41 protein-coding genes, 2 tRNA genes and 1 other annotated feature are annotated in these 41,322 nt (G+C 33.6%); of the genes, 41 read left to right on the top strand and 2 right to left on the bottom strand.

The annotated features are described in order from the left end of the window. Nucleotides 1-157 precede the first annotated feature (157 nt). From ACJDUG_RS16395 to ybaK, 6 genes are all read left to right on the top strand, one after another. Nucleotides 158-1,399, top strand: coding sequence for an aminopeptidase P family protein (locus ACJDUG_RS16395; protein WP_406770947.1), 1,242 nt, complete (start codon nucleotides 158-160; stop codon nucleotides 1,397-1,399). A gap of 109 nt (nucleotides 1,400-1,508) precedes the next feature. Next, a complete protein-coding gene (locus ACJDUG_RS16390) occupies nucleotides 1,509-2,078 on the top strand; it encodes a GNAT family N-acetyltransferase (RefSeq protein WP_406770946.1) in 570 nt (189 codons plus the stop codon). A 13-nt stretch (nucleotides 2,079-2,091) separates the two neighbouring features. Then, the gene (locus ACJDUG_RS16385) at nucleotides 2,092-2,487 is read left to right on the top strand and encodes a VOC family protein (RefSeq protein ID WP_406770945.1); all 396 of its coding nucleotides are present in this window, start codon (nucleotides 2,092-2,094) and stop codon (nucleotides 2,485-2,487) included. A gap of 179 nt (nucleotides 2,488-2,666) precedes the next feature. Beyond that, on the top strand, nucleotides 2,667-3,572 hold the full coding sequence (locus tag ACJDUG_RS16380) for a RelA/SpoT domain-containing protein (protein WP_406770944.1): 906 nt from the start codon (nucleotides 2,667-2,669) through the stop codon (nucleotides 3,570-3,572). A 56-nt stretch (nucleotides 3,573-3,628) separates the two neighbouring features. Continuing rightward, nucleotides 3,629-4,195, top strand: a complete 567-nt coding sequence (locus ACJDUG_RS16375) for a beta-class carbonic anhydrase (protein WP_406770943.1) — start codon at nucleotides 3,629-3,631, stop codon at nucleotides 4,193-4,195. A gap of 86 nt (nucleotides 4,196-4,281) precedes the next feature. Then, a complete protein-coding gene (gene ybaK / locus ACJDUG_RS16370) occupies nucleotides 4,282-4,767 on the top strand; it encodes a Cys-tRNA(Pro) deacylase (protein ID WP_406770942.1) in 486 nt (161 codons plus the stop codon). 97 nt (nucleotides 4,768-4,864) lie between these two features. On the opposite strand, the gene ACJDUG_RS16365 is transcribed toward ybaK, so the two are convergent. Further along, nucleotides 4,865-5,719 carry a GNAT family N-acetyltransferase gene (locus tag ACJDUG_RS16365; RefSeq protein ID WP_406770941.1) on the bottom strand — a complete coding sequence of 285 codons (855 nt, stop codon included), beginning with the start codon at nucleotides 5,717-5,719 and terminating at the stop codon, nucleotides 4,865-4,867. Between the two features lie 111 nt (nucleotides 5,720-5,830). On the opposite strand from ACJDUG_RS16365, the gene ACJDUG_RS16360 reads away from it, so the two are divergent. From ACJDUG_RS16360 to disA, 10 genes are all read left to right on the top strand, one after another. Then, nucleotides 5,831-6,556: a lysophospholipid acyltransferase family protein gene (locus ACJDUG_RS16360; RefSeq protein ID WP_406770940.1), complete on the top strand. Its 726-nt coding sequence runs from the start codon at nucleotides 5,831-5,833 to the stop codon at nucleotides 6,554-6,556. Nucleotides 6,557-6,604: 48 nt separating this feature from the next. Next, a complete protein-coding gene (locus ACJDUG_RS16355) occupies nucleotides 6,605-7,474 on the top strand; it encodes a GNAT family N-acetyltransferase (protein ID WP_406770939.1) in 870 nt (289 codons plus the stop codon). 164 nt (nucleotides 7,475-7,638) lie between these two features. Next, nucleotides 7,639-8,094 carry a CtsR family transcriptional regulator gene (locus ACJDUG_RS16350; protein WP_406770938.1) on the top strand — a complete coding sequence of 152 codons (456 nt, stop codon included), beginning with the start codon at nucleotides 7,639-7,641 and terminating at the stop codon, nucleotides 8,092-8,094. 24 nt (nucleotides 8,095-8,118) lie between these two features. Next, a complete protein-coding gene (locus ACJDUG_RS16345; RefSeq protein ID WP_406770937.1) occupies nucleotides 8,119-8,625 on the top strand; it encodes a UvrB/UvrC motif-containing protein in 507 nt (168 codons plus the stop codon). Further along, a complete protein-coding gene (locus ACJDUG_RS16340; RefSeq protein WP_406770936.1) occupies nucleotides 8,622-9,653 on the top strand; it encodes a protein arginine kinase in 1,032 nt (343 codons plus the stop codon). The genes ACJDUG_RS16345 and ACJDUG_RS16340 overlap by 4 nt, the downstream gene beginning before the upstream one ends. A gap of 24 nt (nucleotides 9,654-9,677) precedes the next feature. Further along, the gene (locus ACJDUG_RS16335) at nucleotides 9,678-12,134 is read left to right on the top strand and encodes an ATP-dependent Clp protease ATP-binding subunit (protein WP_406770935.1); all 2,457 of its coding nucleotides are present in this window, start codon (nucleotides 9,678-9,680) and stop codon (nucleotides 12,132-12,134) included. Between the two features lie 128 nt (nucleotides 12,135-12,262). Beyond that, complete coding sequence (locus ACJDUG_RS16330; protein ID WP_406770934.1) at nucleotides 12,263-12,994, top strand: GntR family transcriptional regulator; 732 nt, start codon at nucleotides 12,263-12,265, stop codon at nucleotides 12,992-12,994. Further along, nucleotides 12,985-13,725, top strand: coding sequence for a glucosamine-6-phosphate deaminase (nagB, locus tag ACJDUG_RS16325; RefSeq protein WP_406770933.1), 741 nt, complete (start codon nucleotides 12,985-12,987; stop codon nucleotides 13,723-13,725). Before ACJDUG_RS16330 ends, nagB begins: the two co-directional genes overlap by 10 nt. Before the next feature lie 173 nt (nucleotides 13,726-13,898). Continuing rightward, a complete protein-coding gene (radA, locus tag ACJDUG_RS16320) occupies nucleotides 13,899-15,266 on the top strand; it encodes a DNA repair protein RadA (RefSeq protein WP_406770932.1) in 1,368 nt (455 codons plus the stop codon). Between the two features lie 24 nt (nucleotides 15,267-15,290). After that, nucleotides 15,291-16,355, top strand: a complete 1,065-nt coding sequence (gene disA, locus ACJDUG_RS16315) for a DNA integrity scanning diadenylate cyclase DisA (protein WP_406770931.1) — start codon at nucleotides 15,291-15,293, stop codon at nucleotides 16,353-16,355. A 67-nt stretch (nucleotides 16,356-16,422) separates the two neighbouring features. Here the strand turns inward: disA and ACJDUG_RS16310 are convergent, their stop codons facing one another. Next, nucleotides 16,423-16,821, bottom strand: a complete 399-nt coding sequence (locus ACJDUG_RS16310; RefSeq protein ID WP_406770930.1) for a nucleoside triphosphate pyrophosphohydrolase family protein — start codon at nucleotides 16,819-16,821, stop codon at nucleotides 16,423-16,425. Nucleotides 16,822-16,970: 149 nt separating this feature from the next. Between ACJDUG_RS16310 and ACJDUG_RS16305 the strand changes: the two genes are divergently transcribed. From ACJDUG_RS16305 to ACJDUG_RS16185, 25 genes are all read left to right on the top strand, one after another. Continuing rightward, nucleotides 16,971-17,450, top strand: a complete 480-nt coding sequence (locus tag ACJDUG_RS16305) for a CarD family transcriptional regulator (protein WP_406770929.1) — start codon at nucleotides 16,971-16,973, stop codon at nucleotides 17,448-17,450. A 121-nt stretch (nucleotides 17,451-17,571) separates the two neighbouring features. Then, nucleotides 17,572-18,663 (top strand): PIN/TRAM domain-containing protein, encoded by a 1,092-nt coding sequence (locus ACJDUG_RS16300; RefSeq protein ID WP_406770928.1) that lies wholly within the window; start codon nucleotides 17,572-17,574, stop codon nucleotides 18,661-18,663. Between the two features lie 9 nt (nucleotides 18,664-18,672). Next, nucleotides 18,673-19,368 (top strand): 2-C-methyl-D-erythritol 4-phosphate cytidylyltransferase, encoded by a 696-nt coding sequence (gene ispD, locus ACJDUG_RS16295; protein ID WP_406770927.1) that lies wholly within the window; start codon nucleotides 18,673-18,675, stop codon nucleotides 19,366-19,368. A gap of 193 nt (nucleotides 19,369-19,561) precedes the next feature. Beyond that, nucleotides 19,562-20,959: a cysteine--tRNA ligase gene (cysS, locus tag ACJDUG_RS16290; protein WP_406770926.1), complete on the top strand. Its 1,398-nt coding sequence runs from the start codon at nucleotides 19,562-19,564 to the stop codon at nucleotides 20,957-20,959. A gap of 7 nt (nucleotides 20,960-20,966) precedes the next feature. Continuing rightward, nucleotides 20,967-21,410, top strand: coding sequence for a Mini-ribonuclease 3 (locus tag ACJDUG_RS16285; RefSeq protein WP_406770925.1), 444 nt, complete (start codon nucleotides 20,967-20,969; stop codon nucleotides 21,408-21,410). Then, nucleotides 21,403-22,251, top strand: coding sequence for a 23S rRNA (guanosine(2251)-2'-O)-methyltransferase RlmB (gene rlmB / locus ACJDUG_RS16280; protein WP_406770924.1), 849 nt, complete (start codon nucleotides 21,403-21,405; stop codon nucleotides 22,249-22,251). The genes ACJDUG_RS16285 and rlmB overlap by 8 nt, the downstream gene beginning before the upstream one ends. Before the next feature lie 186 nt (nucleotides 22,252-22,437). Next, nucleotides 22,438-23,079: an RNA polymerase sporulation sigma factor SigH gene (gene sigH, locus ACJDUG_RS16275; protein WP_406766802.1), complete on the top strand. Its 642-nt coding sequence runs from the start codon at nucleotides 22,438-22,440 to the stop codon at nucleotides 23,077-23,079. A 68-nt stretch (nucleotides 23,080-23,147) separates the two neighbouring features. Then, nucleotides 23,148-23,221: transfer RNA gene (locus ACJDUG_RS16270), tRNA-Gly, on the top strand. Between the two features lie 12 nt (nucleotides 23,222-23,233). Further along, nucleotides 23,234-23,309, top strand: a tRNA-Thr gene (locus ACJDUG_RS16265). Between the two features lie 62 nt (nucleotides 23,310-23,371). After that, entirely contained in the window at nucleotides 23,372-24,565 is a 1,194-nt protein-coding gene (tuf, locus tag ACJDUG_RS16260; RefSeq protein ID WP_406770923.1) for an elongation factor Tu, read from the top strand. A 173-nt stretch (nucleotides 24,566-24,738) separates the two neighbouring features. Beyond that, nucleotides 24,739-24,888 (top strand): 50S ribosomal protein L33, encoded by a 150-nt coding sequence (gene rpmG, locus ACJDUG_RS16255; protein ID WP_406766926.1) that lies wholly within the window; start codon nucleotides 24,739-24,741, stop codon nucleotides 24,886-24,888. 33 nt (nucleotides 24,889-24,921) lie between these two features. After that, nucleotides 24,922-25,146, top strand: coding sequence for a preprotein translocase subunit SecE (secE, locus tag ACJDUG_RS16250; protein ID WP_406770922.1), 225 nt, complete (start codon nucleotides 24,922-24,924; stop codon nucleotides 25,144-25,146). Between the two features lie 46 nt (nucleotides 25,147-25,192). Beyond that, nucleotides 25,193-25,714, top strand: a complete 522-nt coding sequence (gene nusG, locus ACJDUG_RS16245; RefSeq protein WP_406770921.1) for a transcription termination/antitermination protein NusG — start codon at nucleotides 25,193-25,195, stop codon at nucleotides 25,712-25,714. An 83-nt stretch (nucleotides 25,715-25,797) separates the two neighbouring features. After that, a complete protein-coding gene (rplK, locus tag ACJDUG_RS16240) occupies nucleotides 25,798-26,223 on the top strand; it encodes a 50S ribosomal protein L11 (RefSeq protein ID WP_406770920.1) in 426 nt (141 codons plus the stop codon). 95 nt (nucleotides 26,224-26,318) lie between these two features. Then, on the top strand, nucleotides 26,319-27,008 hold the full coding sequence (rplA, locus tag ACJDUG_RS16235) for a 50S ribosomal protein L1 (RefSeq protein ID WP_406770919.1): 690 nt from the start codon (nucleotides 26,319-26,321) through the stop codon (nucleotides 27,006-27,008). Between the two features lie 47 nt (nucleotides 27,009-27,055). Next, nucleotides 27,056-27,184: a sequence feature (ribosomal protein L10 leader region), on the top strand. A 50-nt stretch (nucleotides 27,185-27,234) separates the two neighbouring features. Then, on the top strand, nucleotides 27,235-27,714 hold the full coding sequence (gene rplJ, locus ACJDUG_RS16230; protein ID WP_406770948.1) for a 50S ribosomal protein L10: 480 nt from the start codon (nucleotides 27,235-27,237) through the stop codon (nucleotides 27,712-27,714). Between the two features lie 36 nt (nucleotides 27,715-27,750). Then, entirely contained in the window at nucleotides 27,751-28,119 is a 369-nt protein-coding gene (gene rplL, locus ACJDUG_RS16225) for a 50S ribosomal protein L7/L12 (RefSeq protein WP_406770918.1), read from the top strand. Nucleotides 28,120-28,450: 331 nt separating this feature from the next. Continuing rightward, complete coding sequence (gene rpoB, locus ACJDUG_RS16220; RefSeq protein ID WP_406770917.1) at nucleotides 28,451-32,152, top strand: DNA-directed RNA polymerase subunit beta; 3,702 nt, start codon at nucleotides 28,451-28,453, stop codon at nucleotides 32,150-32,152. Between the two features lie 21 nt (nucleotides 32,153-32,173). Next, complete coding sequence (gene rpoC / locus ACJDUG_RS16215; protein WP_406770916.1) at nucleotides 32,174-35,716, top strand: DNA-directed RNA polymerase subunit beta'; 3,543 nt, start codon at nucleotides 32,174-32,176, stop codon at nucleotides 35,714-35,716. A gap of 119 nt (nucleotides 35,717-35,835) precedes the next feature. Continuing rightward, the gene (locus ACJDUG_RS16210; protein ID WP_406770915.1) at nucleotides 35,836-36,078 is read left to right on the top strand and encodes a ribosomal L7Ae/L30e/S12e/Gadd45 family protein; all 243 of its coding nucleotides are present in this window, start codon (nucleotides 35,836-35,838) and stop codon (nucleotides 36,076-36,078) included. 50 nt (nucleotides 36,079-36,128) lie between these two features. Continuing rightward, on the top strand, nucleotides 36,129-36,506 hold the full coding sequence (rpsL, locus tag ACJDUG_RS16205) for a 30S ribosomal protein S12 (protein ID WP_406770914.1): 378 nt from the start codon (nucleotides 36,129-36,131) through the stop codon (nucleotides 36,504-36,506). 151 nt (nucleotides 36,507-36,657) lie between these two features. Beyond that, nucleotides 36,658-37,128, top strand: a complete 471-nt coding sequence (gene rpsG, locus ACJDUG_RS16200; protein ID WP_406770913.1) for a 30S ribosomal protein S7 — start codon at nucleotides 36,658-36,660, stop codon at nucleotides 37,126-37,128. 85 nt (nucleotides 37,129-37,213) lie between these two features. Further along, entirely contained in the window at nucleotides 37,214-39,277 is a 2,064-nt protein-coding gene (fusA, locus tag ACJDUG_RS16195; RefSeq protein WP_406770912.1) for an elongation factor G, read from the top strand. Between the two features lie 72 nt (nucleotides 39,278-39,349). Continuing rightward, on the top strand, nucleotides 39,350-40,543 hold the full coding sequence (tuf, locus tag ACJDUG_RS16190; RefSeq protein ID WP_406770911.1) for an elongation factor Tu: 1,194 nt from the start codon (nucleotides 39,350-39,352) through the stop codon (nucleotides 40,541-40,543). Between the two features lie 239 nt (nucleotides 40,544-40,782). Beyond that, nucleotides 40,783-41,088 carry a hypothetical protein gene (locus ACJDUG_RS16185; RefSeq protein ID WP_406770910.1) on the top strand — a complete coding sequence of 102 codons (306 nt, stop codon included), beginning with the start codon at nucleotides 40,783-40,785 and terminating at the stop codon, nucleotides 41,086-41,088. Nucleotides 41,089-41,322 lie beyond the last annotated feature (234 nt).

The following is a 41,322-nucleotide window of genomic DNA, read 5'->3' as shown; positions in this document are numbered from 1 at the left end:
TGACTTCTTCGCGTCTAAAAATGAAAAGGAGTATCGCAAAACTACTTTTCAAGGTAGTTTTGCGACACCCCCTTTTTTCTTTTGCAAAATTATTAAAAGTGGTATTATAAGGAATATAGGTGTTGTTATGATAAAGATGAATATAGGGAGGAAAACTATGAAAAAAGAATTTTTTATTCAAAACAGAGATAATATTTTAAAAAGTATTAAAGACAATTCTATGCTTATACTATTTGCTGGGACAGCTCCACAAAAATCTGCTGATGAAACCTATGCATTTACACCAAACAGAAACTTCTATTACATGACGGGCATAAGCAGAGAAAATATGATTCTTCTTATTACAAAGATAAATAGCAAGATTAATCAGATGCTATTTATAGAAAAGGCTGATCCAGTGCTGGAAAAATGGATAGGCAAGAGAATGACTGTAGAAGAAGCAAGGGAAGCTTCAGGAATAGAGAATATCCAATTTTTAGAGGACTTTGAAGATAATTTTGCTAGATTGATGCTTAATTTTGATATGAAAAAGCTTTACTTAGATTTAGAAAAGGTTGGATTTAATTCCATTCCAACTGTTTCACACATGTTTGCAAAGACTGTTGCTGACAAATATCCACAGCTTAAGATAAAAAATATATATCAGGATATCTGCAGCTTAAGACTTATAAAGACTGAAGAAGAGATTGGTGAAATGAAAAAGGCTATAGAAATAACCAATGAAGGTATAAAAAGTTTAATGAAAAACGCTAAGCCTGGAATGATGGAATATCAAATAGAAGCTAATTTTGACTATATTTTAAAGTGTACTGGAGTAACAGACTATGCCTTCAAAACAATTGCAGCTTCAGGAGTAAATGCAACTGTTCTTCATTACTCACAAAATAATACTAAAACTGAAGATAAAGACTTGATTCTTTTTGATTTAGGAGCTCAATGGAATTACTACAATGCAGATATAAGCCGTACTTTTCCGCTTAACGGCAAGTTCACAGATAGACAAAAGGAAATCTACAATGTAGTATTAAAGGCAATGGATGATACTATGGCAGTCATTAAGCCAGGAGTTCCGTTTGCAAAATTAAATGAAACTGCAAAGAAGTCTCTAGCAGGAGGCTTAAAGAAATTAGGAATTATAAAGGAAGATTCCGAACTTTCAAAATACTACTTCCACAGTGTAAGCCACTACTTGGGTTTAGATACTCATGATGTAGGAAGCAGAGAAATAGAACTTAAGGCAGGAATGGTTTTAACTGTGGAACCAGGTCTATATATTGAGGAAGAAAAGATAGGAATAAGAATAGAAGATGATATTTTAGTAACTGAAAATGGATATGAAAACCTAGCTGAAAATATTATTAAAAGCACTGAAGATATAGAAGCTTTTATGAACAGATAATATAAAAATTTTTAAAAAATGTAAATATAGATGGAGCTTAACAGGACCATGAGATATAGGCAATAATAGCAGAAGATTATAACATATAAAAGTTAAATTGGAGTAAAATATGATTATTATAGAAACTTCCAGGCTATTAATTAGAGATCATATTGAAGAAGATTTGCTTCCGCTACACAGCTTACTTTCAAATGAAGAGGCTATGTATTACATTCCAGACTTAAAGACTAAAAATCTTGAGGAATCAAATGAGAATTTAACTGTTGCTATGAATGAATCAAAACTTAATGATAGGAAAAAATACTTTTTTGCTATCATTATAAAAGGTACAAATGAATATGTAGGGGATATAGGCTTTACAGTTATCATTGATAGCATATATGGAAAGGTAGTTAATCTAGGATATTTCTCACTACCTAAATTTTGGGGAAAAGGTATAATTACAGAGGCAGCAGAGGAAATTGTAAACTTTGCCTTTAATGAAGCAGGAGTGCTTAAAATTGAAACAGGCTGCATAAAGGCGAATAAAGGCTCTGAAAGGGTAATGAAGAAGATAGGAATGATTAAGGAAGCCGATATGAAGTTACATGTACTTTTAGACAATAAGCTTTTTGATAGAGTGGAATATAGATTGTTTAAAGAAGAATGGGTTAAACACAAGCAAACAAATATAAACTAAAGGAGAGATATTAATGAAAAGCATTACTCCAGAGATTTATGTTAAGAATTGTAAAGAAGCACTTGAGTATTATAAAGGAATATTTGGCGGGGAAATTAAGAATTTGCAGATGGCAGATGGCAAAGAAATGTTTAAGGGTTTTGAGGGCAAAATTATTCATGCAGAACTGCACATAAACAATGAATGTATAATGTACTTTGTAGATGTCTTTGAAGATAAAATCTATGGAAATAATATTAATTTAGTACTTGAACTTAATAGTGAAGAGGAAATAAATAAGGTTTATTCAGAACTTAGCAAAGATGGAACCGTAAAGTTTCAGCTTCAAAAAACCTTTTGGGGAGCATTTCATGGTGTAGTTGTTGACTGTAATGGAATCACTTGGGGATTAAATTATTCAATAAGATAGATTGTTATATTTTAATGCAACACTTGCGGCATCAAAGGATGCCGCATTTTACTTTTTCAGCTAATAATTATACTTGGCAGCTAACAATAAAGTTAATTATACATCCAGCACACTTTCGTGATAAAATAGTATAATAATGATATTATATTTTTACCGTAATAAAGGGAGTGACCAAGCAAATGAGTTTAGACAAACAAGAGTTTTTTCAAGAATATCATCTTGAAGAAGAAAGTCTTTTAAACAATGAAATAGAATGGTCAACTTTACAGAATATATATGAAGATTTCAATATTTATAGAAATATTTATGAAACTCAAGGCGAGTTTATTGCCAATACTTTAAGAACTCATGATAAAGTACACTCTGTTAAATCAAGAGTAAAGGATCCTGAACACTTAATTGAAAAAATTATTAGAAAAACTCAGGAGAGAAAAAATAAATATGGAAAAGATTTTAAGTTTACTACACATAACTATAGAGAAGAGATAACAGATTTAATTGGAATTAGGGCAATACATATATTTAAGGATGATTGGGAGACTATACATAATTTTATTACAAAAACATGGAAGGTAGTTGAAATAACCGCAAACGTGAGAGAAGGGGATGACACCCGAAGATTTGAAGAATTAGATATTCAAATAATATCTAGAAAATCTGGATATAGATCTGTTCACTATTTAATAGAATCATTCCCTACAAATCAAAAGGTTATAGCAGAAATACAAGTTAGAACCATCTTTGAAGAAGGATATGGTGAGATAGATCATCAGCTTAGATATTCTAGAAGACAAATTCCAGAAGTTCTAGCACTTAATCTTCTGCTATTAAACCGTATTGTAGGAAGCTCAGATGAGATGGCATCCTTAATTAATTTAATTAATAGAAGCTGGAATGGTCTTGAGGTAAAATATGAAAACATAATTGAAAACAAAAATAAGGAAATTATGAGGTTAAAGGAAAAGATCAAGGAAAGCAGTACTATTGATGATAAAGATAGAAAGGATATCTTATATAGTCTTGATAAAATTATAGTAAAAGAAGATATAGCAGAATTTAAAGATAAATTTATCAACCCTTTTTAATAATCAAAGAATAAAATAAACTGTGATATTATTATTAATTAAAAATAGGAGCTATTATGAGCAGATTACAAGAAATATTAGACTATAACGAAGGTTTTGTCGTAAATAAGGCATATGAAAAATATATGACATCTAAAAATCTAAATAAGAAGCTAGTGGTTCTATCCTGTATGGATACAAGACTTACTGAACTTCTTCCAAAAGCTTTAAATCTTAAAAATGGAGATGCCAAGTTTATTAAGAATGCTGGAGCCTCTATAATGCACCCCTTTGGAAGCATTATTAGAAGCATTATTGTTGCTATTTATGAGTTTAAGGCAGATGAAGTTTTAGTAATTGGGCATCATGATTGTGGTATGTGTAATTTAAACGTAGATAAAACCGTAGAAAAAGTCATAGAAAGAGGTATTTCAGAAGAAACTATAGAAACTTTAAGCAATGCAGGCATTGATATTAAGAAATGGCTTCATGGCTTCAACTCTGTAGAGGAGTCTGTCAAAGAAAGCACAGAATTAATAAAGAAGCACCCATTAATTCCTAAGGATATAAAAGTTCATGGATTAATAATAGATCCTAAAACCGGAAAATTAGAGGTTATTGTTAATGGCTATGAAATTGTTTAATATATTTTTTTAGGATTGTAGATATTATAGTGCAAACAACTGTCTTTGTTATAAGGTAAAGTGTACTTGAGGATGTGGGAATAATAATGTCACAGATAAAAACAAATGCAATGAGGATTTTAGATCAAAAGAAAATTGAATATAATGTCATAACATATGATACTTCTGATGGTAAAATAGATGGTGTATCTGTTGCTGAAAAAGTTCATAAGGACCCAAAGTTTTTATATAAGACTTTAGTGCTTCAAGGTCACAGCAAAAATATTTATATATTTGTTCTGCCTGTAGAACATGAAATAGATCTTAAAAAAGCTGCAAGGGCTGCAGGAGAAAAAAATATTGAAATGATTCCTGTAAAAGATATATTAAAATTTACAGGCTATATAAGGGGTGGATGTTCACCTATTGGAATGAAGAAAAATTACAAAACCTTTATGGATAAATGTGCTTATGATATATATAAAATTACTGTAAGCGGCGGCAAAATTGGAGTACAAATGGAGCTTTTAACAGCTAAATTAATTGAAGCAGCCAATGCTGAAGTATATGATTTTATAATGGATGAGAAATGAAATATTCGAAAGTAAATTAAGCAGAGAAAACTGAAGGCAGTAAATCCTTAGTGTTCTCTGTAATCTTCTATAGATCTAGTGTTTGTAATATTTTAACCTACTCATAAACAAAATACAAATAGTCAACCTGCCATTTACTCCAAGAATCATATTTTTGACTTTTTAATTTTTCTACAATATGTTCATCAATCATTGTTATAGTTGAAACTGGGCAAGCATAATTGGAAACCTTGTATTTTAGCAGAAAATAATTCATAAAGGTATCTATTGCTTCATAGCTTTCATCTACTGCAGCAAAATTAGGCTCTCCCTTAAGTTTAAATATCCCATTATAGCCGTTTATATTAATGAATGCCTCAGCGCTCTTTAAATCATTATAAAGTTCAATAGTGGGTTCCTCAAAAATAAAGGCTAAATCAAGGTACCCATTTCTTTTATGTATATAAGGAAGTTTTACGAAATCCTCATAGCTTAAATCCCAGGGCTTAACTTGAAAGTCTTCTAATGTAAGCTTTGAGTCTAAGTATTCATATTCCTTATAAAATACATAAAGCTTCTCTTTAAGTTTAAAATTAAGCTTTCCCATTAGGGAAATACTTTCAGCATTATCTATATGTGTTGCAAAGGCAATTTTCTTAGCAATTCCTTCATCTAAATAATCTTTTGCAATATTAATAAGTCTTTCGCTTATTTGCCTTGAAAGATTAAGTCCTCTATATTCTGAGTGTACTCTAAGCCCCTCAAGCCATGCGGACTTATCTTGAAGCAAAGAAAGCTTTCCTACTCCTACAACTTTATTCCTAGTCTCATATATTACACCAAGAAAGTATCCCGTATCATCAACCCATTTATGAAAGACCCTTGGTAAATAATCAGTTCCACCCCATATATCCTTAGAAATACCACATATATCTTCATAGTCCTCATGAGTTAATCTTCTAAATTCAAACATGCTAAAGTCTCCTTTGTATGTTACTATTATTGTTATTATAGCATTTTAATAGTAAACTTAAAATGATATGAAATTATTACTATATTAATAAGATTTTAGAGAAGGTGCACAATGTTAAGAACAATTTTATGGTTTATTTGGTTTGGAGTATCACTTGTATTAACACTTCCATTTTTATTTATTGTGAAGCTTTTAGACTGGTTTCATAAAAATGATACTAGAGATAATTTTGTGTATAAAGTCACAGGTATATGGGCAAAATCTCAAGTTGCAGTTAGTGGCTCTAAAATTAGGGTTAGTGGTGAGGAGAATTTGCCAAAAGGCCCAGTACTTTTTATATGTAATCATCAAAGTAACTTTGACATTCCAATATTTATGAGCTTTATTAATAAGCCTAAAGCCTTTATTGCAAAAATAGAAACAGCAAAAATACCTTTAGTAGCCTCCTGGATGCGACTTATGAAATGCGTATTCATGGATAGAAAGGATATAAGACAGTCAGTTGAAGCAATAAATAAAGGGGCTGAGCTCCTTAAACAAGGTTATTCTATGGTTATTTTCCCGGAAGGAACTAGAAGCAAAACAGGAGAAATTGGTGAATTTAAAGCTGGAAGTTTCAAGCTCGCAGTTAAGAGCGGAGTATCTATAGTTCCTGTAGCAATAAGTGGATCCATTAATATCATGGATAAGGGAAGTATAATAATAAAGCCAGCATTAGTAAAATTAGAAATTTTAAAGCCAGTAGAAGTATCTAAATTATCTAAGGAAGAACAAAAGAATTTGCATGTAACAGTGCAGGAAATTATACAAGAGACTATAAGAAAAAACAAGGCGTAATTTGGTAAAGATCTGAAATATTGATGAAAAAAGTGGGGGTATTAAAGAATGAGGGATGAGGTAATATGTTTAAAAAAGTATATAAACGAAGAAGATTATAAGAAAATTAATGAACTTAAAAATCTTTGCAGTGACGGAGACATTAATTTAAAGCTGGAGCTTGATTACAAATTAAATATTAAAAAGGAATATAATATACCTCTTGAAGATATGAATGAATTTCTTTACTATGCAGACGATGATTTAATTGGGTATTTGGGAATATGCTGCTTTGGAGGAAATACTGCAGAATTAACAGGTATGGTTCATCCTAAATGGAGGAGAAAAAACATTTTTACTAAGTTATATAAATTAGCTATAGAAGAATGTAAAAAATTAAAAGCTGAGAAGATATTACTTGTATGTGATAATAAGTCAAGTTCAGGATTAGAGTTTATAAAATCTTTAGGAGCTGAGTATTCCTTTTCTGAATATGGTATGAAACTTGAAAATAATAATGCTATTGAAGAAAAGGCTTTTGTTAATTTAAGAAAGGCACTTAACTCAGATGGTAAAGAAATCTCAAGGCAGAATTCTATTTATTTTTCTTCTCAGGGAGAAAAGGAGGTATTCCCTGAGGAAGAGGAGAAGTATAATTCAATAACTTATATGATTGAGCTTAAAGGGAGGATTATAGGCAAAATAAGAACAGATTTAAATGGTAACTCAGCTTTTATTTATGGTTTTGGAATACTTCCAGAATATAGAGGGCAAGGCTATGGTAGAGAGACACTAGAAACTACTTTAGTTTTGCTGAAAAAACATGAAATTACAACTGTAGGTCTCGAAGTAGCAGCTGAAAACAGCAGAGCGTTAAATCTATATAAAAGCTGCGGCTTTGTAGAAGAAAATGTTATGGACTACTTCAAGGTTAAATAGAAAACAAAAGGAATTTTGAGTAATTTAATACTACTAAGAGTTAATATAAATTATTTGTATTTATTAATTAAATATTGGCAATAATAAGTATTGATTAAATAAAAAGGTAGTATTAATATAAAGTTAAAGTCAAAGAAAGTCAAGGTCAAGAAAGGAGAACTTCTATGGCTAGATTGTCAGACATTATAGAAGAGTTTATAAAGCATTTAATAGATAACAATAATGATGAAGAACTGCAGATACAAAGAAATGAATTAGCAAGCTACTTTAATTGTGCTCCTTCCCAAATAAATTATGTTTTAACCACTAGATTCACTATGGATAAAGGTTACTATATTGAAAGCAGAAGAGGCGGGGGAGGCTATATAGTTATACGGAAAGTGGAATTTCAGCAGCCTAAATCCCTTATGGATGCCTTAAATGAAAGAATTGGTAGCAGCTTAACTTATGACAGCGGAGTAATTATTATAGATGGATTGCTTGAGGCGGATATTATTACAAGCAGAGAAGCAAGGCTTATGAAGACAGCTATAAATGACAGGACTTTAGGAATAATTGAAAATAAAAATAAGTTAAGAGCAGATATTTTAAAAGCAATGTTAATAGTAATAGTTTATTAAAATTTAGAAACAGGAGGGCTATATATGATCTGTGAGAAATGTGGGAAAAATGAAGCAAATGTGCATTTAACCCAATTTATAAACGGGCAAAAGAAAGAATTAAATATTTGTGAAAATTGTGCTAGAGAGATAGAAGGCTTTCAGTCTCCATTTTCCTTTCAAAATATTTTAAGCGGAATAATGGATTATATGAGTCCAGCAGTTCAAACAGTTAAAAGTTATGAAGTAGTTTGCAAAAATTGCGGTATTTCTTATAATGACTTTAAAAAGACTGGACTTTTAGGATGCAGTGAATGTTATAAAAGCTTTGCTCCATATATAAATACTGTAATAAAAAGAGTTCAAGGAAATACAGAACACGCAGGCAAAGTTCCGAAGAAGCTAGGTAAGGATATTATTGAAAGAAGAAAGCTTTCTAAATTAAAAGAAGATCTACAGAGGGCAATTGCAAATGAAGAGTTTGAAAAAGCAGCTCAGCTTAGAGACGAAATAAAGCTATACAAAGAAGGGGAGGGAGGTAATAAGGCATGAAAAATTGGCTTAGGACAGAGGAAAACACTAATGAAATAGTTTTAAGCAGCAGAATAAGATTAGCTAGAAATATAGATAAGCTTCCTTTCCCGGATAGGTTAAGTACTGAAAAAGGAAAAGAAGTAGTAAATAGGGTGGAGAAGGCTTTTTATACCTCAGCTCATACATCAGAAACCTATAAAAGCAAATATCTTTGGAGCAATGAGGATAATGTAAATAGGTCTTACTTTGAGAAGCATTTAATAAGTGCCAAGCTTTTAAATAATCATGAAAAGTCAGCCTTTATTTTAGATAAGGATGAAACTGTAAGTATAATGATAAATGAAGAGGATCATTTAAGGCTTCAATGCATAAATGCAGGTTTTACTTTAGAAGAAGCCTATGAAATGGCAGAAAAATTAGATAATCTTTTAGAAGAAAATTTGGATTATGCCTTTGACGAGAAGCTTGGATATTTATCTGCTTGTCCAACAAACTTAGGAACAGGTCTAAGGGCTTCTGTTATGCTTCATCTTCCTGCACTATCCATAAATAATGAGATGGACAGTATGCTAAATGCAGTTACTCAAGTTGGCATGACAATTAGAGGTTTGTATGGAGAAGGGTCAAAATCAGAAGGGAATTTATATCAAGTCTCTAATCAAATAACCCTTGGTTTAACTGAAGAGGAAATTATTAATAATTTAAAGGCTGTTGTAAGTCAGATAATTACAAAAGAACAATGGTCTAGGAATCAGATTATGAAAAACTATAAGTATGAATTAGAAGATAAGATTTATAGAGCACTAGGAATTTTAAAATCTGCGGTGCTGTTAAATTCAAAAGAAGCCTTAAATCTTATTTCAAATGTAAGAATGGGTACAGAAATGGGCATAATTAAAGATGTAAGTAATGAAACTTTAAATTCTTTATTAGTTGAGATACAGCCAGCAACACTGCAGCTTATAACAAGTTCGAAGCTGTCAGAGAGAGATAGAGACATTAATAGAGCTAAGCTTATTAGAAATAGACTTGGCACAGATTTATAATTAAATTATTAGGTGGTGATTAATATGATGTTTTCAAGATTTACAGAAAGAGCACAAAAGATAATTATGTATGCTGAAGAGGAAGCTCAGGCCTTTCAACATGGATATGTAGGGACAGAACATATTTTACTTGGAATCTTAATGGAAGAAGATGGCTTAGGAAAGAAAATACTAAACAATAGTGGAGTGAATGTAGAAAATGTAAGAAATTTAGTTGAGGAATATGAAGGTAAAGGTGAAGCAGAACTTTATAATAACGAAATACCTTTAACTCCAAGAACAAAGAGGCTTCTAGAATTAAGCTTACTAGAAGCTAGGACCTTAGGTCACAATTATATTGCTCCTGAACATATACTTTTAGCCCTAATCAGGGAATCCGAAGGAGTAGCCTTTACAATCCTAGCTAATTTAGGAGTTGATTTTGAAAGGCTTAGAAGAGAAATAATAGAGAATATTTCAGGAGGGGCCTCAGGTGAGCAGCCAAGTGCAGGAAAGTCTACTCATCAAAAAAGTGGAAATAATGCAACTCCCACTCTTGATCAGTTTGGAAGAGACCTAACTAATATGGCTTCTGAAGGAAAACTTGATCCAGTTATTGGTAGAGATAAAGAAACACAAAGACTTTTAGAAATATTGAGTAGAAGAACTAAAAACAATCCATGTTTAATTGGTGACCCAGGAGTTGGTAAAACTGCTGTTGTAGAAGGACTAGCACAAAGAATAACTACAGGAAATATTCCTGAAATACTTAAGGGTAAAAGGGTAGTTACATTAGATCTTTCAGCTATGGTGGCTGGTTCAAAATACAGAGGGGAATTTGAGGAAAGACTTAAGAAAGTTATGGAGGAAATTAGAAAGACTGCAAATGTTATTCTATTTATTGACGAAATCCATACAATAGTAGGAGCAGGCGGTGCAGAGGGCGCTATAGATGCATCTAATATTCTTAAACCAGCCCTCGCAAGAGGTGAAATCCAATGTATAGGAGCTACAACTATAGATGAATATAGAAAATATATCGAAAAGGATTCGGCACTTGAGAGAAGGTTTCAGCCAGTAACAGTTGGTGAGCCATCTAAGGAAGAAGCTTATCAAATACTTTTAGGCTTAAGGGATAAATATGAAGCCCATCATAGAGTAAAAATAACAGACGAAGCTTTAGAAGCCGCTGTGACTATGTCAGATAGATATATTACAGATAGATATCTTCCAGATAAGGCAATTGACCTAATGGATGAAGCAGCTGCAAGGGTTAGAATTCAAAATCTAACAGCTCCATCAGATTTAAAGGAACTTGAAGACACAATAAGAAATACTACTAAGGAAAAAGAGGATGCAATTGCTGTTCAGGATTTTGAAAAGGCTGCAAAACTTAGAGATAAAGAAAAAGAATTAAAAGATAAATTAGAAAGTCAAAAAAACAATTGGAAGACACAAAAAGAAGTTTCAACTAATCAAATTGTTGGTGAACCTGAAATTGCTGCAGTAGTTTCCAGATGGACTAACGTGCCGGTTGAAAAGCTTACAGAAAAAGAAACAGAGAGATTACTTAAGCTTGAGGAAATTCTTCATAATAGAGTTATAGGCCAAGACGAAGCAGTTAAATCTATAGCAAGAGCTGTAAGACGTTCAAGAGTGGGACTCAAAGATCCTAAGAGACCTATAGGTTCCTTTATTTTCCTAGGGCCTACTGGAGTAGGTAAGACAGAGCTTTCAAAGGCATTAGCTGAGGCAATGTTCGGTGATGAAAATAATATGATAAGAATAGATATGTCTGAATACATGGAAAAACATACGGTATCTAGACTTATTGGTTCTCCTCCAGGATATGTAGGTTATGATGAAGGAGGTCAGCTGACTGAGAAGGTTAGAAGACATCCATATTCAGTTGTACTATTTGACGAAATAGAAAAGGCTCATCCTGAGGTGTTTAATGTACTACTACAAATTCTTGAAGATGGAATACTTACAGATGGAAAAGGAAAGACAGTTAATTTTAAGAATACTATAATTATTATGACGTCAAATGTTGGTGCAAGTACCATCAAAAAGCAAAAGACACTAGGCTTTGCCGCATCTAGTGAAAAAGAAGCAGAAAATGAATATGAAAAAATGAAGGACAATATCATGGAGGAACTTAGGAGATCCTTCAGGCCAGAATTCTTGAATAGAATTGATGACATTATTGTATTCCATCAATTAGACGAAGAAAACTTGAAGTATATTGTCAAATTAATGCTCGCCACTGTTTCAGCTAGAATAAAGGATCAGAATATAGAGCTTACCTTCGATGAAAGTGCAGAAGATAAATTGGCAAAGGAAGGTTTCGATATAACCTATGGAGCAAGGCCTTTAAGAAGAGCAATAACCAAGGCTGTAGAGGATAAACTTTCAGAGGAAATACTAAAGGGAAATATTAAACGAGGAGACAAAGTTAAGGTAACTGCAGAGGATGAGGAACTTAGGTTTAATATAATTTAATTAACAAAAATATCAGGGTATAAGAGAAGGGCTTATACCCTGATTAATTTAAGAAGATAAAGCTTTTCTATTTTAGCTGGTATAGACATCTATAGGTATATAGTTTATAATAATGGTGAGGTGATACAATGTCCATTGATAAAAGTAGTCCCATTCCTGTTTATTATCAGTTAAAGGAAGATATAATGAAAAAAATAAATAGTGGTATTTGGAAGCCTGGACAATGTATTGATAGTGAAAGAGAATTATCTGATACCTATAGTGTAAGCAGAATGACTGTAAGGCAGGCTCTTGGAGAACTTGTACAGGAAGGTATCTTAGTAAGAGAAAAAGGTAAAGGGACCTTTGTTTGTGAACCTAAGGTAAAGCAGAAGGACATAATGAGCTTTTCAGAAATGGTGAAAAAAATGGGTCTGAGTTTAGAAACGAAAATTAATGATTTTAAAAAGCTGCCTACACCTGAAAACCTAGAAGGTCTATTTTTATTAGATGAGGTATATAAAATTGACAGACTGAGAATTGTAGAAGGTGAAGTCATTGCAAATGAAATAATCTATATCCCTTGTGATTATTGCGGCTATATAGATAAGGAAAAACTCCAAGATTCCTTTTATAAAATATTAAATGAATACGGTTATACCATTGATCATTCAGAGGCTTCAATTCAAGCAATACTAATGGATGATTATTATAAGAAACTTTTTAAGGTGAAAGATTCAGTTCCTCTATTAAAGTCCAGCAGCAGAAATATTACCTCAGATGGTAAGCTTTTATTTGTGGAAGAGTCGGTATATAGATCTGACAAATATCTTTTAGAAGTTAATATATTTAGAAGAGAGGGTAAAATAAAATGGAATTAATAATTGCAAAAAATTATGAAGAAATGAGTAAAATAGCAGCAAAGGAAATAGCTAAACTTGTTTATGTAAAACCAGATGCCATACTTGGCCTAGCAACTGGAAGTACTCCAGAAGGTGTATATAAGGAATTAGTTGAGCTTAATAAAGAATCAAGAATTGACTTTTCAAAGGTAACCTCCTTTAATCTTGATGAATATAAAGGATTAACAGGAGATCATCCACAAAGCTATAGATATTTTATGGATACAAAGCTATTTAATCATATAAATATAGATAAAACTAATACTCATGTGCTTAGTGGAGTAACTAAGGATATAGAAAAGGAATGCGAAGAGTATGACGCTGCAATTGAAGCAGCTGGTGGAATTGATCTGCAGCTTCTAGGTATAGGGGGTAACGGTCATATAGGGTTTAACGAACCTTCAGAGTATTTAAATATGAACACTCACTTAACCAAGCTTACAAAAGACACTATTGAAGCCAATTCAAGATTTTTTAATAAAATTGAAGAAGTTCCTACTGAAGCAATAACCATGGGACTTGGATCCATAATGAAGGCTAAAAAGATAATACTTCTAGCAAGCGGCGAAAAAAAGGCCGAAATCATTGCTAAGCTGGTACAAGAGAAGATAAGCACTAAAATTCCAGCTTCACTATTACAAGTTCACCCAGATGTTTTAGTAATAGTTGATCAAGATGCAGCTTCAAAGCTTAAGAATACGAATAAATAAGATTACTTATAGATAAATCTACTTTATAGTAGATTTATTTTTTTGATTAATAATTCTAAAATAGGAAAATATATAAAATGGTATTTATAACTTCAGCAATTGAACTCCAAATTTCATAGAAGTATAATATAATAAGTTTAAAATAGAAATTTGAGGAATGCGGTGAAAATAATATGGCAAAAGCAAAGAGTTTTTATGTTTGCCAAAGCTGCGGTTACGAAACACCAAAGTGGCTTGGCAAATGCCCAAGCTGCGGAATTTGGAACAGTATGGTGGAAGAACAAAAAAGTCTCCCATCAGATTTCGGCAGGGCAATAACCATAAGCAGCGGCAACAAGCCTAAGAGTATAGTTAATATAAAATCTGGAGAATATGAAAGATATGATACTGGTATAGCTGAACTAAACAGAGTACTGGGAGGAGGTTTAGTTAAAGGCTCCTTAACCCTTATTTCCGGAGACCCTGGAATTGGGAAGTCTACTTTACTGCTTCAGACTGCAAATAATATAGCAAAAAATGTTGGAAAGGTACTTTATGTATCTGGCGAGGAATCTGAAGAACAAATAAAGATGAGGGGAGACAGACTTCAAGTAATGGCACCTGAGCTTTATATCCTTTCAGAAACTAATATTGAAATAATTGAGCAGCATATAGATGAAATAGACCCTATCTTTGTAATAATTGACTCCATCCAAACCTTATTCAAAACAAACTTGACCTCTGCACCAGGAAGTGTATCTCAAGTAAGGGAATGTTCCAGTGATTTAATGAGGCTTGGGAAGACCAAGAATATTCCTTTTTTTATAGTAGCTCATGTAACTAAACAAGGTGAGTTAGCCGGACCTAGGGTACTAGAACATATGGTGGATACGGTTTTGTCCTTTGAAGGTGAAAGAACTGAGGAGTTTAGAATATTAAGGACTGTAAAAAATAGATTTGGAACAACCAGTGAAATTGGAGTCTTTGAAATGGTTAGTGAGGGACTTAAAGAAATCAGTGATCCATCTAGGGTTTTTCTTGAAGAAACCAGCTTCACTCAGGAGGGTTCTGTAGTAATTGGAGTAATGGAAGGCACAAGACCAATATTGGTTGAGGTTCAGGCCCTTGTGAGTGAGACTAAGGCTCCTATGCCAAGACGTACTGCTGTAGGTATAGAAAATTCAAGACTAAGCTTAATTCTTGCAGTCTTGGAGAAAAAGCTTAGAATCCCATTCTATAATTGTGATGTATATGTAAATGTTGTTGGTGGTCTTAATATTGACGGTACCTATGGTGATTTAGGTCTTGCTTTAGCCTTAATCTCAAGCATAAAAGGAAAAGAATTAAATTTAGAAAAATCTCTTATTATAGGGGAAGTTGGGCTTACAGGGGAAGTCAGACCTGTTTCCTATTGTGACAGGTTAGTTAATGAGGGGATAAAGATGGGCTTTAAGAATTTAATTATACCTTTAAGAAATAAAGATAAGGCTTCATTAAAGGAAGGAAATTTAATTTTAGTTTCATCTCTTAGAGAAGCTATAAATAAGGTTTTTAACAAATAAAGTCGATATATGCAGGTGATTTTTGTGAGACTGGAAAGAGATAAAGAACTTTTAAGCATATTAAAACTTATTGCACCGGGTACATCTTTAAGAGAGGGCCTTGATAATGTTCTTCGGGCAAAAACAGGTGGACTTATAGTTATTGGTGACACAGATGCTGTGCTTAGTATAGTTGACGGCGGATTTTCTATTAACTCAGATTATACACCTACATATTTATATGAACTTGCAAAGATGGATGGAGCTATAATTTTAAGTAATGATTTAAAGAAAATACTAATTGCAAATACACAAATTATGCCAGATCCCGGTATTTCTACAATTGAAACTGGCACGCGGCATAGAACTGCTGATAGAGTGGCAAAACAAACTGGAGCTATTACAATTGCTATATCTCAGCGAAGGAATATAATTTCAATATACAAGGGTAATGTTAAATATATTTTAAAGGACAGCAGTGTAATTCTAACTAAGGCAAATCAGGCAATCCAAACCTTAGAAAAGTATGTAGCCGTATTTGATGGAGTAATTGGGAGCCTTAACCTTCTAGAATTTCAAGATTTAGCAACTCTTTTTGATGTAATGACAGTAATTCAAAGAAGCGAAAGAGTAATGAGGATAGTATCTGAAATTGAAAGATATATTTCTGAACTTGGAAATGAAGGTAGACTTATATCTATGCAGCTTAATGAGCTTGTTAAATCAATTGAAGAAGATGAGATATTCTTAATAAGAGATTATTGTGAGAGTAAATTAGATTTTAACGATATTTATAAACAAATTCAGTCTATTTCTTCAGATGAACTCTTAGATCTTGATGTACTGGCTAAGGCCATAGGTTATTCAGGGATTCCTTTAGTTGATACCCTTATTTCACCAAGAGGCTATAGAATGCTTAGCAAAATACCAAGAATACCATCTAGCGTAATTGAAAATTTAATTAAAACCTTTAAGGAACTTAAGAGTGTTTTAGATGCTTCCTATGAGCAGTTAGATAAAGTTGAAGGTATTGGAGAGGCAAGGGCTAAAGCTATTAAAAATGGTCTTAGAAGACTAAGAGAACAGGTGATTATAGAAAAGCAAATATAAATGGCATCCATATGACTTGTTTCTAAATAAGTTATATGGATGCCATTATATGTAAGTGTAAGGTTTGTTATCTCATGCTAAACTTTCCAAGGGTATCAATCCTATCATATTCCTTTAGTAAAACATCATATAAATTTAAATCTAGGAGATTACAAAGTGAGGCAACATAAAACATATGATTGCCTATTTCTCTTTCTAGTACTTCCCTGCAGTTTTCACATAAGGAGCCTGAAACATGTGTCTTAAGATGATGTTTTAACTCTTCAATATCATCCGTTAAGGCAGGTATTTGCTGCTTATTTGCATCAACCTGCATGCAGCCACAATTTGTAACAGTCTTGGCTACTGCTCTATTAATTCTTGCTTCAGATTCTTGAAGCTTGGTCATTATATCTAAAATACTTCTATGCCTAAGCAAAGATTCATTTACAGAGTTTTGAAAATCATCGAAGATTACGTCTTTCACTAAGTCTCAACTCCTTTATTAGTTTAAACATCTTCCTATAATGTAATTATAAAATTTTTTAGACAATTTTGTCAATAAAACTATAGGACAATTTTTTGTCTCTCTATATATAATAAATCAAGAATACTTTTATGGATAGGGGGATAAATATGTTAAGTGTTGGGAATAAGTTATTTATACCGAATTATGGTGCCGGTATAGTTGAAAATGTTGAATTTAGAAAAGTATATGATACTATTTATAAAATTTTAGATATAAAATTAATGATTGATAAAATTAATTTATCAATTCCATTTAACAGAGTTGAAGCTTATAGAATAAGAGAAATTGTGACGCCTGAAAAACTTTTGGAATGCTTTGAAATTATTAAAGGAAAACCTCTAATGTTAGAAAAAAAATGGAGTAAAAGATATAGGGAAAATAATGATAAACTGTATAACGGATCTTTAGATAAGGAATGTGAAGTTCTGAGAGATTTATATTATTTGAAAAGAGAAGGAATAATGCCGCCTGGAGAACAAAAGATATTGACTAAAGCTGAAGACTTAGTTTCCAGTGAGGCTATGCTGGTTTTAGATATGGAAATTGAGAAAATATATGAAATAATTCGCAGCTTAATAGAAAAATAAGGTAAATTTATTACAAAATAGCTGAGCAAATCCTTGAAATTATTACTTTATTAAGATATATTATTTAATAAAGGATTTAAGTTTATGAAATATGTTCATACTTAAACAAGGAGGTGATTTTGTGCTGAAAAGAATTATAAGAGGATTATTTACTTTAACGGGACTTATATTAGGTTTTTTTGTTGGTAAGCTGCTTTTAAATCCAGAGTATTTTCCTAGCCTAAACTATTTTAATAATAAAGGTATATTTTTGACTATAAGCGCAGTGATTTTTGGTTTAATATTTTTTCTTTTATCGTCATGGATTAATAAGTTGATTTTTATTGCAATTGATTATATGGAAAAGAGCATACAGAAGATTCCAGCAAACGAGATATTATTTGGTTCAATAGGAGCAATAATAGGTTTAGTAATAGCTTCTCTTGTCGGAGCTTTGTTTGCTCATCTTTCATTTATATGGACTGTAATTGCTGTAATTTTTGCCATAGTTATGGCAACAGTAGGAGCCGATGTAGCTATTAGAAAAAGAGAGGAATTAACATCATTTTTCTCAAGCTTTAAAAAGTCAGGTAACTCAAAAGATAAAAAGGGGAAGGGCGCAGCAAAAGGCGATGCAAAGGTATTAGACACATCTGTAATTATTGATGGGAGAATTTTTGATATTTGCCAAACTGGATTTGTTGAAGGTTCACTAGTAATACCTAATTTTGTTTTAGAAGAATTAAGACACATTGCAGATTCCTCAGATGGACTTAAGAGAAACAGAGGAAGACGAGGCTTAGACATTTTAAACAAAATCCAAAAGGAATTAAATATTGATGTTCAGATTTACGAAAAAGATTTTCCAGATATACCAGAAGTAGATAGTAAGCTTTTAAAACTGGCACAGGTACTTAATGGCAAGGTTATAACTAACGATTATAATCTAAACAAGGTAGCTGAATTTCAAGGTGTACCTGTATTAAATATTAATGAATTAGCTAATGCCGTTAAACCTGTAGTATTGCCAGGTGAAGAAATGAGAATTCAGATAATTAAGGATGGAAAAGAATCAGGACAAGGTATTGCTTATCTTGATGATGGAACCATGATAGTTGTTGAGGGTGGAAGGAGGCATATTGGGGAGACTTTAGATGTTATCGTTACTTCAGTACTTCAAACAGCTGCAGGAAGAATGATTTTTGCTAGACAGAAAAATGAAGGAGATATATAAATCATTATTATGGGAGAAGTTTGTGCAATTGTTTTAGCAGCTGGAAAAGGTAAAAGAATGGGTGCGGGCATAAATAAGCAATTTCTTATCCTTAAGGATAAGCCGCTTCTTTACTATTCACTAATGGCATTTGAAAACTGTAAGAACGTTGATGCTATAGTGCTAGTTACTGCAAAGGAAGAAATGGACTACTGCAGAACAAAAATAATAGATAAATATAAATTTAAAAAGATTATTGCTGTTACTGAAGGTGGGTCAGAAAGACAAAAATCAGTTTACAATGGATTAATTACAGCTAAGGGTTTTAAGGTAGTGCTTATACATGATGGAGCAAGACCTTTTATAGATAGCGATATCATTGAAAGCGGAATTGATAATGCTATTAAGTATGGAGCCTCAGCTTGTGGTGTTACACCTAAGGATACCATTAAAATAAAGGACAAAAGTGGCTTTTCTATAGACACTTTAGACAGAAATTCATTATTTATTGTACAGACGCCTCAATGCTTTGATTATGATTTAATCTTTAACTGTCATAAAAAAATAATTAAAGAGAATATTAATGTAACAGATGATACCAGCATTGTAGAATATTTCGGGCACAAGGTGTTTTTATATAATGGAAGCTATAACAATTTGAAAATTACAACTCCTGAAGATTTAATAATTGGGGAAAAAATATTGGATAGTCTCCTTAATAACTAGACTATAATATAAAACTCACCTTGTTAGGTGAGTTTTTAATTTGTAAAATGTATAAGAAAGGCGTTGATTAAGAAAAAGTAAATATGTATAATAAACAAGATTTAGTATAATTTATACTGTAGTTATGCTAAAATATTATAATAAATAAGAAGTAGATGTTGGTACATTACATTAATTTATGAGGAGGTATACCATGAAAATATATAACACACTTACTAAGAAAAAAGAAGAATTTGTTCCAATTACACCAGGAGAAGTCAGGATGTATGTATGCGGACCAACAGTATATAATTTTTTTCATATAGGAAATGGAAGAACCTTTATAGTATTTGATGCAGTTAGAAGATATCTTGAGTACAGAGGATACAAGGTTAAGTTTGTTCAAAATTTTACAGATATAGATGATAAAATGATAAAGAAGGCTAATGCAGAAAACACTACAGTAAGGGAACTTGGAAACAAATATATTAATGAATATTATAAGGATGCAGATGCACTTCATATTGAAAGAGCTACCATTAATCCTAGAGCAACAGAATTTATAGATGAAATAGTTGCTTTTGTAAAAGACTTAATAGATAAAGGTTATGCCTATGAGGTTGATGGTGATGTATACTTCAGTACTAAAAAATTCACCCATTATGGTAAGTTATCAGGTCAGGATTTAGAAGAACTTCAAGCTGGTGCAAGAATAAGTGTAGATGAAAGAAAAAAGGATCCAATGGATTTTGCTGTCTGGAAAAAGCAAAAGGAAGGAGAACCAGCATGGGAAAGCCCATGGGGTATGGGAAGACCTGGCTGGCATATTGAATGCTCCTGCATGGCTCATAAGCTTTTAGGTGAAACTATAGATATACATGCCGGTGGAGAGGACTTGGTATTTCCCCATCATGAAAATGAAATAGCACAAAGTGAGGCAAGAACAGGGAAACCTTTTGCAAACTATTGGATGCACTCTGCCTTTATCAATGTTAATAATCAAAAAATGTCTAAATCCTTAAATAACTTTTTTACTGCAAGGGAAGTCCTTGAAAAATATGCTCCAGATGTTATTCGTTTGTTTATGTTATCTGGTCATTATAGAACTCAACTTAATTTCAATGTTGAATTATTGGACTCTTCAAAAGCAGGCCTTGACAGATTGTATAATGCTATTGGGAATTTAGAAAATCTTTTAGAAGAAGTAAAGCAGGGAAATTTATCTTCAGAGGAAGAGGAATATGTTAATAAACTTAGTGGATATAAAGACAAATATATAGAAAAAATGGATGATGACTTTAATACAGCTGATGGTATTTCAGTAATATTTGATTTAGTAAGAGAAGTTAATTCAAATGTAACAGTTAATTCATCTAAGGAGTTAGTAGAGTATTCTTTAAGTCTAATACGAGAACTAGGCAGACCGCTTGGAATACTTCAAAGCTCTACAAAAGGCAGTCTTGAAGATGAAATAGAGGCGCTTATAGCAGAGAGGCAGCAGGCTAGAAAAGACAAAAACTGGTCATTATCTGATAAAATACGAGATGACTTAAAGGAAAGAGGCATTATCCTTGAAGATACTCCTCAAGGAGTAAGGTGGAAGAAGGCTTAAATTTTTTATGGAATTTGATATATTAAAAAATAAATTTACCATTCAAGAGGCTAAACAGTTAAATCCATTGGTATTGGCTTTCATAGGCGATGCCATATATGAAGTATTTATTAGAACGCAGCTTGTGGATAAGAATAGAAGTCTATCTGTCCACAAGCTTCATATTGAAGCTATTTCTTATGTTAAAGCTCATGCGCAAAGTGAATTTGTGAAAATAATGGAATCTGAGCTTACAGAGGAAGAAAAAAATATATTCAAAAGAGGACGAAATGCAAAGTCAGGTACTATACCTAAAAATGCAGATGTACAAGAATACAAAATGGCTACAGGCTTTGAAGCATTAATGGGATTCTTATATATAACTGAACAAACTGAAAGATTGAATTATTTATTAAATATGGTAATTAGCATAAAATATACCTCAAAACAAGAAGGGACAAAGAATGAATAGAGAAAGAATTAAGGCAGATACCAGAAGAGAAATTAATAAAAATGAAAAAACTAATAGAATCAGTGCTGAAAAAGAAAGAAAAAATGAGGATGCTCAATTAAGAGAAGATTTAATTGAGGGCAGAAATGCAGTTATTGAAGCCCTTAAGTCAGAAAGAACAATTGAACAGCTGTTAATAGCAAAAGGCGATTCTGAGGGCTCAGTAAATTTAATAATAGCCTTGGCAAAGGAAAGGCATATCGTAATTAAAGAAGTGGACCGTAAAAAGCTAGACAATATGTCTGTATCTAAGGCTCATCAAGGTGTCATTGCAATAGTAACACCCTATGATTATTTTGAGGTTGCTGATATTCTCAAGTATGCTGAAGAAAAAAATGAAAAACCTTTTATTCTTATTTTAGATGAAATTGAAGACCCTCATAATTTTGGAGCTATAATAAGGAGTGCTGAAGTATGTGGTGTTCATGGTATCATCATTCCTAAAAGAAGGAATGTAGGGATTACTCCTATAGTTTATAAGACTTCTGCTGGAGCAGTTCAGCATATGAAAATAGCAAAGGTAACTAACATTAATGCTGTAATTGATGAGCTTAAAGAAAAAGGCTTATGGGTTTATGGTGCAGATATGGATGGAGAAAATTATTGCTATGAAGTTGATTTTAGTGGTGCAGCAGCTCTTGTAATAGGCAGTGAAGGTAAGGGCATATCAAAACTTACAAAAAGTAAATGTGATGTGCTAACTAAAATCCCAATGAGAGGAAACATAAATTCTTTAAATGCATCAGTTGCTGGAGGAATAATGATGTATGAAGTCATGAAACAGAGGCTTAAAAAGATCTAAAGTTAAGATATGTTTTGTAGATGTCATAACTGATTTAGTATCTATCGGAAACTAGAAGACAAAATAAATGTGATGCAGTAGAAAATCAAGAAAAGATCCACAGAGGGGGATAAAACAGCTTGACGAGAAAAATATTTTTAAGTTATAATCAAAGTTGAGGCATATTATTGCTTTGGGGGGGATATCTTGGAGAATATAGCTGATTCTGCAAATAATTTTTCTGAATTTATTAATAAGCTAGATGAAGAAATAGTTATCGAAGCAAAAAAAGGTAATATTAGAGCACAAGAGTATATTATGTCTAAATATCAGAATTTTGTTAAAGCAAAGGCTAAATCCTATTTTTTAATAGGTGCTGATAAAGAAGATATTTACCAAGAGGGAATGATAGGCTTATACAAGGCAATTAGAGACTTTAAACCAGATAAGCTGTCCTCTTTTAAGGCATTTGCTGAGCTCTGTGTAACAAGGCAAATTATTACTGCAATAAAAACAGCAACAAGACAAAAGCATATTCCTCTAAATACTTATGTATCATTAAATAAACCTGTTTATGATGAAGAATCAGATAGAACTTTATTAGATATATTATCTATGGCAAAGATATCAGACCCTGAAGAACTTCTTATTAGTGAGGAAGAACTTAAATATATAGAAAATGAAATTGGAGAAGTTCTGTCAGACCTTGAAATGGAAGTTTTAGGTTCCTATTTGGACGGGAAGTCCTATCAAGAGATTGCTTGCGATTTAAATAGACATGCAAAGTCAATAGATAATGCACTTCAAAGGGTAAAAAGAAAACTTGAAAAGAGTTTATTTGGCAAGTAAAATACGTATTGACATATAATACTGTTTATATTAAAATTAATAATTGCTACGTGGTATTTTTATATTTAGCGGGTGTAGCTCAATGGCAGAGCCCTAGCTTCCCAAGCTAGTTACGAGGGTTCGATTCCCTTCACCCGCTCCACTAGATTAAATTGCCCATATAGCTCAGTCGGTAGAGCGTCACCTTGGTAAGGTGGAGGTCACCAGTTCAATCCTGGTTATGGGCTCCAACAATAAATTTTAAATTATACAACACACCAGGATAAGTGTATTTGAAAGGGAGGAAAAAGAAATGTCAAAGGCAAAATTTGAAAGAAATAAGCCACATGTTAACATTGGAACAATAGGACACGTAGACCACGGTAAGACAACATTAACAGCAGCAATCACAACAGTATTATCAAAGAAGGGCTACGCAGAAGCAACAAAATATGACGAAATAGATAAGGCACCAGAAGAAAAAGAAAGAGGAATCACAATAAATACAGCACACGTAGAGTATGAAACAGACAACAGACACTATGCGCACGTAGACTGTCCAGGACATGCTGACTATGTAAAGAACATGATAACAGGAGCAGCACAAATGGATGGAGCAATCCTAGTAGTAAGTGCAGCAGATGGTCCAATGCCACAGACAAGAGAACATATACTATTAGCATCCAGAGTAGGAGTTGACTATATAGTAGTATTCTTAAACAAGGCAGATATGGTAGACGATCCAGAATTATTAGAATTAGTTGAAATGGAAGTAAGAGAGCTATTAAGCGAATACAAATTCCCAGGAGACGATATTCCAATAATAACAGGATCAGCATTAAAAGCATTAGAGAACCCAGAAGATGCAGAAGCAACAAAATGCATAATGGACTTAATGGATGCAGTAGATAGCTATATACCAACACCAGAAAGAGCAACAGATAAGCCATTCTTAATGCCAGTAGAAGATGTATTCACAATCACTGGAAGAGGAACAGTTGCAACAGGGAGAGTAGAAAGAGGAATACTAAAAGTAGGAGACGAATTAGAAGTAGTAGGCCTAAGCGAAGAGAGAAGAAAGACAGTATGTACAGGAGTAGAAATGTTCAGAAAGCTTCTTGATCAAGCAATGGCAGGAGACAACATAGGAGCACTATTAAGAGGTATTCAAAGAACAGAAATCGAAAGAGGTCAAGTTCTAGCAAAACCAGGATCAGTAAATCCACACAAGAAATTTGTAGGTCAGGTATACGTACTAAAGAAAGAAGAAGGCGGAAGACATACACCATTCTTCGATGGATATAGACCACAGTTCTATTTCAGAACAACAGACGTAACAGGATCAATCAAATTACCAGATGGAATGGAAATGGTAATGCCTGGAGATCATATAGATATGAACGTAGAATTAATAACTCAAGTAGCAATGGATGAAGGATTAAGATTCGCTATAAGAGAAGGCGGAAGAACAGTAGGTTCAGGAGTTGTTACTAAGATTCTTGGATAATTAGAGACTAATAGGACTGGGTTTCTAAACCTAGTCCTTTATAAGTTTTTAAAAATATTGAAAAATTAAAATTATTGACATGACTATGAACTTATGATAAATTATTTAGGTAGTATGCTGTGATAAGTATGCTTTGGCATTCTTACAAAGGTAAAGAGACGGAGGTGTAGATTGTGAGAGTGAAGATAACACTTGCATGTACAGATTGCAAACAAAGAAATTATAGTTCGATGAAAAACAAGAAAAATGATCCTGACAGAATAGAAATGAAAAAATATTGTAAATTCTGCCACAAACATACACTTCATAAAGAGACAAAATAACACCGGTTTATTATATTTAAGGATGTGAATTTAATGGCTGTTAATGGTAAAGTTAAAGAATCCAATAAGTCAAAGGTAAATATTTTTAAAAAGACTTATAGTGAAATGAAGGCAGAAGTTAAAAGAATAACTTGGGCATCCAAAAAAGAGACTAAAAAAGCAATAGCAGCTGTGTTAACATTTTGTGTTATTTATGTAGTTATGGTTGGAATATTAGATTATGGATTCAGCAACCTCTTCAAGTTGATTTTTAAATAAACTAAAAAGGAGGTAGGGATTTAGTAGAAATACAATCCCTGAAATTATGGCAGAGAGAGCTAGATGGTATGTAGTTCACACATACTCGGGGTATGAGAATAAAGTTAAAGCTAATTTGGAAAAGACAATTGAGAATAGAAACTTTCATCATTTAATACATGATATTCAAGTACCAATGGAAGAACAGGTTGAAATTAAGGATGGTAAGAAGAAAACTGCCCTTAAAAAAATATTTCCGGGGTATGTACTTGTTAAAATGATAATGAATGACGATTCTTGGTATATCGTTAGAAATACTAGGGGCGTTACTGGTTTTGTTGGTCCGGGATCAAAGCCTGTGCCACTTACCGATGAAGAGGTTGAAACTATGGGCGTTACTGAAAAACCTGTGGATATTGATCTTGAGGTAGGAGAAACCGTTAGGGTTGTATCTGGTCCGCTGGAAAACTTTATGGCTTTAATTCAGGAAATAAATACTGAAAAGCACAAGATTAAAGGTCTAGTAAGCATGTTTGGCAGGGAGACACCTGTTGAACTTGAATTTAACCAGGTAGAAAAACTAAATTAGTACTTATAGGACTTAAAATAACTAAGTCTTGATAAGTGGGAGGACATAAGTCCGTATTACCACATTATAGGAGGTGTAAACTCATGGCTAAAAAAGTTACAGGAATGATTAAACTTCAACTTCCTGCAGGAAAAGCAACTCCAGCACCACCAGTAGGACCAGCACTTGGTCAGCATGGTGTTAATATTATGGGATTTTGTAAGGAGTTTAATGCGAAGACTGCAAATCAAGCAGGCTATATAATCCCAGTAGTAATAACAGTATATCAGGATAGATCCTTTAGTTTTATACTAAAGACTCCTCCAGCAGCTGTATTACTTAAGAAGGCAGTTGGAATAGAAAGTGGTTCTGGCGTGCCAAATAAAACTAAGGTTGCTAAGATTTCACAAGCTCAGCTTAGAGAAATTGCAATAACTAAAATGCCTGACTTAAATGCTGCATCTGTTGAAGCTGCAATGAGCATGATTGCGGGAACAGCTAGAAGTATGGGTATAACAGTAGAAGAATAATTAAAATTGAGTTTAATATCTACCAACATAAACGTAATTATACGTTTTTAGTGGGAGGTAAAAGACCGTTAATACCACAAGGGAGGTTTAGCAAAATGGGAAAGAATTATTTAGAAAGTGCTAAGCTTGTTGATAGAAATGTTCTATATACTTCAGGAGAAGCTATGGAGCTTGCTGTTAAGACTTCAAAAGCAAAATTTGATGAAACAATAGAACTTGCAGTTAGACTTGGTGTAGATCCAAGACATGCTGATCAACAGGTTAGAGGAGCGGTTGTACTTCCTCATGGAACTGGTAAGGCAGTTAAAGTATTAGTATTTGCTAAAGGCGAAAAGGCTAAAGAAGCTGAAGCTGCTGGAGCTGATTTCGTAGGAGCTGAAGAGCTTGTAGATAGAATTCAAAAGGAAAACTGGTTTGACTACGATGTAGTAGTTGCTACTCCAGATATGATGGGTGTAGTAGGAAGACTTGGTAGAGTTCTTGGACCTAAGGGTTTAATGCCAAATCCAAAGTCTGGCACAGTTACTTTTGATGTATCAAAAGCCATTGCTGAGATTAAAGCTGGTAAAGTTGAATATAGAGTTGATAAAACTGCTATAATTCACGTTCCAATAGGAAAAAGATCTTTCGGAGCAGAAAAACTAGCAGAAAACTTCCATGCAATAATGGAAGCTATAGTTAAAGCAAAGCCAGCAGCTGCAAAAGGACAATACGTTAAATCAGTATCTGTTTCAAGTACAATGGGTCCTGGAGTTAAGATAAATCCTGCTAAAGTGCTGGACTAAGGTTGACTTAAAATTATAACTTTGTTATAATACTATAGGTTAAACAAATTAAATATGTAAATATTCCGTAGACAGTAGGTGCGTAAGCGTAAAGGAGATTTCCAACCTACCGAGGGTTCCGATACATGATAAATGTTGGTCTCTCCTGTCTGCGGAGGGACTTTTAATTTTATAAAGCAGTTCTGTACTGTGAGGAGGTGGACACACAGTGAGTAAAAATTTAGAAATGAAAAAAGCTAAGGTTCTTGAAATAAAGGAAAAAATGGAAAAAGCTCAAGGTATGGTATTTTCTAACTACCAAGGCTTAACAGTTGAAGAAGACACTGAGTTAAGAAAGAAACTTAGAGAAGCTGGTGTTGAATATAAGATATATAAAAATACATTAACTACATTAGCTGCTAAGGAACTAGGACTAGAAAGTATAGAAAGCCATTTAGTAGGACCATTATCAGTTGCCTTTGGATACGAAGATGCAACTGCACCTGCTAGAGTGCTTAATGACTTTGCAAAGACTCATAAAAAGCTTGAGCTAATGGCTGCAATCGTAGAAGGAAATGTTTATGACTCTAAAGAAGTTGAAAAACTTGCAGCTATTCCTTCTAGAGAAGTGCTTATATCTAAATTACTTGGAAGCTTCAAGGCTCCATTATCAAATCTTGCATACTTATTAAATGCAATTGCTGAAAAACAAAGTTCAGCTGAATAGGAAATAGAATAATAGAATTTTTGGAGGTGCTCTTAAATGACAAGAGAAGAAATTATTCAAGCTATAAAAGATATGACTGTATTAGAACTTAACGAATTGGTTAAAGCATGTGAAGAAGAATTTGGCGTAAGCGCTGCTGCTCCAGTTGCAGTTGCTGGTGGTGCAGGTGCTGCTGCTCCAGCTGCTGAAGAAAAGACTGAATTTGACGTAGTATTAGCAAGTGCTGGTGCTGAAAAAATTAAAGTTATAAAAGTAGTTAGAGAATTAACTGGTTTAGGATTAAAGGAAGCTAAAGAAGTAGTTGACGGAGCTCCTAAGACTATAAAAGAAGGCGCTTCAAAAGAAGATGCTGAAGCTATAAAAGCTAAACTAGCTGAAGTTGGAGCAACTGTTGAAATAAAGTAATTTCAATAATTACAAAGAGGTGCTTTTATAAAAAGTGCCTCTTTTTTATATAAAAAGTGCATCTTTTTTAAATATAAAAAAGTGCCTACTTTTTTATATGAGTATTGACAAAGAGAGTATATTATGATAACATAATTAATTGCATTGATTTATGAATATAGTAGGCATATTTTTGTATATTATTGCTTATTTTTCATAAATATGAATTTATTTGACATTTTAGGTTATACTAATACGATGAATGAAAAAAGAGCGTTTCCAAATGCACAAAGTCCTAGGAGATATTATGTGCTTTTGGTTATTTTTTACTTTATGCAAGGGGTGATAATACATGGTACATCCTGTCCAAGTTGGAAAAAGAACAAGAATGAGTTTTTCCAAGCTAAAAGAAGTAGCAGAAATGCCAAATCTAATTGAAGTTCAATTAGATTCTTACCAGTGGTTTCTTGATGAGGGATTACAAGAAGTTTTTGACGACATAAACCCGATTACAGATTATACTGGGAATCTTGTACTTGAATTTGTTGGGTATAAGTTAGATTTGGATAATATCAAGTATTCTGTTGAAGAATGCAAGGAACGAGATGCAACATATGCAGCACCATTAAAGGTTAAGGTTAGACTATTAAACAAAGAAACTGGTGAAGTTAAGGAACAAGAAGTTTTCATGGGAGACTTCCCGCTAATGACTGAGCAAGGTACATTTGTTATTAACGGCGCAGAAAGAGTCATAGTAAGCCAGCTGGTGAGATCACCAGGAGTATATTACAGCTATAGCGTGGATAAAACAGGTAAGAAGCTTTATGCATCAACTGTAATCCCAAATAGAGGAGCATGGCTTGAGTATGAAACTGACTCTAATGACGTTATTTATGTAAGAATTGACAAGACTAGAAAACTTCCAATAACTATACTTGCAAGAGCTATGGGATTTGAAAGTGATGCTGAATTAACTTCATTCTTTAGTGATGAAGAAAGACTTAAAGCTACTATAGAAAAAGATAATACTAAGACTAAGGAAGAAGCTTTACTGGAGATTTATAAGCGACTTAGACCAGGTGAACCTCCTACAGTTGATAGTGCAGTTTCATTAATAGAGTCATTATTTTTTGACGCTAAGAGATATGATCTTTCGAGAGTAGGTAGATATAAGTTTAATAAAAAATTAGGTTTACATCTTAGAATTACAAACCAAATATCTGCAAAAGATATTGTTCACCCGATTACTGGAGAAATTCTCATACAAAAGGGCGAAAAAATTGATAGAGAGAAGGCTCTTGGAATCCAGGATTCTGGAATAAATTCTGTGGATATTGTTGTAGAAGATAAGGTTCTTACTGTTATAGGAAATAATTTCGTAAAGTTATGTAAGGTTGTTGATTTTAATATTGATGATCTTAATATTAGAGAATTAGTGCATTATCCTGTACTAAAAGAAATATTAGATAATTACAGCGATGAGAATACAATTAAAGAGGAAATTAAAAAGAATATACATAGATTAATACCTAAGCACATTATCAGAGATGATATGTTTGCAACAATAAGTTATGAATTAGGATTAGCCTATGAAATCGGTCATGTTGATGATATAGATCATTTAGGAAACAGAAGATTGAGATCAGTTGGGGAGCTGTTACAAAACCAATTTAGAATTGGACTTTCAAGAATGGAAAGGGTAGTCAAAGAAAGAATGACTATTCAAGATCAAGAAGTTATTACTCCTCAGGCGCTTATTAATATAAGACCTGTAGCAGCGGCAATAAAAGAGTTCTTTGGAAGCTCTCAATTATCTCAATTTATGGATCAAACCAATCCGCTTTCTGAGCTTACTCACAAAAGAAGATTATCTGCATTAGGACCAGGTGGATTATCAAGAGAAAGAGCTGGCTTTGAGGTAAGAGACGTTCACCATTCTCATTATGGTAGAATGTGTCCTATAGAAACGCCAGAAGGACCTAATATAGGACTTATTAATTCACTTGCTACCTTTGCAAGAGTAAATGAATATGGTTTTATTGAAAGTCCTTATAGAATAGTAGATAAGAAAACTGGAAGAGTAACAAACGAAATCCAGTACTTTACAGCAAATGAGGAAGATGAATATCTTGTAGCTCAAGCAAATGAGCCACTTGATGAAGAGGGACGATTCGTCGACAAGAGAGTAACTGTAAGATCTCAGGAAGATATAATTTTTGTTCCTAGGGAAGATGTTGATTTAATGGACGTTTCACCTAGACAGTTAGTTTCAGTTGCAACTGCAATGATCCCATTCCTTGAAAATGATGATGCCAGCCGTGCTTTAATGGGATCTAACATGCAGCGTCAGGCTGTTCCGCTTTTAAAGGCTAACGCTCCAATAGTAGGAACTGGAATAGAATACAAGGCTGCAGTTGATTCAGGGGTTCTCCCTAAGGCAAAAAATGCTGGTGTAGTTACTTATGTTAGCGCTAATGAAGTTAGAATAAAAAGAGATTCTGATGGCGGCATTGATACCTACAGATTATTAAAATTTAAGAGATCTAACCAAGGTACTTGCATAAATCAAAGACCTATAGTTAGTAAAGATGAAATAGTTCAGGCTGGTACAGTTTTGGCAGATGGACCATCTACTGATTTAGGGGAAATAGCATTAGGAAAGAACATTCGTATAGGCTTTATCACTTGGGAAGGCTATAATTATGAGGATGCCATGCTTATATCTGAGAAATTGGTAGCTGATGATGTATTTACTTCAATTCACATTGAAGAATACGAAGCTGAAGCCAGAGATACAAAGCTTGGGCCAGAAGAAATAACAAGAGATATTCCGAATGTAGGTGAAGATGCACTTAAGGATATAGATGAAAGAGGAATAATCAGAATAGGTGCAGAAGTTAGATCCGGAGATATTCTTGTGGGAAAAGTTACTCCTAAAGGAGAAACAGAACTCACTGCAGAAGAAAGACTTTTACGTGCTATATTTGGTGAAAAGGCAAGAGAAGTAAGGGATACCTCACTAAGAGTACCTCATGGTGAAGCTGGTATTATAGTTGATGTTAAAGTGTTCACTAGAGAAAATGGAGATGAATTACCTCCGGGAGTTAATAAGTTAGTAAGATGCTACATTGCACAGAAAAGGAAAATTTCTGTTGGTGATAAGATGGCAGGTAGACACGGTAATAAGGGTGTTATTTCAAGAGTATTACCAGAAGAAGATATGCCGTTTTTACCAGATGGCAGACCTCTTGAGATTTGCTTAAATCCTCTTGGAGTTCCTTCTCGTATGAATATTGGGCAGGTTCTTGAGGTTCACCTAGGCTGGGCAGCTGCTAACTTAGGATGGCATATTGCTACTCCTGTATTTGATGGTGCTACGGAATCTGATATTACTGAATGTCTTCAAAATGCAGGCTACGACATAGATGGAAAGACAATGCTGTACGATGGAAGAACTGGAGAGGCTTTCGACAACAGGGTTACTGTAGGATATATGTATATATTAAAGCTTGCTCACTTGGTAGATGATAAGATCCATGCTCGTTCAACAGGACCTTATTCATTAGTTACACAACAGCCACTAGGAGGAAAAGCTCAGTTTGGTGGTCAAAGATTTGGTGAAATGGAAGTTTGGGCACTTGAAGCATACGGCGCTGCCTATACTTTACAAGAAATTTTAACTGTTAAATCAGACGATGTTGTGGGTAGAGTTAAGACTTACGAATCTATTGTTAAGGGAGAAAATATTCCTGAACCAGGAGTTCCAGAATCCTTTAAGGTTCTAATTAAAGAGTTACAGGCTTTATGTTTAGATGTTAAGGTTCTAAATGATGATAATCAAGAAGTTAAACTTAAAGAGTCTGTAGAAGAAGAATTAGAGGAATTAGAAGTAAATATAGAAGGTACAGAGGAGTTAGTATCACCTGCTCCTATTGAAGAATTTATAGAATCAGATGATGATGTGGATGAAGAGACAGAATTAGATTATGATGATCTTCCACTTGATAACTTTGATGAAGATTTAGAGCTTGATGATTTTAATGATGAACACTAATTATGAAGGGAGGATGTACCCTTGTTTGAATTAGATAATTTTGATGCTATGCAAATAGGTTTAGCTTCACCAGAACAAATAAGAGAATGGTCAAGAGGTGAGGTTAAAAAACCAGAAACTATTAATTATAGGACACTTAAACCTGAAAGAGATGGTTTATTCTGTGAAAGAATATTTGGACCTATTAAAGACTGGGAGTGTCACTGTGGAAAATATAAAAGAGTTAGATATAAGGGTATCGTTTGTGACAGATGCGGAGTTGAAGTAACAAAGGCAAAGGTAAGACGTGAGAGAATGGGGCATATTGAACTTGCTGCCCCAGTATCTCATATATGGTATTTTAAAGGGATACCTTCTCGTATGGGGCTTATATTAGATATGTCACCAAGGGCTCTTGAAAAAATACTTTATTTTGCTTCTTATGTAGTTTTAGACCCAAGGGAGACCCCACTATTAAAGAAACAGCTTTTAACTGAAAAAGAATACAGGGAAGCTATAGATAAATATGGTGACGAAAGCTTCACAGCAGGAATGGGTGCTGAATCTATAAAAGTACTTTTACAAGAGATTGATTTAGAGCAGCAATCTGTTGAATTAAAAAGAGAACTAAAAGATGCAAGTGGGCAAAAGAGAATAAGAGTTATAAGAAGATTAGAGGTAGTTGAGTCTTTCAGAAAATCAGGAAACAGACCTGAATGGATGGTTATAGATGTTATACCTGTAATTCCTCCAGATTTAAGACCTATGGTTCAGCTAGATGGAGGAAGATTTGCAACTTCCGACTTAAATGACTTATATAGAAGAGTTATTAATAGAAATAACAGACTTAAAAAGCTTTTAGATTTAGGTGCACCAGATATTATAGTAAGAAATGAAAAGAGAATGCTTCAAGAAGCAGTAGATGCATTGATAGATAATGGAAGAAGAGGAAGACCTGTAACTGGCCCTGGAAACAGACCATTAAAGTCACTTTCAGACATGTTGAAAGGTAAGCAGGGTAGATTCAGACAAAACCTTCTTGGTAAACGTGTTGACTACTCAGGACGTTCAGTTATAGTAGTTGGACCTGAACTTAAGATGTATCAATGTGGTCTACCTAAAGAAATGGCACTTGAATTATTTAAGCCATTTGTAATGAAGAAGCTTGTAGAAAGCGGAGTTGCACATAATATTAAGAGTGCTAAGAGAATGGTAGAAAGAGTTCAGCCTGAGGTTTGGGATGTATTGGAAGAAGTTATAGGACAGCATCCTGTACTCTTAAATCGTGCTCCTACTTTGCACAGACTAGGAATCCAAGCATTCCAGCCAGTATTAGTAGAAGGCAGAGCCATTAAGCTTCATCCACTTGTATGTACTGCATATAATGCTGACTTCGATGGAGACCAGATGGCTGTACACGTTCCACTTTCTGTAGAAGCACAAGCTGAAGCTAGATTTTTAATGCTTGCAGCTAATAATATTTTGAAACCATCTGATGGTAAGCCGGTTTGCGTACCAACACAGGATATGGTACTTGGTTCTTACTACTTAACTATTGATAAAGACAATGCCAAAGGTGAAGGCAGAGCCTTTTTAGGTGAGGATGAAGTGCTTATGGCATATCATCTAGGAGAGATAGATCTTCACGCTAAAATTAAAGTTAAGCTTAGAAAAATAATAGATGGTAATGAAATAAGCGGTATTATTGAGACTACAGCAGGTAAATTAATATTTAATGAATCTATTCCTCAGGATTTAGGTTTTGTTGATAGGAGTATTCCAGGAAACGAATTAAAGCTTGAAGTAGACTTTTTAGTAAATAAAAAGAAATTAGGTAACATTATTGATAAATGCTATATGAAATATGGACCTAGTGAAACATCAGTTATGCTTGATAATATTAAGGCAAAGGGTTACCACTATTCAAGTATAGGAGCTATAACAGTTTCAACCTCTGATATGATAGTTCCAGATGAGAAAAAAACTTTACTTGCTAATGCTGATGCTGCAGTAGAGAAAATTGAGAAGATGTATCGTAGAGGTTTCATATCTGAAGATGAAAGATATGAAAGAGTTATTGAAACTTGGTCTAAGACAACAGAAGATGTAGCTGATGCTCTAATGGATAGCTTAGATAAATTCAATCCTATATTTATGATGGCGGACTCTGGAGCCAGAGGTTCAAAGAGCCAGATTAAACAACTTGCCGGAATGAGAGGTCTTATGGCTAACCCATCTGGTAAGATCATTGAGCTTCCTATAAAAGCTTCCTTTAGAGAAGGCCTTGACGTATTGCAGTACTTTATTTCTACCCACGGAGCTAGAAAGGGTAATGCTGATACGGCACTTAAGACAGCTGACTCAGGATACCTAACAAGAAGACTTGTTGATGTATGTCAAGATGTTATTGTAAGAAGTGAGGATTGTGGCTCAACTGATGGATTTGAGGTATCTGAAATAAAAGAAGGAAATGAAGTCATAGAATCTTTAAGTGAAAGACTTACAGGAAGATATAGTACTGGTGACATAATCGATCCAGAAACTAAAGAAGTTATAGTTCCAAGAGATACTTATATTAATCCTAAATTAGCTGAAAAAGTTGAAAAAGCAGGAGTCAAAAAAGTAAATATAAGATCAGTGTTTACTTGTAAATCAAGATTTGGTGTTTGTGCTAAATGCTATGGTATGAACATGGCTACAGCTCAAAAGATTAATAATGGTGAAGCTGTTGGTATAGTTGCAGCTCAATCAATTGGTGAGCCAGGTACACAGCTAACAATGAGAACCTTCCATACTGGGGGAGTTGCTGGTGCGGATATAACTCAAGGTCTTCCTAGAGTAGAAGAACTATTTGAAGCTAGAAAGCCAAAAGGCCTTGCTATAGTAAGTGAAGTAGCAGGAACAGTAAGAGTTGAAGAAACTAAGAAGAAGAGAATAGTTTATATTCTTACTGAAGCCGGGGAAGAATTTAGTTATGATATACCATTTGGTTCAAGATTAAGGGTAAGCAACAATGATGTTATAAGTGCTGGTGATGAAATTACAGAAGGTTCCGTAAATCCACATGATATTCTAAGAATCAAAGGTATTAATGGAGTTAAGAATTATCTTCTTTCAGAAGTTCAAAAGGTTTATAGACTTCAAGGTGTTGATATCAATGATAAGCATCTAGAAGTAGTTGTTAGACAAATGACTAGAAAGATTAAGATAGAAGACTCCGGTGATACTGAATTACTACCAGGATCATTAATTGATATATTTGAATACGATGAAGAAAATTCTAAAGCTGAAGCTCTTGGTGGAAAACCAGCTTCAGGGAAGGTTTCTCTTCTAGGTATTACAAAGGCTGCTCTTGCAACAGATTCATTCTTGTCAGCTGCATCCTTCCAAGAGACAACTAGAGTACTTACTGATGCGGCTATTAAGGGTAAGATAGATCCATTAGTTGGACTTAAGGAAAATGTACTTATTGGAAAGTTAATACCAGCAGGTACTGGGATGACGAGGTATAGATCCTTAAAAATCAATACTGAAAATGCAGAACAAGAAGATGAAACTTTAAATGAGTCTTTAGCTGAAGTTTAAGCATGTGTTAAGATTATTGACATATGTAGTATTAAATGATAAAATACAATTTGTGTGATTTCTTAGGAATATAAGCTGAGTAATTATATTCCTAAGAAGTTATTTTTGGGGGTTGCACTATGGTTGAAAGACTTGTAGGTAAAAAGGTTGTTGGAATAAAACAGAGTATTAAGGTTATGAAGAATAATGAAGCTAAAGCTGTATATGTAGCTAAAGATGCTGATTCTAGACTTATTGTACCTGTTATTAATCTAGCACAAGAAATCTCCCTAGAAATTAACTATGTAGACACAATGAAGAATTTAGGCAAACTATGTGGAATTGACGTAGGAGCAGCTACAGCAGTATTGCTTAAAGATTAAATTTAGCTAACAACTATATTTAGATAGATGTAAAAAAAGGAGGTGTAAATATGCCAACTATTAGCCAATTAGTTAGAAAAGGCAGGAAAGACGTTGAAACAAAATCAACAGCACCAGCACTAAAGGGAAGTCCACAAAAAAGAGGAGTTTGTACTGTAGTAAAAACAACAACTCCAAAGAAGCCTAACTCAGCTCTTAGAAAAATTGCAAAGGTTAGACTTACAAATGGATTTGAAGTATTAGCTTATATCCCTGGTGTAGGACACAATCTACAAGAGCATAGCGTTGTTCTTATTAGAGGTGGAAGAGTAAAAGACCTTCCTGGTGTTAGATACCATATTGTCAGAGGAGCATTAGACTCAGCTGGAATAGCTAACAGATTACAAGGAAGATCTAAGTATGGTGCAAAGAGACCTAAGAAAAAATAGGCTCTTAAGTTAAATAGTGCTACGTCTTCAGCATTTATATATAAATAGTACAATTTATTAATATATATTAGCAATTGAAGTACAAAGCACTTATCGGCAAAACTGCCGAGTACCTATGAACTTAAATTCAAATGTTAAGGAGGGAAGAAAAGTGCCAAGAAAAGGACATATTGCAAAAAGAGATGTATTACCAGATCCAATGTATAATAGCAAGGTTGTTACAAAGTTAATTAACAACATTATGTTAGATGGTAAGAAAGGAGTAGCTCAAAGAGTTACTTATGATGCTTTCGCTATTATAGCTGAAAAGACAGGAAAAGACCCATTAGAGGTTTTCGAAACAGCTATGAACAATGTAATGCCATTACTTGAAGTAAAGGCAAGAAGAATTGGTGGAGCAACTTACCAAGTTCCTATGGAAGTTAGAGCTGAAAGAAGACAGACACTAGGCATAAGATGGATACTTGATGCTACTCATAAGAGAGGCGAAAAGTACATGAGACTTAAGCTTGCTGGCGAATTAATGGATGCTGCTAATAACACAGGAGCTGCTGTTAAGAAGAGAGAAGATACTCATAAAATGGCTGAAGCTAATAAGGCTTTTGCTCATTACAGATATTAATATTAAAACTGTTTTGGCTTAGCCAAAACAGTTTTATAAAATTATAATTTACGAACATTATGAACATCGAGAGGAGGAAAAAAGCGTGGCTAGACAGTTTCCTTTAGAAAAGTTTAGAAACATAGGTATAATGGCACATATAGATGCAGGTAAAACCACTACTACTGAACGTGTTCTGTTTTACACTGGAAGAACTCACAAAATAGGTGAAGTTCACGAAGGTGCAGCTACAATGGACTGGATGGTTCAGGAACAAGAGAGAGGTATTACTATTACATCTGCTGCTACTACAGCTCAATGGAAAGGGCATGCAATAAATATTATAGATACACCAGGACACGTAGACTTTACAGTTGAAGTTGAAAGATCTTTAAGAGTACTTGATGGTGCTGTTACTGTTCTTGATGCTAAGAGTGGTGTTGAACCACAAACTGAGACTGTATGGAGACAGGCAGACAAGTATGGTGTACCAAGAATGGTATATGTAAACAAGATGGATGCAACCGGAGCTGATTTCTTCCGTTGTGTGGCTACATTAAGAGATAGATTAAAGGCTAATGCAGTTCCAATTCAGATCCCAGTAGGTCAAGAATCAGAATTTGCTGGAATGGTTGATTTAATTAGAAATGTTGCTATACTACATAAGAATGACCTAGGAACTGAAATAGTAGAAGAAGAGATTCCAGATAACCTAAAAGCCCAAGCAGAAGAATACAGAGCTGCAATGGTTGAAGCTATAGCAGATACTGATGAAGAATTAATGATGAAGTATCTTGAGGGAGAAGAAATAACAGAGGAGGAACTTAACTTAGCTCTTAGAAAAGCTGTTATTTCAAACACAATAGTTCCAGTAATCTGTGGATCTTCTTATAAAAATAAAGGGGTTCAAGAGATGCTAGATGCAGTTGTTGCATATATGCCATCACCACTAGATATCCCTGCAATTAAAGGTACTAATCCAGATGATGGATCAGAAGAAGAAAGACCAGCTGATGATAATGCTCCAATGGCTGCATTAGCATTTAAAATAGCTACTGACCCATTCGTAGGAAGACTTGCGTTTACAAGAATCTATTCTGGAATTATGGTGAGCGGTACTTATGTACTTAACTCAACAAAGGGTAAAAAAGAAAGAATAGGCAGACTTGTTAAAATGCATGCTAATCACAGAGAAGAAGTTGAAGAATTACGTGCTGGAGAGTTAGGAGCAATAGTTGGATTAAAAGATACAACTACAGGAGACACACTTTGCGTTGATACTGCTCCAATAATTCTTGAGAAAATGGAATTCCCAGAACCAGTTATAGATGTAGCTATTGAGCCAAAGACTAAAGCTGGCCAAGAAAAGATGGGTCTTGCTCTTGCTAAGCTTGCTGAAGAAGATCCAACATTTAGAACACATACAGATCAAGAAACTGGTCAAACAATTATTTCAGGTATGGGAGAACTACACCTTGAAATTATTGTTGACAGGCTTCAAAGAGAATTTAAAGTAGAATGTAACGTTGGTAAACCACAAGTTGCATACAAAGAAACTATACGTAAAGCTGTTAAGGCTGAGGGTAAGTTTGTTAGACAGTCAGGTGGACGTGGACAATACGGACATTGCTGGATTGAAATGATTCCTACTGAAGGTGAATATGTATTTGAAAATGCAATAGTTGGTGGAGCTATTCCAAAGGAATATATTTCACCAATTGATGCAGGTATCAGAGAGGCAGCTCAAAGTGGTATACTTGGTGGATATCAAGTTATGAACTTTAAGATTAAGCTTTACGATGGATCATACCATGATGTAGACTCATCAGAAATGGCATTTAAGATCGCCGGATCTATGGCATTTAAGAATGCTATGGCTAAAGCAGATCCAGTTTTACTTGAACCAGTTGAAAAAGTAGAAGTAACTGTTCCTGAAGAATATATGGGAGACGTTATAGGAGACTTAAATTCTAGAAGAGGTAGAATTGAAGGTATGGAAGAAAGATCTGGAGCTCAGATTATAAGATCCTTTGTTCCACTTTCAGAAATGTTCGGATATGCTACTGTTCTTAGATCAAGAACACAAGGTAGAGGAGTTTATTCAATGGAATTTGATCACTTTGAAGAAGTTCCTAAGAGCATTCAAGAACAAGTAGTTGCCAGTAAATAATACCATATATTAAATCAAAATTTTATTAATAAAAAATTATTAAATAACAGATAGATAAGGGAGGAAAAAGAAATGTCAAAGGCAAAATTTGAAAGAAATAAGCCACATGTTAACATTGGAACAATAGGACACGTAGACCACGGTAAGACAACATTAACAGCAGCAATCACAACAGTATTATCAAAGAAGGGCTACGCAGAAGCAACAAAATATGACGAAATAGATAAGGCACCAGAAGAAAAAGAAAGAGGAATCACAATAAATACAGCACACGTAGAGTATGAAACAGACAACAGACACTATGCGCACGTAGACTGTCCAGGACATGCTGACTATGTAAAGAACATGATAACAGGAGCAGCACAAATGGATGGAGCAATCCTAGTAGTAAGTGCAGCAGATGGTCCAATGCCACAGACAAGAGAACATATACTATTAGCATCCAGAGTAGGAGTTGACTATATAGTAGTATTCTTAAACAAGGCAGATATGGTAGACGATCCAGAATTATTAGAATTAGTTGAAATGGAAGTAAGAGAGCTATTAAGCGAATACAAATTCCCAGGAGACGATATTCCAATAATAACAGGATCAGCATTAAAAGCATTAGAGAACCCAGAAGATGCAGAAGCAACAAAATGCATAATGGACTTAATGGATGCAGTAGATAGCTATATACCAACACCAGAAAGAGCAACAGATAAGCCATTCTTAATGCCAGTAGAAGATGTATTCACAATCACTGGAAGAGGAACAGTTGCAACAGGGAGAGTAGAAAGAGGAATACTAAAAGTAGGAGACGAATTAGAAGTAGTAGGCCTAAGCGAAGAGAGAAGAAAGACAGTATGTACAGGAGTAGAAATGTTCAGAAAGCTTCTTGATCAAGCAATGGCAGGAGACAACATAGGAGCACTATTAAGAGGTATTCAAAGAACAGAAATCGAAAGAGGTCAAGTTCTAGCAAAACCAGGATCAGTAAATCCACACAAGAAATTTGTAGGTCAGGTATACGTACTAAAGAAAGAAGAAGGCGGAAGACATACACCATTCTTCGATGGATATAGACCACAGTTCTATTTCAGAACAACAGACGTAACAGGATCAATCAAATTACCAGATGGAATGGAAATGGTAATGCCTGGAGATCATATAGATATGAACGTTGAGTTAATAACTCAAGTAGCAATGGATGAAGGATTAAGATTTGCTATAAGAGAAGGCGGAAGAACAGTAGGTTCAGGAGTTGTTACTAGCATTCTTGGATAATTAAAAATAAAATTTAATGTACATTAATAAGGTAAGTATACTTACGCTTAAAAGGAAGAGGACGCTCTTCCTTTTTTATTTTAAAGAAATAATGAAAAATATGCTGCCTAGCAGTATACTTTTTCTATTGTGCATTAATAAAGTGATATTCAATAACTACTTATTGACATAATAGAAGTAATTACTTATAGTTTGATTATGAAATTAGTAATAAATGTATAAATGTATCTCACTGCGGCATGAAGGAAGATGAAGAAATAGCAAATTTAGTTGATAATATAGATATAATTATTAATGGGCACAGCCATATATTAATGAATGAAGCTGTTAAAATAAATAACTCAATAATACATATGTCTGGATGCTATGGAGAATATTTAGGGAAGCTTCACTTTGAATATGATGGAAGAATAAATAGCTTTGAAGGAATAAATATAAACATTATTTCTTCAGAGCCGAATGGATGTATAATTAAAAGCTTAAAGGCAAATAAAGAAAAAGCTATAAATAAATTAAGCGAACCGCTATTAGAAAAAAATTTATAAATGGCGTTATTGCCATAATACATAATATGATAAATAAAAAAATAACTTTGTTTTAATGGCTTAAAAAAAGAAGACTAAAGAATAAATAATTAATACTAAAAATAAAAAGTTGTTGACAAAATAATTTATAAATGATAAGATATAAAAGCTGTCAGACGACGGCAAACAAATTGGTCTTTGAAAATTAAACAGATATATAATAAGGTAAAAAACCAGCAATTCTTTTATTTAATT

Source organism: Candidatus Clostridium stratigraminis, assembly GCF_045310675.1.
Taxonomy (GTDB): Bacteria; Bacillota; Clostridia; order Clostridiales; family Clostridiaceae; genus Clostridium_AT; species Clostridium_AT stratigraminis.
Note: the sequence above shows the minus strand (reverse complement) of the source record. Positions and strands in the feature narration are given on the sequence as shown.

Excerpts from the sequence above, each read along its gene's own strand:
- ACJDUG_RS16395 (WP_406770947.1), top strand. The coding sequence starts at position 158 with ATGAAAAAAGAATTTTTTATTCAAAACAGAGATAATATTTTAAAAAGT.
- ACJDUG_RS16390 (WP_406770946.1), top strand. The coding sequence starts at position 1,509 with ATGATTATTATAGAAACTTCCAGGCTATTAATTAGAGATCATATTGAA.
- ACJDUG_RS16385 (WP_406770945.1), top strand. The coding sequence starts at position 2,092 with ATGAAAAGCATTACTCCAGAGATTTATGTTAAGAATTGTAAAGAAGCA.
- ACJDUG_RS16380 (WP_406770944.1), top strand. The coding sequence starts at position 2,667 with ATGAGTTTAGACAAACAAGAGTTTTTTCAAGAATATCATCTTGAAGAA.
- ACJDUG_RS16375 (WP_406770943.1), top strand. The coding sequence starts at position 3,629 with ATGAGCAGATTACAAGAAATATTAGACTATAACGAAGGTTTTGTCGTA.
- ybaK (WP_406770942.1), top strand. The coding sequence starts at position 4,282 with ATGTCACAGATAAAAACAAATGCAATGAGGATTTTAGATCAAAAGAAA.
- ACJDUG_RS16365 (WP_406770941.1), bottom strand. The coding sequence starts at position 5,719 with ATGTTTGAATTTAGAAGATTAACTCATGAGGACTATGAAGATATATGT.
- ACJDUG_RS16360 (WP_406770940.1), top strand. The coding sequence starts at position 5,831 with ATGTTAAGAACAATTTTATGGTTTATTTGGTTTGGAGTATCACTTGTA.
- ACJDUG_RS16355 (WP_406770939.1), top strand. The coding sequence starts at position 6,605 with ATGAGGGATGAGGTAATATGTTTAAAAAAGTATATAAACGAAGAAGAT.
- ACJDUG_RS16350 (WP_406770938.1), top strand. The coding sequence starts at position 7,639 with ATGGCTAGATTGTCAGACATTATAGAAGAGTTTATAAAGCATTTAATA.
- ACJDUG_RS16345 (WP_406770937.1), top strand. The coding sequence starts at position 8,119 with ATGATCTGTGAGAAATGTGGGAAAAATGAAGCAAATGTGCATTTAACC.
- ACJDUG_RS16340 (WP_406770936.1), top strand. The coding sequence starts at position 8,622 with ATGAAAAATTGGCTTAGGACAGAGGAAAACACTAATGAAATAGTTTTA.
- ACJDUG_RS16335 (WP_406770935.1), top strand. The coding sequence starts at position 9,678 with ATGATGTTTTCAAGATTTACAGAAAGAGCACAAAAGATAATTATGTAT.
- ACJDUG_RS16330 (WP_406770934.1), top strand. The coding sequence starts at position 12,263 with ATGTCCATTGATAAAAGTAGTCCCATTCCTGTTTATTATCAGTTAAAG.
- nagB (WP_406770933.1), top strand. The coding sequence starts at position 12,985 with ATGGAATTAATAATTGCAAAAAATTATGAAGAAATGAGTAAAATAGCA.
- radA (WP_406770932.1), top strand. The coding sequence starts at position 13,899 with ATGGCAAAAGCAAAGAGTTTTTATGTTTGCCAAAGCTGCGGTTACGAA.
- ACJDUG_RS16305 (WP_406770929.1), top strand. The coding sequence starts at position 16,971 with ATGTTAAGTGTTGGGAATAAGTTATTTATACCGAATTATGGTGCCGGT.
- ispD (WP_406770927.1), top strand. The coding sequence starts at position 18,673 with ATGGGAGAAGTTTGTGCAATTGTTTTAGCAGCTGGAAAAGGTAAAAGA.
- cysS (WP_406770926.1), top strand. The coding sequence starts at position 19,562 with ATGAAAATATATAACACACTTACTAAGAAAAAAGAAGAATTTGTTCCA.
- ACJDUG_RS16285 (WP_406770925.1), top strand. The coding sequence starts at position 20,967 with ATGGAATTTGATATATTAAAAAATAAATTTACCATTCAAGAGGCTAAA.
- rlmB (WP_406770924.1), top strand. The coding sequence starts at position 21,403 with ATGAATAGAGAAAGAATTAAGGCAGATACCAGAAGAGAAATTAATAAA.
- tuf (WP_406770923.1), top strand. The coding sequence starts at position 23,372 with ATGTCAAAGGCAAAATTTGAAAGAAATAAGCCACATGTTAACATTGGA.
- secE (WP_406770922.1), top strand. The coding sequence starts at position 24,922 with ATGGCTGTTAATGGTAAAGTTAAAGAATCCAATAAGTCAAAGGTAAAT.
- nusG (WP_406770921.1), top strand. The coding sequence starts at position 25,193 with ATGGCAGAGAGAGCTAGATGGTATGTAGTTCACACATACTCGGGGTAT.
- rplK (WP_406770920.1), top strand. The coding sequence starts at position 25,798 with ATGGCTAAAAAAGTTACAGGAATGATTAAACTTCAACTTCCTGCAGGA.
- rplA (WP_406770919.1), top strand. The coding sequence starts at position 26,319 with ATGGGAAAGAATTATTTAGAAAGTGCTAAGCTTGTTGATAGAAATGTT.
- rplJ (WP_406770948.1), top strand. The coding sequence starts at position 27,235 with ATGAAAAAAGCTAAGGTTCTTGAAATAAAGGAAAAAATGGAAAAAGCT.
- rplL (WP_406770918.1), top strand. The coding sequence starts at position 27,751 with ATGACAAGAGAAGAAATTATTCAAGCTATAAAAGATATGACTGTATTA.
- rpoB (WP_406770917.1), top strand. The coding sequence starts at position 28,451 with ATGGTACATCCTGTCCAAGTTGGAAAAAGAACAAGAATGAGTTTTTCC.
- ACJDUG_RS16210 (WP_406770915.1), top strand. The coding sequence starts at position 35,836 with ATGGTTGAAAGACTTGTAGGTAAAAAGGTTGTTGGAATAAAACAGAGT.
- rpsL (WP_406770914.1), top strand. The coding sequence starts at position 36,129 with ATGCCAACTATTAGCCAATTAGTTAGAAAAGGCAGGAAAGACGTTGAA.
- tuf (WP_406770911.1), top strand. The coding sequence starts at position 39,350 with ATGTCAAAGGCAAAATTTGAAAGAAATAAGCCACATGTTAACATTGGA.
- ACJDUG_RS16185 (WP_406770910.1), top strand. The coding sequence starts at position 40,783 with ATGAAGGAAGATGAAGAAATAGCAAATTTAGTTGATAATATAGATATA.